We start from the raw sequence: 56,010 nt of genomic DNA, 5'->3' as shown, positions 1-56,010 counted from the left end.
GTGAGCGTCGGCCTCGAGCACCGCCTGCCGGTCGGGGCCCGGATCGGGCTCGCCGCCTCCCCGCTGGCGGCCGTCGCCCGCACCCGCCTGCCGCGCGTCACCGACCAGCTCGCCCTCGAGGTCGACGGGCAGGCGCAGCGTCTCGGCCCGGCCCTGCTCGTGCCGCTGGACGGCACCGAGACGATCACCGGGGTGCTCGTCGTCGTGCGCCGGCCGGAGGCGACGGCCATCGACGACGAGGGCCTGTCCGCCGCCGCGTCGTTCGCCGACCAGGCCGCCCTCGTGCTGCGGCTCGCCGAGTCGCAGCAGGCCCGCCGCCAGCTCGACGTCGCCACGGACCGGGAGCGCATCGCCGCCGACCTGCACGACCACGTGCTGCAGCGCCTGTTCGCCCTCGGGCTCGGTCTGCAGGCCACCCAGGCGCGGCTGCGCGGTCACCCGGACGCCGTGGGCCGGGTGAACGAGGCGGTCGACCAGATCGACAGCATCGTGCGGGACATCCGCACGAGCATCTTCGACCTCCACGCCGCCGGCGCGGGCCCCGGCCTGGGCGGACGCCTGCGGGCCGCGGTGGCCGAGATGTCGGCCCACGTCGCGGTCGAGCCGGTCGTGCGGCTCTCGGGGCCGGTGGACGGCGTGTCCGAGGAGCTCGCGGTGCAGGTCGAGGCCGTGGTCCGGGAGGGCGTGTCGAACGCGCTGCGCCACGGCGGCGGCCGGTCGGTCGTGGTCACGGTGTCGGTGGACGAGATTGTCGCCGTCGACGTCAGCGACGACGGCGTCGGCATCCCCGAGACCGTGGCCCGCAGCGGCCTGGCCAACGTCACCGCCCGGGCGCGCGCGCTCGGCGGCGACGCGAGCGTGACCCGGCGGACGCCCGGGCCGGGCACCCGCCTGTCGTGGTGGGTCCCGTTCACGCCCGCCTGCTGACCGCCCGTTGACCGGCTGCTGACCGCCTGCTGACGGCCTCAGACCGCCGTCGTGCGGCGCGGCGTCGGGTGCACCGGACGTCCCCACCCGAGGCGCAGGACGACCTGCGGCCACACCACCCCGCCGAGCACCGCGCGGACCTGGGCGCGGATGTCGGGGACCTCGAGCGGTGGCGCGACGAACGAGGCCCCGACCCCCCGCGCCGTGGCCGTCAGCAACACCTGCTGCATGGCCTGCCCGGCCCGCACGTGCGCCAGCACGCCGTCCTCGTACGAGGCGACCACCGCGATCGTGGGCTGGTCCTCGGCGGCGTCCTCCGCGCCGGCGAGACGGTCGTCGTCCGCGATCGCGCCGCCGAAGTCCCGCGGCCGCCACGCGTGATCGGGACGGGGTGACCGGCGGGCGTGCGCCGGGGGCAGGCCGTCCTCGGAGCGGGCCTCGTGGCCGATCCACCGCTCCCACTCGGCGACGAAGGCCGGGTCGGCCTGCTGGCGCCGGTGGGCCTCGGCGGTGAGCTCGAGCAGCCGGCGGCGCTGGACGACGTCCCCGACGACGACGAGGCGGCAGTTCTCCCGCCACGACGCGCGGGTCAGCTGGTCGCGCAGCACCGGCGGCAGGGGACGCCCGTCGAACGGGTGGCGGTCGGTGTGCCGGCGGTGCACGGCGGCGGCCAGCTCGGACTCCCAGCCGGTCGGGGGCAGCGGACCGCCGGGACGCACCCGGCCGAGGAACCAGGGGTCGTCCGGGTCGGGCACCAGCTGGGTGTGCGCCCGGCGGCCCTGGGCCCGGACGGCCAGCCGCACGTTGACGAGGGCGGCCCCGCACGCCAGCCGCAGCTCGCGGCCGTCGGGGTCGGCCGCCGGCAGCCGGCGCGCCGGGTCGCCGTGCACCTCGATCGCGCCGGCGTGCCACCGCAGCCGCCAGGGCTGGCTGTTGTGGCTCGACGGCGCGCCGGCTCCGGCCGCCAGCAGCTCCGCGATCTCCGCGTCGCTCGGCCGCCCGCCGCCACGGGAGGTCGCGGTCCCACCCTCACGCATCATCGGGCTCCTCCTCCGGGCCGGTTCCACCCTGCGGCGCCGCGCCAGAGCCTCACCAGGGACGGACGACCCGCTCGGGCGGGACCGTCCGACTCCCGCGCCGGGGCGGGGTCCCGCGGGACCGTGAGGGCGTCGAGAACGGCGTGAGGAGTGGCGGATGGACGACACAGGGGACAGCGCCGGACGGGTGGTCGTCGGCTTCGACGGGTCGGACGACGCCGCGACCGCGGTCCGGTACGCGGTGGCCGAGGCCGCCCGCCGGGGTCTCGCGGTCCGGGTGGTCGTCGCCCACGACCCGCCCGACGCGTGGATGGCCGATTACGGCATGCCGCTGCTCGCCGACGACGGCGGCATCCGGCAGGCCGTGGAGGACACGGCCCGCGTGCGCGTCGAGGAGATCCGGGCCGGCACGTCGGCGGCACACCGCGCCGTCCCGGTCGAGGTCGTGGCGGTCACCGGGCCGGCCGTGGCGGTGCTCACGCAGGAGGCCCGCGACGCCGCGCACCTCGTCGTCGGGCACCGCGGCCGCGGCGGGCTGCGCAGCGCCCTGCTCGGTTCCGTCGGGCTCGGCGTCGTGCTGCACGCCCCGTGTCCGGTGACGGTGGTGCCGCCCGCCCGGCGGACGGCACCGCGCGCACCCGGGCGCGGATCCGAGGCGGACGCGGCCCTGGCCGGGCCCCTGCCGATCGGACCGGTCGCCTGACCGGACTCCCGGGACCGTCCCGGCGCCGGCGCGGGGTGCCGGGGCGGTCGTGCGGGTGCCGGTCAGGGTGCTGGTCAGGGTGCCGTCGCGGCCCGCGCGGTGTCGCCGGCCGCGACGGGATCCGCCGGTGCGGGCACCACCGCGACCACGGGGCAGGCGGCGCGGCCGATGACCCGCGCGGTCAGCGACCCGCCGACGTCGCCGGCGACCTCCTCGGCGTGCCGGCTCCCCAGCACGAGCAGCCGCGCGCCCCGGCTCGCGTCGACCAGCACCGACATCGCGCGGCCCTCGCGTGCCTCGGTCCGGACCGCGGCGTCCGGGCCCAGCGCCGCGGCGACGGCCTCGGCGAGCACCCGCCGGCCCTCGTACAGGAGACTGCCCGCCGAGCCGTAGAGGTCCGGGAGACCGCACGCCGCGACCGCGACCAGGGGCGCCCCGTCGCGCCGGGCGATCCGCGCGGCCCAGCGCAGGGCCCGCAGCGAGCCCTCGGAGCCGTCCACGCCGACGACCACGGGCGCGTCGGCCCCGCCGGCGGCCGGCGGGGCGGGCACGAGCTCGCCACGGGCGACGCGGCGCAGGACGTCGCGGCGGCTGACGATCCCGACCGGCACCTCCTCCCGCAGCACCGGCACCGCCCGCGTCCCGGCCTCCACCAGCAGCTCCACGAGCTCGTCGAGCGGGGTGTCCGGTCCGGCCACGGGCTCCGGCCCGACCATCAGCTCGGCGGCCGGGGCGGTGTCGTCGGCGCCCACGAGGCCCCGCTCGTCGACGACGCCCAGCAGCCGGCCGCGGGCGTCGACCACCGGGGCCGAGGCGATGCCGTGCGACACGAGCAGGGCCGCGACGACCGCCCGGGGCGCGTCGGGGGGCACGGTGAGGACGGGACTGGTCATCAGGTCGCGGGCCCGCCGCGGGCCCGGGTCAGCGTTCATGCGCACCAGCCTGGGCAGGGGCACCCCGAGGGCAGCAGGGCCGCGCGGCCGTCCGGCGCAGGCACGGAGGGCCCGAGGTCGGTGACGTCCGGCCCTGGGGCCGGCACCCCGCGCCGCGCACGCTGCCCCCATGAGCACGACGCGCGCCGCCGCGACGGCGCCCGAGCGCTGGACCCCCGCCGAGATCGCCGGCCTCCTGCAGGCCCTCGAGCCCCTCGCGGGCCCGGACGCGCCCGCGTGCGCGGTCTCGGTCCACGACCGGCGCGTCGAGCTGGCCCTCGACCCGGCCGCGGGGCCGGTCACGCACCACGGGCTGGTGCACGTCGGCCGCCTCGTCGGGGCCGTCGAGAACGCCCTCCGGTCGTCCGGGTGGGCGCCGCGCACCGTCGTCGCCGGCGACGCCCGGACCCGTCCCCTGGTGACGATCACCGGGACCCGCCGCCGGCCCGCGACCCCGATGGACCTGGCCCGCCGGCGGGTCGAGCGCCGTCCGGGGGACGGCGCCTCCCCGCGCTACGCGGCTCCCGCCGACATGTCCCGGGTGGTCGACGTCGCCCACGCGTCCGGCTCGCGCGGCGCGTGGCTGCACCTGCTGAACGGCCCGACGCGGGACGGGGTCCCGGCCTGGCGCACGCCGGGCACGACCCCCTCGCACACCCTCGCGCTCGAGCTCCCCTGGTCGCGCGACCCCGTCCTCGCCGTCTGCACCCACGACGACGGGGTCCGGGAGTCCGTGGTGGCCGGGGTGGTCGTGGAGCGGGCCACGATCGAGGCGGCCCTGCGCGGGCTGCGCACCGATGTCCACGTCGCGGCCTTCGACGACCCGGCCGTGCGGGCCGCCGCCCTGGCGGACGCGGAGCACGACACGGGGTTCGGCCACGCCGCGCTGCGCCTCCACCCCTGAGGGGCCTCCACCCGTGAGGAGCAGGGTCGCCGACGGTGCTCAGGTCGCCCCCGCCATCGCCGCCGCGCCGGCCCAGGCGGTCGCCTCGTCGAGCTCGGCGGAGGCGAAGTGCCGCACCTCGGGGTGCAGGAGGGTGCCGGCGACCCGCGCGGCGACCCCGGCGGGCTGGCCGTCCACCGCGAGGGCCACCCGTCCGATCCGGCGCTGGTGGCCGCCCACGAGGCGCAGGTGCGCCACCAGCGCCCCGATGTTCTCCCACCCCGGGAACGACCGGGCGTGCAGCACGAGGCCGGGCAGCGCGGTGTGGTCGGCGAGCCAGTCGTCCACCGCGGTCGCGATCGCCTCGACGTCCTCGCGGCGCAGCGGCTGGGAGACGTCGACGAGGACCACGCCGGCACCCGGGTCGACCCGCACCGTCGCGAGGCGGCCGGGCAGGCCCTCGAGCCAGCGCAGGGCCTCGTCCCGCTGGTCCGCGTCGAACACGCGGACGTGCCCGGGCAGGAAGAACGCGGACAGGCGCGTCGAGGCGCGGACCCACTCGAGGTCGCTGACCACCGCGCAGCCGTCGATGTTGCGCAGGGCGGCGAGGCCGAGCCGCACGTCGGCCCAGGCCGCCTCCGGGGTGAGTCCGCGGAACTCCTCGTCGACGACGCAGAGGAAGCGCAGGCCGCGCCCCTCCCGGACGGCGGCGTCGAGCATCGGCCGGACCACGGCGTCGTAGTCCTGCTTGCTGAGGGTCCCGACGGCGCGCACGGCGTCGATGCCGGCGGGGACGGTCGTGTCTGTCTCGATCATGCGTCGAGTCGACCGTGCCCCGCTGGCGTGCGGACCGGCCGGACGGTCCCTCGCGACGGACCGCAGGTCCCGGGGTCGCCGGCGTGCTCCTCCAGCCGGTAGCACACCGGGCGCCCGTCGCCGCACCGCGCCCGCAGGGCGGGCGGGACGCCGGCGACCTCGACGCACACGCCGTGGAGCAGCAGTCGCATCCGCAACCGGTCCAGGGCCCGCAGCAGCACGGCGTCGTCCCCGCCCACCCGGTGCAGGTCGAGCACGACGTGGTGCACGTCCCCGCCCAGCACCGGACGGATGTGGGCGAGGAGCTGCTCGAGCCGGCGCGGGGTGGCGGTCGGCCACACCGCGACCCTCAGCCGGGTCCCGTGGCGCCGGACCCGGACGGCGCCGGCGTCGAACGGGTCGGCGCGCCGGAGCGGAGCGTCCGGACCCGGCCACCAGCCGCGGTCGAGGACCCGGACGACCTCAACGCCGCTCACCGTCGCTCCCGGGCGACGCTGTGCAGCACCGTCCGCGCGTCGAGCAGGCCGCACGGCTCGCCATCGACCGCGACCACCAGCACCGCGTCCTCCCGGGCGAGCATGAGCTCGGCCGCCGCGGATCGCCGCAGGTCGGGCCCGACGAGGGACACCGGCCGGGCCAGGTCCCCGACGGGGTCGAGCAGCCGGGCCGGCCGGGCACCGGCCTCGAGCACGTGGCGCAGCAGGTCGACCTCGGCGACGGCGCGCACCTGGCCGTGGCGCCGGGTGACGAGGTGGCCGCCGTCGAGGCGGCGCAGCTGCTCCAGCGCCGTCGCGACCCGCATCGCGGACGGGACCTCCACCGGCCCGAGGGGGCTCATGACCACGCGTACCGGCGGGTCGTCGTCGAGGGCCTCCGGCGGGGCGGCGAGCCGGGGCGGCGGGGCGGTCGGGGTCATCGTCGCAGCGTCGGCGGGGCGCCGGGCCGCGAGGAGGGCCGGAGGGCCCGCCCGGGCCGGGTCGCCCGGCGCGGCCAGGGGACGCCCGAGACCCTGCCGGGGCGCGGTGATCGGCGACGACCGTGGCCGGCAGACCCGGCGAGACCGCGCCGGACCCGGCCAGGGAGCACACCATGACCACCCTCACCCCTCCGTCCGTCCCCGCGGCGTCCCCGTCCGTCGTGACCCGCCCGGTCGAGCGCCCCGCGCTCGCGGCCCGCTACGCCGAGCGGTCGGTGGCCCCCGCCGCCCGGGACGCGGTGGGGGCCCGCCTGCGCAGCCGCGGCGTGATCCGCCTGGGCCGGACGTGGTGGCCCTACCGCGGCCACGAGGTGACGCTCCCGGCGCACGGGTACTTCCGGGAGCTGCGTCTGGTGGGCGGCCTGCGGATCGTCGACTCGTGGGTGGCGGGCCGGGCGCGCCGGGAGACGACGCTGCTGGGCCGGCACCTCCACCCGGCCGTCGTGGGCCCCGACCTGGCCCGCGCCGACCTCGCCCACGCGGCGCTCAGCGCGATGTGGGTGCCCCCGGTGCTGCTGGACCCCGACACCGCGTGCTGGACGGTGCAGGGCCGGGACACCGCGTCGGTGGCGTTCGCGGTCGGCGGCCACCCGGTCGCGCTGGACCTGGAGCTCCACCGCGGCGGGCTGCCCCGCCGCGTGCGCACGCTGCGCTGGGGCGACCCGGAGCGCGACGGGCACCACCGCGAGGTCCCGTGCGGCGTGGACGTCCTCGAGCACCGGACGTTCGGGGGCCTGACGGTGCCCTCGACGGGCGTCCTCGGCTGGCGCGTCGGCTCGCCCGGGCCGGTCCGCGAGCTCCTGCGTTTCCAGATCACCGCGCTCGAGCCCGTGCCGGGCGCCGGGGAGCTGCCCGACGAGCTGGCCGGAGGGGACGGGATGTCGGCGGACGCCGCCGAGGGCGAGTGCTGACGGTCGGTCCGGCGCGCGGGTCCTGCCGGTCGGCCGTGCCGGGACGGACCTCCGGCCCTGCCGGGCCCGGCCTCGTGGCGGCGAGGGTCGGGGGCGACGGCGTGGCCGCGTGCGGCGGTCGCGGGAGCCCGGCTCGAGGAGGCGGCAGCATGATCGATCGCTCGGTGGCACCGGCCGGGGTGGTGGTCGGGGTGGACGGTGACCCGGCGACCCTGCGCGCCGTCGGCTGGGCAGCCCGCGAGGCCGAGCGCCGGCACCTGCCGCTCGACCTCGTGCAGGTGCTCCCTCCCTCGGCCCGCCCGCGCGACGAGCTCCGCGAACCGACGGGGCGCGCCCTGTCCCTGCTCGACCAGGGGCGGCGGATCGCGGCCGGCCTGGCCCCCGGTGCCGCGATCCGGCTCTCCGTCGTCGACGGGACGGCGGGGCCCGCGCTGGTGGCCGTGGCCCACCGGGCCCACCTGCTCGTGCTCGGGTCGCGCGCCCTCGACGGCGCCCTCGACCTCACCCTCGGCCGGACGCTGGTGCACGCCATGGCGCAGGCCTCCTGCCCGGTGGTCGTGGTGCCGCCGCGCTGGGACCCCGACGAGCGGCACGCCGGCCCGGTCCTGGCCGGGGTCGACGGGTCGCCGGCGTCGTACGGCGCGGTCGCGTTCGCCGCCGACGTCGCGGACCGCTGGCGGACCCGGGTCACCGCCGTCAGCGTGGCGCCGCGGACCGGTCCCGGCGTCGACGAGGACGCCCGGCTCCGGGTGATCGCCGAAGCGCGGGCCGGGATGCTGGCGCGGCACCCCGGGGTGCACCTGCACGAGACGATCGACCGGGGGACGGCGAGCGCGGAGCTGCTCCGCGAGGCGCGCCGCGGCGCCGCGCTCGTGGTCGTCGGTGCTCGCGGGCTCGGCGCCGTCGTGGGTCCGTTGCTCGGCTCGACGAGCCAGGCCGTGGTGCGCGGGGCGCCGTGCCCAGTGGCCGTCCTGCCCGCCGCGGCGGCCGCGCGCTGGACGTCGCCGGAGACCGCCTGGGCCGAGGAGGGCGTGTGATGAGCCGGCCCGTCCCCGCGCCGGCGGACCCGGTCGTGGTCGGTGTCGACGACGGGCTGCTGCGCCGCCGCGTGCTCGACCGCGCGGTGGCCGAGGCCCGGCGCCGCGCCGCGCCGCTGCACCTGGTGCACACGCACGGCCCCGAGACGCCGCTGGCGCCCTGGCAGGACGACGCCGGGCGCCGCGCCGGGTCCTACCTGGCGCGGACGGCCCCGGACCTCGACGTCACCCTCGACTGCCGGGCCGGCGACACCACCGACGTCCTCGTCGGCGCCTGCGGGCCCGGCTCCCTGCTCATCCTCGGCGACCGTCACCGGCGTCTCGCCAGCGAGGCCGGGCAGACGACCGCCCGGGCCATCGAGGCCGCCCCGTGCCCGGTCGTGGTGATCCCCGAGTACCGGGGCCCGACGCCCCCGGGCACCGTGGTCCGCCGCGCGGTGGTCGTCGGCGTCGACGACGGGCCCGCCGCGGCCTCGGTGGTGGCGTACGCCCTGCGGGCCGCGGCCGGTCACGACGCCCGTCTGGAGGCCGTCCGGGTGATCGTGCCGGCGACCGGGCGGGAGGCCGCCGACGTGCCCCCCGCCGAGGTCGACCGCGCCCACCGCGAGCTGGACGCGCTCGTGGACGCCGCCCGGCGGCACGGCCCGGCCGTGCCCGTCGAGACCTCCGTCGTCGTCGACCGTCCCGCCCGGGTGCTGCTCGAGCGCGCCGAGGGGGCCGAGGAGCTGGTGGTGGGGCACCGCCGCCACGCCGACCCGACGCTGCGCGGGCCGGGGTCGACGGCGCGCTCGGTGCTCCTGGGCATGACCAGCCCGGTCACGGTCCTGGGCCCGCGCGGCCGCGACGGCGCCCCGGTGACCGTCGCCGCGGAGGACGCCCGGTGACCCCCCCGGCGGTCACGGAGACGCACACGGCGGTGCTGTGGTTCGTCGGGGACCGCGTGCACAAGATGAAGAAGCCCGTCGACCTGGGGTTCTGCGACTTCACCACCCTCGAGGCCCGCCGGGACGCGTGCCTGCGCGAGATCGCGCTCAACCGCCGGCTCAGCCCGGAGACCTACCTCGGGCTCGAGACCCTGCTCGGCCCCGACGGGCTGGCGTGCGAGTACCTCGTCGCCATGCACCGGATGCCCGCCGAGCGCAGCCTGGCCGCCCTGGTCCGCGCGGGGGCACCGGTCGAGGACGACCTGCGCGCCGTCGCGCGGCGCCTCGCGGCCTTCCACAGCACCGCGGCGCGCGGCCCCGCCGTCGACCGCGAGGGCACCGTCGAGGCCGCCCGGTCCCGGTGGGCGGGGGTCCTCGAGGGCCTTCGCCGGCACGCGGGCGTGCTCCTGCCCGCCGACCTCGTCGAGCACGTCGCCGCCGCCTCCGGCGCCTTCCTCGACGGGCGGCGCGCGCTGTTCGACGACCGGCGGGCGGCCGGCCGCGTCGTCGACGGGCACGGCGACCTCCTCGCCGACGACGTGTTCTGCCTGCCCGACGGGCCGGTCCTGCTCGACTGCCTGGAGTTCGACGACCGCCTGCGCTACGTCGACGGCCTCGACGACGCGGCGTTCCTCGCCATGGACCTGGAGCGTCTCGGCGGGGCGGAGCACGCCGAACGCTTCCTCGCCGCCTACGCCGAGTTCGCCGCCGACCCCGCGCCGCCGGCCCTGGCCCACCACTTCGTGGCCTACCGCGCCGCCGTGCGGGCGAGCGTCACGTGCGTCCGCGTCGAGCAGGGCGGCCGCGGCGGCCCGCTGGCCCGCGACCTGCTGGACCTCTCGGCCCGCCACCTCGACGCCGGGCGCGTCCGGCTCGTGCTCGTCGGCGGGCTGCCGGGTACCGGCAAGTCGACCGTGGCCGGCGGCCTCGCGGACCGGCTCGGGGCGACCGTGCTGTCGAGCGACCGGGTGCGCAAGGAGATCGCCGGTCTCGACCCGGCGGCGAGCGCCGGGGCGGACTACCGCGCGGGGCTCTACGCCGCGGACCACACCGCCGCCACGTACGCCGAGCTCCTGCGCCGCGCCGGGGCGCTGCTGGCCCGCGGCGAGTCGGTGGTGATCGACGCGTCCTGGACCGCGGCCGTCCGCCGCGCGGCGGCGGCGGCCCTGGCCGCCCGCAGCGCGGTGCCGTTGACGTCGCTGCACTGCGAGGCACCGCGGTCCGTCGCCGACGAGCGGATCCGCCGACGGCGGGGATCGGCCTCCGACGCCACACCGCTGGTGGCGGCGGTGATGTCCGCCGACGCCGACCCGTGGCCGGAGGCCACCGTCGTGGACACCGGCGGTCCGGTCGAGGCGTCGGTCGAGGCCGCGCTGGCCGCGGTGCGGACCCACCGACCCCACGCCACGTGGACGGTCGTGGAGGTCTGAGGCCGGCGTCAGGCCGGTGCCGGGGCCCGCCGGCGGCGATGCGCGGTCGCGACGGCCAGCGTCACCGCGGTCGCGCCGAGGACGAGCACGACCCCGCCCACGACGATCAGGAGCACCGCGAGCGGGCGCAGCCCGGGCGCGGTCGCGCCGGCGTCGGCGGCGACGGCGATCCCCGCGCGCCCGTCGGGCTGCAGCACCACCAGCGTCCAGTCGCCGGGCAGGGGACGCCACGACAGGGACTGCGTGCCGAGCCCGGAGCTCTGCACGACCCAGATGCCGGCGTCCGCGGGGGCCACGGGCGGCGGCCCGCCCGGTTGCTCGGCGACGGCCGGGCGGGACCCGTCCTGGTCGGCCACGGTGCCCGTCGCCACCCCGGCGAGGTAGCGGTCCGCGGCGGGCCGGGGCGCGACGCCGACGAACACCGGACGCCCCGGTTCGAGCGCGGCGACGCGCACCCGGATCTCACCGAGGGCGACCGAGGGGGACGAGGACCCCGGCGGGGCGCCCTCCAGGAGCAGCTGCCGCGACCGCACGGCGTAGCCCGTCCCGCTCACGACGGTCGGGGGCGTGGTGAAGAAGCCGGTGTCGTCGCGGGCCGAGGCGTCGGCCACCAGCCCGGTCACGCCCCCCACCAGCGCGGGCACCGACGCCAGGCACAGCACGGCTCCGACCGCCAGCGCGATCACCGGTCCGGCGGTCCAGCCGTGGCGAGCGGCCGGGTTCGGCGCACCCGGCTCGTCCGGCGTCGCCGGCCGGGCCTCCCCGGGCTCGCGCGGTCCGGCGTCGAGGACGAACGGGGGGTAGCGGTCGGTCAGCAGCGCGGCGTAGGCCGCCACGCGCAGCACCCAGCGGTCGAAGCCCACGACCAGGTCGAACAGCGGGCGCGGGTAGGACCCGGTGACCGCGTGCACGACGATCCCGACCAGGGCGAGCAGGCCCACGAGCCCGCCCGCGCCGAACGACCACCGGTAGCCCTGGTCCTGCCACAGCCACCACGGGCTCGAGGTCAGCAGGCCCACCACCACGTACTGCGGCAGCGCCAGCAGCCACCACTTGACCAGCACGAGCCCCCGCGAGAGCCGCTCCGGGTGGTCGATCTCCAGGTCGGCGGGGTAGTCCGGGTCGGACTGCAGGCTGAACGGCGGGTAGCGGTCGGTGCCGAAGGCCGCGTTGGTGTAGAAGGCGACCCGCCAGGTCCAGCGCAGGACGCCGACCGCGAAGTCGAAGAGCGACCGCGGGTAGCGGCCGGTCACCAGGATGGCCACGAAGGCGATCACGGAGACGAGGGCGAACGCCACCCAGAGGAACGCCAGCACGACCCAGTGCGGGATGGCCAGGAGCCACTTGACCAGCCACAGCCACCGGGACAGCTGCGGGTCGAGGTCACCCCGGACGCGCGCCGGGTGGGCCGGTGGCGGCGGGGGAGGCGCGGCCGGCGACGGCTGCTCGGTCGTGGAGGTCACGGTGACTCCTCGGCAGGGCGCCCGCCGTCGTCGGCGTGCGCGAGGGCCGCCAGCGCGTCGCTGGCGGTGACGATGCCGACGACGACGCCACTCTCGGTGACGAGTGCGGCGTCCAGGCCGCCGTCGAGCACCGCGCGGGCGACCCGCGGCGCCGGCGTCCCGGCCTCCACCGTCGGCACCGGCCGCCGGGCCAGGCGACCCACCGGGCCGGTGACGCCGTCCACCGCCGCCGCGACGAGGTCGCGGTCGACCAGCAGCCCGGTGCACCGGTCCCCGGCGATCACGGGCAGGTGCCGGATCCCGGCGACGCGCAGGACGCGCAGCGCCTCGGCGACCGTGGCCTCCTCGGTCACCACCCGCACCGGGCGGCTCGGGTCCAGCCGCAACGGGACCGGGGTGGGGCGTGTGCTCGTCATGGCCGCACCCCAGTCGGGCCCCGCGACCCGCGGCAGGGACGACGGTCCCGCCGGTCGACCTGCCCACGGGGTCCGTTCGACTCTCCGCCGACCGCCGTCCTGCCCCCAGGGTGGCGGCGACAGGAGGAGGTGGGCCGTGTCCCGGGCACTGGTGGTCTACGAGTCGATGTACGGCAACACGGAGGCGGTGGCGCGGGCCATCGCCGAGGGTCTCGCGACGCGCCTGGCCGTCGACGTCGTCGAGGTCGGCGCCGCACCGCCCGCGCCCGGGGAGGACGTCGCGCTGCTGGTGGTCGGCGGCCCGACCCACGCCTTCGGCATGAGCCGCCCGTCGACGCGGGCGGAGGCGGCCGCGCGGGCCGGGCGTCCCCTGGTGTCCCGTGGCGACGGCGTCCGGGAGTGGCTGGAGGACCTCCCCGCCCGTCCCGGGCTGCGGGCGGCGGCGTTCGACACGCGGGCCGACCGGCCCCGCGTCCCCGGCTCGGCGGCCCGCGCGATCCGCCGCCGGCTCCGGCGCTCGGCCGCGAGGGTGGACGGCCCGCACAGCTTCTACGTCAGCGGCACCGAGGGTCCGCTGGTCGACGGCGAGCTCGCGCGGGCGTCGGACTGGGGCGTCCTGCTCGCCGGGGCGGTCGCGGTGCCGGCCGGGGGCCCGGCGTGAGCGGGCCGGTGGTCGTCGGCGTCTCGCTGGAGGGTCACGGCGAGGCGGCGGTGCGCTGGGCCGCGGCCGAGGCCCGCGAGCAGGGTGTGGGGCTGCGCCTCGTGCACGCCTCCGCGGTCCCGGTCGGGGGACACCCCGGCCTGTCCGGCATCGACCCGGGCCGGGCGCTGCGCACCCTCGCGCGCCGCGAGCTGGACGACGCCCGGCGGATGGTCCACGCGACCGCTCCGGACCTGGTCGTCGACGAGCACGTGGTCCCGGGCGACCCGGCCGGCGTGCTCCGCGTCCAGGCGGCGACGGCGTCGACGGTCGTCATCGGCGACGACGGTTTCGGCTCCCTCGCCGAGGTCCTCATCCGCGGGGTCGCGCGCGACCTCGTCGGTCACATCGCCGTGCCCCTGGTGGTCGTGCCACCCGACGACCGCGAGCCGGGCGACGGCGGGGAGGGCGGCGACGCCGACCGCGCCGCCGGGGCCGTCGTCGTCGGTGACGACCTCACCGCCGGCGCCCGCGGGGCCCTGGACTTCGCCGCCCGGCGCGCCGCGCGGCACGGCGCGCCCCTGGTGGTCGTGCGGGCCGCGGCCGACGCCCGCACGGTCCCGGAGGAGCCCCCGGAGCTCGCCGTGCGCCCGCCGTCGGTGCGGGTCGTCATCGCCGAGGAGCGCGCCGACCGGGTGCTGGCCGACCAGGCCCGGGGCGCCGAGCTCCTGGTGCTCGGGGTCGCCGAGCACGGCCTGCTGCACCACCACCACCGCACCCGACCCGCCCTCGCGCGGCACGCGGGCTGCCCCGTGGCGATCGTGCCGCCGGCCCGGCCGCAGGCCGCCGGCGCCGTCCCGGCCGGCACCGCGGAGGTGGGGGTGCCGTGAACCGGCGCGTGCGGGTGCTGCTCGCCGACCTCCTCGTCGTGGTCGTCGTGGTCGACTACGCCGTCTACCTCGTCCTCGGGCGGGCCTGGCTGCTCACCGGCCCCCGCAGCGTGGCGGGGCTCGGCCTCGCGCTCGCCCTCGTCGCCGCGGCGGCGGCCGTGCCGCTCGTGCCGCTGCGGGCCGTCGCCCCACTGGTCGCGGCCGGCACGACGCTCGTCCTGGGGGTCGCGGGGCTCGTGTGGGGTGACGTCGCCGTCGTCGGCGGGGCACTGGCCGCGGCGTTCGTCGCGGGTGTCGTCGCGACGTGGCTGGCGGTCGTCCTCGCGGTCCGGGCAGGGAACACGCCGGGGACCACGCCGGGGACCGCCGACCGGGCGGCGCGGGACGTTCGTCCCTGACCGTGCCGGCACCCCGGGGAGAGCGTCGGGATGAGCCCGCCGCCCCGGCGGGCCGAGGCAGGGAACGGGAGGAGCCATGACCGATCAGAGCACCGGGACCAGGGGGGCGAGGGACTACCGCACGACGTCGCCCGCGACGTCGGTGGCGTCCGAGGCGCCGTCGGGCGCCTGGTCGGGGTGGGTGCGCTTCGGCGCGGTCGTGATGGTGGTCGTCGGCGTGTTCGGCGTCATCGAGGGTCTGGCCGCCGTGCTGAGCCCCACCTACTTCGTCGCGGCGAACGGCCAGGTGTTCGTCCTCTCGTGGGGGACGTGGGGCTGGGTCCACCTGGTCCTGGGCGCGCTGGTCGCGATCGTCGGCGCGAGCCTCCTGGGCGGTGGCGCCCCGAGCTGGGCCCGCGGCGCGGCGATCGCCCTGGTCGCGCTCAGCGCGATCGTGCACCTCGTCCTCATCCCGGTGGCGCCGGTCTGGTCGATCGTCGTGATCGCGCTGGACGTCGTCGTGCTCTACGCCCTCGTCACCACGTGGGGCGAGCCGCTGGCCGCCCAGCGGTGACACCCCTGCCGCCCCGGACCCCGGCGCCCCCGGGGTCCGGGGCCGAGGACGGGCTCGGTGCCGTCCGCGAGCGGATGCGGGAGCTGGTCATCGCCGTCGACGCCTACCGCCGGGCCTACGCCGACGCCCTCGGGCTCGGCATCGGCGAGGTGCTCACCCTGTCCGACCTCGGGCGCCAGGGGCCCTCGGCGGTCTCCCTGCTCGCCGCACGCCTCGGTGCGGCCCCGCCCGCGGGCACCGCGTTGGTGGACCGCCTGCAGGCCAAGGGCCTGGTCGTGCGCCGCCCGCACCCGACCGACCGCCGCAGCACCCTCGTGCACCTCACCGCCCGGGGCGATCGCGTCGCCCGACTCATGGGCCGGCTGTTCGACGAGGACGTGCACAGCGCCCTCGGCGCCGTGTCCGAGGAGCACCTCGCGGAGCTCGCCGACCTCCTCGACGGGCTCGCCGCGGCCCTGCGGTACCGGGCCGGCGACGTCAACGGGCTGCGCCGCCGGCTGCTGCGCGCGGACACGGCCTCGAGCGACGAGCCCCACGCCGGGGCGCCGTGAGCCGGTGACCATCGGCCCGCGGGTGCGGGCCCGGACGACCCGGGTGGCCGTCGGCACCGGCGGCCACCGTACCGGTCGGGCGGGCGAGGGCCCGCGGGAGGAGGACGTGATGGACACGCAGCAGGACACCGACCAGCACCGTCAGGTCGAGGACCACGCCGGGGTGCACATCGGCCACGCCGACGCCCAGGGGTGGATCGTCGACTTCGCCGGCGTCCGCGTCGGCCGCGTGCTCGACGACGGGACCGCCGAGGACTTCGCCGGCGTCCACATCGGCCGCGTCACCGGGGCGCCGCGCCACGCGGCCGCCGTCTGAGCCGGCCGTGTCGGACGACGACGGCCGGCCCACCGGCCCCGGACGGCCGGTCGTGGTGGGTGTCGACGGCTCGGAGCCGGCGGAGCGCGCGGTGCGCTGGGCCGCCCGGACCGCCGTGGGCCAGGGGCGGCCACTCCACCTCGTGCTCGCCTACGGCGGGGTCGACCCGTCCCTCGTCGCGGACGCCCACATCTGGCGCGCGTACCAGCAGCGGCTCCTCGACCGCGCGCGCACCGACGCGGAGCGCGCGGTGGCCGTCGCCCACGGGGTGCAGCCCGACCTGGAGGTCACCGAGGAGCTCGTCGACGGCCCGGCGGCCCCGGCGCTGCTCGACCGCGCCGGCGACGGTCTCCTCGTGGTGGGCGCGCGGGGCGAGGCGAACCTCGGCGAGCCGTTCGCCGGCTCGGTGGCCACCACGGTGGCGGCCCACGCGGCGGGCCCGGTCGTCGTCGTCCGCGGCGACGAGCCCACGACCCCCGAGGCTCCCGTGGTGGTCGCCGTCGACGGCTCGCCCGCGAGCACCGCCGCGATCGACTTCGCGGTGGCGGCGGCCGACGTCGCGGACTGCCCCCTGGTCGCGGTCCACACCTGGTGGGACCTGCTGGTCCCACCCGAGATGGAGCCGCTGCTGGACTGGGGGGCGATCTCGGGCGACGAGCACCGGGTGCTCGCCGAGCAGCTCGCCGGGCGGTGCGCCGCGCACCCCGACCTCGAGGTCTCCACGGTCGTGCGTCGCGCCCACCCCTCACGGGTCCTCCTCGAGCAGGCGCGCGGAGCGCGGCTGCTCGTCGTCGGCACCCGGGGCCGCGGACCGGTCTCCGGGCTCCTCCTGGGGTCGGTCAGCCGGCGGATGGTGCACCAGGCGCCCTGCCCGGTCGCCGTCGTCCCGCCGCCCGGCGGGGCGAAGCACCCCCTGACGATCCGGCAGCCGGCGGGGCACTCGGCCTGAGCGCCCGCCGGTCACGACGAGCGGAGGAGCGAGTGGTGCGCGTCCTCCCACGTCCCCGGCGAGCGCCCCCGGCGGGCCGCGGCGCCACCGGGATGCCCGGGGTCCCCGCGACGGAACTCGGGATCGAGGAGGCGGCCGCCACGCCCGCCGCCGACGTGCTCGACCGCCTGGGCAGCGGGCCCGGTGGGCTCACGGAGGAGGAGGCCGAGCGGCGCCGGGACCGGGAGGGAGCCAACGCGGTGCGGAGGCACCGCGCGCGGCCGTGGACGGTGCTCGCCCGTCAGCTGCGCAGCCCGGTCCTCGTGCTGCTGGGCCTGACCGCGATCGCGTCGGTCTGGTTGGGGGAGGGCACCGACGCCGCGGTCATCGGCGTGATCCTCGTGGCCAGCGTGGGGCTCGGCTTCACCAACGAGTACCGCGCCGAACGCGCCACCGAGCTGCTGCACTCCCGGATCGCGCACCGCGTCGTCGTGGTGCGTGACGGGCAGCCGTCGGCGCGGGACGTCACCACCCTGACCCGCGGTGACGTCATCACGCTGTCGCTCGGCGAGCTGGTGCCCGCCGACGTCCGGCTGCTGAGCAGCACCGGCCTCGAGTGCGACGAGAGCGTCCTGACCGGGGAGTCGTTGCCCGTCGCGAAGCAGGCGTCTCCGGTCGGCGCCGGCACCCCGGTCGCCGACCTGTGCAGCTGCGCGCTCATGGGCACGGTCGTCAGCGCCGGGAGCGGCACCGGTGTCGTCGTCGCCACCGGTCCGCGGGCGCAGTTCGGGCGCATCGCCGCCGGGCTGGGCGACCGTCACCCCGAGACCCAGTTCCAGGCCGGGCTGCGCCGGTTCTCGATGTTGCTGCTGGAGGTGGCGGTCGTCCTGACGGGCCTGATCTTCGTGGCGAACGTCCTGCTCGCCCGCCCGCTCATCGACGCCCTGCTGTTCTCGCTCGCCATCGCCGTCGGGATCACCCCGCAGCTGCTGCCCGCGGTCGTGAGCGCCAGCCTCGCCACCGGCTCACGGCACCTGGCGACGAAGAGCGTGCTGATCAAGCGCCTGGTGTGCATCGAGGACCTCGGCGACATCGACCTGCTCGTCACCGACAAGACCGGCACCCTGACCGAGGGGCGGGTGACCTTCTCGGGGGCGATCGACGCCGGGGGAGCGCCCGACGACGACGTCGCCGCCCTCGCGCTGGGGACCATCGGCCACGGCCCCCAGGGCCCCCTGCCCACCAACCCCCTCGACGCCGCGCTGGTCGAGGCACGGCCTCCCGGCACGGTGGGGGCGGCCGCACCGGCCGCCGTGCTGCCCTTCGACCACGACCGCCAGATGAGCTCCGCGCTCGTCGACACGCCCCGGGGCCGGCTCCTGGTCGTCAAGGGCGCCCCCGAGGCGGTGATGGCGCGGTGCACGGCCGCCCCGGCCGGGGCGCAGACGACCGTGCAGGACCGGTTCGCCGCCGGCGCGAGGATCGTCGCCGTCGCGTCCCGGCCCGCCCCCGGGCGGACGGACCTCACCGTCGAGGACGAGCGCGACCTCGCCCTCGACGGGTTCGTCACCTTCCTCGACCGACCCAAGCCCGCGGCCCGCGAGTCGCTCCGACGTCTCGCCGCGCTCGGCATCAGCGTCAAGGTCGCCACCGGCGACAACCCCGTCGTCGCCGCGAAGGTCTGCGCCGAGCTCGGGCTGCCCGTCACCGGCTGCCTGACCGGCGCCGACGTGGCGGCCATGGACGACGAGGCGCTGCTCGACGCCGCCGTGAGGGCCACCGTTTTCGCCCGGGTCGGCCCGGACCAGAAGGCGCGGATCATCGCCCTGCTGCGCCGCCGCGGCCGGACCGTCGGGTTCCTCGGCGACGGGGTGAACGACGCGCTGGCGCTGCACGCCGCCGACATCGGGATCAGCGTCGACACCGCCACCGACGTCGCGAAGGACGCCGCCGACGCCGTGCTGCTGGAGAAGGACCTCGACGTGCTCGCCGACGGCGTGGTCGAGGGGCGGCGCATCTTCGCGAACACCATGAAGTACGTCTTCATGGGGACCAGCAGCAACTTCGGCAACATGTTCAGTGCGGCCGCGGCGTCCGCGGTCCTGCCGTTCCTCCCGATGCTGCCCAGCCAGATCCTGCTCAACAACCTCCTCTACGACGCCAGCCAACTCACGATCCCGACCGACCGCGTCGACGACGAGCAGCTGCGGGCGCCGTCGCACTGGGACATCGGCAGGATCCGCCGGTTCATGCTCGTCTTCGGCCCGTTGAGCAGCCTGTTCGACTTCGTGACCTTCGCGCTGATGCTCGGGGTGTTCCGGGCCGGTCCGGAGCTCTTCCACTCGGGGTGGTTCGCCGAGTCCCTGGCCACCCAGACGCTCGTCATCTTTGTGATCCGGACCCGGCGCAGCCCCTTCACCCGCAGCCGCCCCGGCGGCGCGCTCACCGTCGCCGTCCTCGCCGCCGCCCTGACCGGGGTCCTCCTGCCCTACAGCCCGCTCGCGGCGCTGCTGGGCTTCACCCCCTTGCCGTCGGACTTCCTGCTCGCGCTCGTCGGGCTCGTCCTCGTCTACCTCGTCCTGGCCGAGGTCGCCAAGCGCCGGCTGTTCGCGCAGGCCGGGCCCTCGACGCCGGCGCCTGCCCCGCGGCGCCGGGGACGCGAGCACCGCATCCACCGCCACGCTGCGCGCTTCAGCGTCGGTCCCGGGAACCCGGACCGCCGTCCCCTCGCGAGGGGCGGGGTCCGGCGATAGGCCGTCCCCGAGGTCCGGGGGAGGGGTCGAGTGCCCCGACGGCGGCCAGCCAGTCCTCCAGGTGTGCGGGGTCCGTCCCGCGGTGACCGATGTACCCGTCGGGGCGGACCGCGATGATCGTCGTGCCCGGACGGTCCCGCAGCCGGTGCACGTGGACCCGCGGCCCCACGGGGTACGGGAGACCGCGGGCGTTGCGGGCGAGCAGCACGTGGACCCCCGGCCGGGCGGTCAGGTCGTGCAGCCGGACCGGGCCCCGGTCCGCGAGGACCGGGGCGTCCGGCAGCCGGTCGCCCGGCCGGAACCCCCGGTGTCGCGGGAGGTCATCGACCGACAGTGCGCTGCCGCGGTGGTCCACCCCCAGGCCCGCCAGCAGCCGCCGTGCCGGTGCGGTCAGGGCCCGGCGACGCAGCACCGCGGGCACCAGCGGGGCGGCGAGGGGCGCGACCACGCCGCGCAGCAGCCCGGCGGCCCCGCCGGGCGACGACTCGGCCCAGAACACGAGGTCGGTGAGCGCGATCGACGCCCGGGCGACCGGGCGGCGCTCGTCCTCGTAGGAGCCGAGGAGGACCTCGGGCTCCGTGGCCGAGCCCGCGAGGGCCAGCCTCCAGCCGAGGGCGGCCGCGTCCTGCAGGCCGAGGTTCATCCCCTGCGCGGCCGCGGGGGAGTGGCTGTGGGCGGCGTCGCCGGCGAGGAGGACCGGTCCCCGCCGGTAGTGCCGGGCCAGCCGCCGGGTCAACCGGAGCCGGTCGGACCAGGCCACGCGCTCCACCCGGACGCGGAACCCGCTCGCGTCGAGCACCTGCTGGAGCTCGTCGCGATCCGGCGGCCCCTCGAGGCCGGGATCGGCGCCGTCGCGGGTGGCGAGGACCCGCCACGGAGCGTGTTCCCCGAGGGCGAAGACGAACAGCAGGCCCCGGCGCGCAGCCGTGACGTGGGCGGCGCCCGGCTCGAGGTGGCCGCCGGGCTCCGGGACGAGGTCGACGTCGGCGAGGAGCACCTGTTGGCGGTAGGCCCGGGACGCCACGGGGATACCGGCGAGCGTCCGGACCGTGCTCTCGGCGCCGTCGCACCCCGCGACCCACCGGACGGCCACGCGCTCCGCGCCGCCGCGGTGGCGCAGGAGCGCGCACGCCCCGGGACGTTCGGAGGCGAGGTCCTCGAGGCTGGTCCCGCGCTCGACCCGGACCCCGTCCCGCACGAGCGCCCGTGCGAGCACGTCCTCGACGTCCTGCTGGCGGATCAGCCACGGACGGTCGACGGGCCGGTCCCCGACGGCCAGTTCGTCGAGCCGGACCCGCACCGTCCGGTGGCCGAGGTGCACGATCGCGCGCGGCTCGTCGAGGGCCCGGCGCCGCAGGGCGTCGAGCACCCCGAGGGGGCGGAGCTGCTCGAGGGTGCGTGGGTGGACCACGAGCGCCCGGGACGGCCGGGGCCCGGTCCGGCGGTCCACGATCCGCACCCCGGCACCGTGCCCGTGGGCGTGCAGGGCCAGCGCCAGGCCCACGGGACCGGCGCCCACGACCAGCACGTCGGCGGGCACCGCTCAGCCCGCGACCGGACGCCACCACTCGGCGGTCGCCGGGGCCACGGCATCCGGAGGACCGGTGGTGAGCAGGTCGTCCCGGTGGTGGCCGGGGAGCACCGTGTAGGCGATGGAGCCGGGCACGCTGACCAGTGCGAGCACCCGCCACAGGGCCCGGGCGTAGGCGTCGGCGCGGTCGGCGCCGTCCCACTCGTACAGGCCGCGGTACACCCCGTGCTCGTCGGCGGCGAGCCACCACTTGGCCACGAAGCCGGGGAACCCGGCGAACAGCGGCGTGTTGAGCAGGCTCTCGGCGCGGAAGAGGGCGTGTCCCCGGCCCTGCACCCACCGCAGCCGGAACCGGACGACCAGCGCGCAGGGACGGGCGGCGACGGCGTCCGCGACCACCGTCTCGCGATAGATCGTCGAGGTGCTCCCGTCGGCGAACAGCACCCGCCTGCCCACCCACGTCCGCGGGCTGCGCAGCCGGCCCCGGATCAGCAGCAGCACCGACATGCCGACGCAGCGCCCGACGGCCCGCCAGGCCGCGACCGGGGAGTCGTGCGCGGGGGACCCGGGGGACGGCGTCATGCCCGGACCGTGCCGCCCGGGCGCCACGGGGGGACAGGGGACCGAGGCCCCGTCCGTCCGGGACCTGCGGCCCCTGACAGCGGCACCGCCGGCGAGGAGCGTCGGCGGCACACGCCCGAGGAAGGGAGCAGGTCGGATGACGACCACCATGGAACGACGCCGGACCGGCTGGGACGTGGTCCTCGGCATCCTGCTGCTGCTGGCCGGGCTGTTCGTGCTCGGCAACGCGGTGATCGCGACCTACCTGTCCGTGCTGCTGCTCGGATGGTTCGCCATCGGTGCCGGCGTGGTCACCCTCGTGGGTGCCTTCGTCCGCCGCGAGGCCGGCATCTCGTGGTCGGCCGCCCTCGGCGGGGCGGTGCTCATCGTGCTCGGGGTGATCATCGTCCGCGATCCGCTCGCGGGCGCGACGGGGCTGACGCTCCTGGCCGGCGCGCTCTTCCTCGTCGTCGGGCTCACCCGGCTGATCGTCGCGAGCCAGGTGCCCGCGGCCCGCACGGTGCTCATCATCAGCGGGTTCGTGTCGATCGTCCTGGGCCTGATCGTGCTGTTCAACCTGCAGATCGCGGTGCTGTCGCTGCTGGGGCTCCTGCTCGGCGTCCAGATCCTCGTCGAGGGCATCACGATCCTCGTGGCCGGCCGGTTGCGGCCGGCCCCGACCGTCAGGTGACGGAGGCGTCCGGACGGGGACGACCGCGGGCCGGTGTCCTCCCGGCCGCGTTCACGGCCGCGGCCGGCCGGCGGGCGGCGCCAGCCGGCCCCCCGGCGTGACGCCGGGCTCCAGCAGGACGCCGTCGAGGAAGTCGGCCAGCTCCGGGTCGGCGTGGAGCGGCAGGACGTGGGCGACGTACTGGTCCGGCCGCACGAGCACCATGCACCCGGCGTCGCGGTCGATCCCGCGCAGGTCGAAGACGTCGTCGGTCGTGGGGTCGGGGCAGAACACCTTCTCGTGGTCGACCAGCCCGAACCGGCCCTTGCGCGGGCGCAGGACCGGCGGCATGTCGGTGGTCTCCACCTCGTGGTGGTGCTGCTGGAGGACGGCGCGGACGTCGACGACGGCGTCGGGGTCCGCGTCGGGCGGGGTGAGGCGCGCGACGAGCCGGGCGAGGTGGTCGCCGAGCCGCCGGAACGGGGTGTCGTCGCCGGCCGGGCCCCGGCGGTCGGCGAAGACGTAGAGCCGCCAGGCGCCGTCGGCGCGGGCGACGTGGCCGAGGTGCATCGGCTTGGCGTCGGCGAGGCGGACCACGGGTGCGGAGTGGAACCGGGTGCCCACGACGAAGCCGGTCGCGAGGTGCTGCGCCGGGTCCACTGCCGTGATCATGGACGGCCCGTACCGGACGGCGACCCCGGCGGTGAAGCGTCCCTGCTCGCGGAAGTACCGCGGGAACTCCTCGGGGTCGGGCTCCGCCAGGTCCCCGCCCCGGCCGTGCCCGGCGAACAGCGACGCGAAGGCGCGGTCGAAGTCGATCAGCTCCTGGGCGACCGCGTGCCGCTCGCGGGTGTAGGTGTGGAGCAGCTCGGGGCGGGCCCGTCCGCGCAGGACGGCCCCGAGCTTCCACCCGAGGTTCCAGGTGTCGGCCATCGACACGTTCATGCCCTGGCCGGCCTTGGCGCTGTGGGTGTGGCAGGCGTCGCCGGCGATGAACACCCGCGGCGGGCGGTCCTCGCCGGGCCCGACGTCGTCGAAGCGGTCGCAGAGCCGTTGGCCGATCTCGTAGACCGACCACCAGCCGACGTCGCGGACCTCGAGCGTGTAGGGGTGCAGGATGCGCTCGGCCACGGCGGCGAGCCCCGCCGGCGTGACCCCGTCCCGGAGCATCGCGGCGTCGCGGACGGCGTCGAGCTCGACGTAGAGCCGGACGAGGTGGCCGCCCTCGCGGGGGATGATCAGGATGCTGCCCTCGGTGGCGGACTGCACGGCGCACTTGAGGCGGATGTCGGGGAAGTCGGTGTCGACCAGGACGTCCATGACGCCCCAGGTCGAGTCGGCGTGGTCGCCGACGAGGCGCAGCCCCAGGGCCTCGCGGGTGCTGCTGCGGGCGCCGTCGCAGCCGACGACGTACTTCGCGCGGATCGTCGACGTCGCCCCGGTCTCGACGCCGTCCGCGACGTGCGCGAGCGTGACCGTCACCGGGTACTCGTCCGACCCGTCCGCACCGTCCTCCTCGACGTCGAGCGCGGTGAGGTGGAGGCCGTACCAGGGCTCGGCCCGGCGGGCGGAGCGCGCCACGTGGTCGCGGAGGTAGGCGAGCATCCGCGCCTGGTTGACGATCATGTGCGGCATCTCGGACAGGCCGTCCTCGACGTCGGGGATGCGGCCCGTGCGGGTGATCCGGTCGGGGTCGGCGGGGGAGGGGCGCCAGAACGCGACCTCGTTGACCCGGTAGCCCTCGGCGATGAGCCGGTCGGCGAGCCCGAACGCCTCGAACACCTCCACGGTGCGGCAGGCGACGCCGTCGGCCTGGCCCACCTCCAGCGGCCCGTCGCGGCGGTCCACCACGACGGCGTCGACGTCCGGGAAGTTCGCGAGCTGCGCGGCCAGGACCAGCCCGGCGGGCCCGCTGCCGACGACCAGCACGTCGGTCGTGGCCGGCAGCGTCGAGGGTCGGGCGGCCACCGACGGGTGGGGCTCGGCGACGAACGGGTCGCCGGGGTGGTACCCGTCGACGTAGAACTGGGCCACGGGCGCTCCTCGCTCGGTCCGGACCCCGATCCTGCCGCCGGGCGCCCGGCCTCGGCAGGATCGAGGAGGATGGTCGTCGTGACGTCCACACCGCGGGCGACCGGGGACGGCTTCCTCCTCGTCGGCTTCGACGGGTCGCCCGACGCCGCCCACGCGATCACGGTCGCCGCCCACCTCCTGCCGGGCCGCCCCGTGCGGGTGGCGCACATCTGGACGTCGCTCGACCCCGGCTCCGTCCTGTACCGCCGGCTCGCCCACCGGGCGTCCACCCGGGAGCACCTCGAGCGGCTCGCGCGCCACGAGGCCGCGGCCGCCGCCGACGGCGTGGTCGCCCACGGCGTCGCGCTCGCGCGGGCCGCCGGGTGGACGGCCGAGCCGGTCGTGCGCGGCGAGCACACCGACGAGGGCGTCGACCTCGCCGCGCTGGCCGCCGAGCTGCGGCCGCGGGCCGTCGTCGTCGGGTCGCGCGGGCTGGGCGGTGTGCGCGGCCTGCTCGGCAGCGTCTCCGAGGTCGTCGCCCACCGCAGCTCGGTGCCGGTCCTGGTCGTGCCCCCGCTGCTCGCCGACGAGCGGGCCGCGGCGACCTCGGGGCCGGCGGTGGTCGGCCACGACGGCACCGCCGCGGCGGCCCACGCCCACGCGGTCGCCGCCGGCCTGTTCGCGCCCCGGGCCGTCGTCCCCGTCCACGTCGAGGGGCCGATGGGCGAGGGTGACGCCGACGGCGTCCCCCCGGACGCCCCCCGGCTGCGCGCCGACGGCTTCGGCCCGGCGGCCGTGGCCGAGGCGATCGCCCGCGAGGCCGCGGCACGGCGGGCCGGCGTCATCGTCGTCGGCTCGCGGCAGCGCTCCCTGCTGCGCGAGGTGGTGCTCGGCAGCCACGCGCGCGCCGTGCTCCACGACGGCCACCGGCCCGTCCTCGTCGTCCCACCCGAGCCGGAGGGGGACGACGACCCGTAGAGCCGGCCGCCGGCGGTGCGGGAGGCTGCACCCCGCGGGTCGCCGGGCGGCGGCCACCGAGCACGGGAGGTCCCATGTCCGGCGCGGCGTTCGACCGTCTCCTCGACCCGCCCCCGCCCGCCGGCGCGGGCCCCCACGCCGACCTGCTGTCCCACACGCTCACCGAGCTGGCGGGCGAGATCCGGGCCGGACGCCTGGGCAGCCGCGAGCTCACCACCGCGTGCCTGGAGCGGATCGACGCCCTCGACGGGCGCGACGGGCTCAACACCGTCCTGCTCGCCCGCGGCGAGGCCGTCCTGGACGAGGCCGCGCAGCGGGACGAGCAGCAGGCGGCGGGCGCCGAGCTCGGGCCGCTGCACGGCATCCCGGTGGGCATCAAGGACGCCTTCGCCACCGCGGGCACCCGGACCACCGGCGGCACCGCGGTCCTGCGCGACTGGGTGCCCGACCGCGACGCCACCGCGGTCGCCCGGCTCACGCGAGCGGGAGCCCTGGTCCTGGCGAAGCTCAACCTGCACGAGGCCGGCTTCGGGGTGTCGTCGAACAACCCGCACCACGGCCCCGTCCGCAACCCCTACGACCCGAGCCGGATCGCGGGCGGCTCGAGCGGGGGCTCCGGCGCCGCGGTCGCGGCGCACCTGTGCCCCGCGGCCCTCGGCACCGACACCGGGGCGTCGGTCCGCCACCCCGCGGCGATGTGCGGCGTCGTCGGCGTCAAGCCCACCCTGGGGCGTGTCGGTCGCGGCGGCCTGCTCGGGCTGTCCTGGAGCTACGACGTCGCCGGCCCGATCACCCGCGACGTCGCCGACGCCGCGCTGATGGTGCGCGTCCTGTCGTCGGGGCCGGACGACCGCGACCCCGCGGCCGTGGCGTCGCCCCGGGGCGAGCTCCCCGACCTCACGGGCGCCACCCGATCGGTGCGGGGGCGGCGCATCGGCGTCCCGACCGGCTACTTCGCCGAGGACAACGACCCCGAGATCGACCGGGTGCTGGCCGCGGCCCGGGACCGCCTCGCCGACGCCGGGGCCGAGCTGGTGGAGGTGTCGGTGGCCCGCGCGGACGAGGCCGTCGCGACCGGCTTCCTCACCGTGCTGCCCGAGGCGGTCGTGCTCACCGAGGCGCTGCTGCAGGAGGCGGGCGTCCCCGGCGGGCTCGCGTCGGTGCTGCACCAGCTGGGCGACGACGTGCGCGGCGCGCTGGGCAGCCAGGTCGGGCCGTCGGCCGAGCCGGTGCCGGGGCACGTGTACGCCCGCGCGGTCCACGAGACCGTGCCGGCGATCCGGCGCGGGTTCCTCGACGCCCTCGACGGCGTCGACGCGCTGCTCACCCCGATCGCGCCGGCGGCCGCGCCACCGATCGTCGACGGCCCGTCCATGACCCACAACGGCCGGACCGTCGACCTCTTCGAGACCAACATCCGCTACCTGTTCCCGGTCAGCGTGGCGGGGCTCCCGGCGGTCTCGGTGCCGGGCGGGGTGACGGCGGACGGGCTGCCGGTCGGCCTCCAGCTCGTCGGCGCGCCGTGGCGGGAGGACCTGCTGCTCGACCTCGCGCTCGCGTGGCAGCAGCTGACGACCACCGCGTGACGCGGGTCAGCGGCCCGCGACCAGCAGCGCCAGTTCGGTGCGGTTGCGGCAGCCGGTCCGGTCGAGCACCTGGCTGATGTACTTCTTGACGGTGTCCAGGGTCAGCCCGGTCGCCCGGGCGATGGCCGCGTTGCTCAGGCCCCGCCCGACGAGGTCGGCGATCTCCGCGAGCCGCGGGCTGAGGTCGCCGACGGTGGCGGCGGACCGCGCGACCCGGGCCGGCAGGCGCGCCGACACCGCGGAGAGCTGGCGGACGACGATGGCGAGGCCCCGCAGGTCGGCGGCGGTGAGGTGGTCCGGCGTCTCCCCGAAGATGCCCACGACACCCCGCTGGCCGCCGGGCAGGTCCAGGTCGAGCGCGCACACCGACCGCAGGCCGGACCGGAACACGAAGCGGTCGACGTAGGCCCGCGCCGCCGGCGGCACCCGCCGGGGCTCCAGCTGGCTGAGCGCGCTGACGCCCGCCCGGCGGATCCGGTCCAGCGAGGCCGGCGTGAACATCACGTCGTCGGCGAACCACCGGTCGCGGTACTCGTCGATGATCCGCGGGATCCGGCCCGTCATGACCGGCGCCGGGTCGGCGTGGGTCCGGGTGAACACGTCGGTGCGGAAGAACGCGGTGTGGACGCAGCCGTACGCCGAGGCGAGGGCCTCCAGGAGCTCCTCCTGGAGGCCCTCGACGCTGTCGATCGCCGCGCAGCGCTCGAGCACCCCGAGGGCGCGCTCGTAGTCGTGGGGCTGCATGCCGGCGGAGACCCGGACGGCTGCTCGCATGGCCCACCTCCGCGCTCCCGCGGCCGACGACGCCTCAGAACGGGAAGAGCTCGGGCTCAGGGTAGCCGTGGTCACGGCAGAACTGCAGGTACCGCTCGGCGAAGGTCTTGGCGGTCTCGACGCCGACGACGTTGCCCTCGCCGTCGAGGAAGTGGATCGGGCCCTCGACGTAGATGAACAGCACGATGTCCTCGGCCGGGTCCGCGACGAGCGTGTGCTGGCTGTTCGCGACCTCGTAGACGAAGTCGCCCGGGGCGGCGACCCAGTCGTGCTCCGCGTAGCTCCACTTCCCCTGGATCGAGTACGCGAGGACCCGCCCGAAGTGGTCGTGGACGCCGAGCTGCGCGCCGGCCTTCGCCCGCAGCAGCACGACCGTCTCGTTGCGCGCGAGGTCGGCCGTGAAAATCTTGAGCTCGACGTCCTCGCTGTAGGGCGTGAACGGGTGCCAGTGCCGCGTCCCGCCGCCGAAGTGGGCGGGGTCGAGCATCGTGGACGTGGGAGTCGTGGCGGTCATCGGCTTCTCCTCGGACGGGGAGCCCCGACGCTAACCACGCCGTGCGCGCGGTATCAGTGCACCAAAGTGCAGGGCATCCGTGCACGTTCCGCGCGGAACCGTGCACGCGGCGGACGGCCGGCGGCGGTCAGCCGAGGAGATGCTGCCGGGACCCGGGACGTTCTCCCGCGGCTGTGACGCGCGTTACCGTGCGGGGACCCCGAGGAGGGAGGTCGGCCCATGACGACGGCCACGAGCAGCGGCACGAGCAGCGGCACGAGCAGCGGCACGAGCAGCGGCACGCGCGGTGGCCCGGGCGCCCACGACGACGAACTCCTCGACGCGATCGCCGCGAGCCACCTGCCGTGGGACCTCGACCTCCGCCCGTCCGTGGTGCCCCGGGCCGAGAGCTGGTCGCTCGCGGACACCTGGGCGGTGAAGTGCCGGATCGGGTGGATGCACGGGCGGCGACGGGCCGCGGAGCTGCGGCGCACGCCGGGGGAGTACGTGGCCGTGCTCATGGTCCACAGCGGCACCGAGCTCCTCGTCCAGGACGGCCGGACGGCGGAGGTCACCGCGGGGACGGCGGCGCTGTGGGACGGCGTGCGTCCCGTCGAGTGCTTCACCGAGGGGCCGCTGACCAAGCACACGGTGTTCGTCCCGCGCGCGGTGCTCGACCGCGCCCTGCCCGACCTCGACGCGGCCGTGGTGCGGACCCTCCCGGCGTCGGTGGACCTGCGCCTGCTCACCGGGTGGCTCGCGGTCGCTCGCCGGCAGGGCGAGCTCGACGTCGACGCGGGCCGCACCGTGGAGCGGATGGCGATCGACCTGCTGACCTCGTCGATCAACCACGCGGCGACCGGGGCGAGCCCGACGCACACCGTGCTGCTCCAGCGGGTGAAGGCCTACCTCGACGACCACCTCGCCGACCCGGCCCTGACCCTCGACGTCGTGGCCCGGGCCAACGCGATCTCGCTGCGCTACCTGCACCTGCTGTTCCGGGACACGGGCCAGACGGCCCGCGAGTACCTCCGGGGCCGGCGCCTCGAGCGGGCCCGCACGCTGCTCGCCGCACCCCGCGGCGGGCTGTCGGTCGCGCAGGTCGCGGCCCGCTCCGGGTTCGACAGCCCGTCGTCGTTCAGCCGGGCCTATCGCGCGCACTTCGGCGCGAGCCCGCGGGAGACCCGGGACGAGGCCCGCGGCTGACGCGTCCGTGCACGCCGGGACGGCGACGGTGCACGTCACGGCAAGACCGGCCGGTGTGACCGGGCGCACGCTCGCGGGGTCCCTCCCGACGACGCGAAGGCGGAGCATGACCACCACGGCCGCCCCCGGTACCCCCGGCTCGCCGGGCACCGAGCCCGAGATGACCGGTCCGCTCTTCCGGCCCGGACGGATCGGGTCGATGACCCTGCGGAACCGGTTCGTCCAGGCACCGATCTTCACCCAGTTCGCCACCACCTGGGGCGAGGTCGACCAGCGCCTCATCGAGTACCACCGGGCCCGCGCCCGGGGCGGCGTCGGGCTGATCATCACCGAGAACACCTCGGTCGACTGGGAGCTGGGTCGCACCGTCGGGCACCCGATGCGGATCGACCACGACCGGTTCCGGGCGGGGCTCACCGAGCTGGTCGAGGCCGTGCACGACGAGGGCGCGAAGATCGCCGTCCAGCTGCACCACACGGGCCGGCAGAACTCGCAGGGCAACACCGAGCGGAACGAACCGCCGATCGCCCCGACCGCCGACATCACCAGCGCGTTCGGCACCGCGCCACGGGCGATCCTCGAGGCCGAGATCCCCGGCCTGATCGATCTGTACGCCCAGGGCGCGCGGCGCGCCCGCGACGCCGGGTTCGACGCCGTCGAGATCCACGGCGCGCACGGCTACCTGCCCTCGCAGTTCCTCTCGCCGAGGACGAACCGGCGGACCGACCGGTGGGGCGGGACGCTGGAGAACCGGGCGCGCTTCGCGCTCGAGCTGGTCCGGGCCGTCCGCGCCCAGGTCGGCGACACCTTCCCGGTGATGTACCGCCTCAGCGTCGAGGAGCCCTACGAGGGCGGGCTGAGCCTCGAGGACGGTCTCGCGTTCTGCGAGATGCTGGCACCGATGGTCGACGCGCTCGACATCACCGCGGGCAACTACGACACCGCCATGACCCTGCTGCCGATGGTCCCGCCCGGCTCGCTGCTCGGGTACGCGAAGGCCGTCAAGGAGCGGGTGTCGATCCCGGTGATCGGCGTGGGCCGGCTGACGTGGCTGCTCGACGACCTGGACAAGGCGGTCGGCGACGAGGAGCTCGACTTCGTCTCGCTCGGGCGCAGCCAGCTCGCCGACCCCGACACGGTCGTCAAGACCGCCCGCGGCGAGCCGGACCGTGTGCGGCGCTGCCTCGCGGTGAACGAGTGCGTCTCGCGATGGATGTTCAACGGGCAGCGCACCCGCTGCGTGATCAACCCCGCGCTGGGGCAGGAGAAGCGCGCGGCGGACGCGCGCCGCCCGGCCGCGGTCCGCCGCCGGGTCCTGGTCGCCGGCGCCGGCCCGGCGGGCTGCGAGGCCGCGCTGCTCGCCGCACAGCGGGGCCACGACGTCGAGGTCGTCGAGCGCGGCACCCGCGTCGGCGGCCAGCTGCACGCCTGGGGCGCCGCGAGCACCTTCCGCGCCGAGATCGCGAACCTCGTCGACTTCTACGAGGGCGAGCTGCGCCGCGCCGGCGTCGCCGTCCGACTGGGGACCGACGTCGGGTCCGTGGATCTCGAGGGCTACGACCACGTCCTGCTGGCCACGGGGTCCGAGGCCGCGGACGCGCAGGACGGCATCGACGCCGTGGCCATGCTCGACGCCCGGGTCGCACCGGATGCCGCGGAGGTCACCGTCTTCGGGGAGACCGAGACCGCACTGTTCGCCGCGCTCTGGCTCGCCGAGCAGGGCAGGCGCACGACGCTGATCTCGCCCGTCGAGGGCGTCGGCGTCGACAGCAACGACATGGAGGCGGGGCACCTGGCCGAGCGGTTCGCCGAGCTCGGTGGCGTGGTGCTCACGAGCACCCCCGACCCGGGCGGCCCGGGGGTCGTCCGGGCGACGCCCCGCCGGCCGTCCGGGGTCCTCGAGGGCGCTGTGGACGGTCGAAGGGTGCGAGCCGTCGGGTCCCGACTGCGGGGCGGGCGCATGTACGAGGCCACCCAGTCCGGCTTCTGGGCCGCCGCCGAGATCGGCTGAGGAGACCGACGTGACCGTGCGAGCGATCGAGCACATCGGCCTGACCGTCCCCGACCTCGAGGCGGCGACGGCGTTCTTCGCGGACGCGTTCGGCGCGGAGCAGATCTACGACATGATCGACCGGCCGCTGTCCGGGCCGGCGATCGAGGCGGGTCTCGGCGTCCCGCGCGGGGCCACGATCGAGGCGATCAGGATGCTGCGCCTCGGGAACGGCCCCAATCTCGAGCTGTTCACCTACTCCGGGGTCGCGCAGCGCGAGCCCGTGGTGCCGTCCGACCTCGGCATGCAGCACTTCTGTGTCTACGTCGACGACATCGACGCCGCCGCGGCCCGCCTCGAGAAGGCCGGCGGGACGTTGCTCAGCGCCCCCGGCGAACTGCCGGGCGGCGACACCGGCCCGGGCAACCGCTACGTCTACGCCCGAACGCCGTGGGGCAGCACGGTCGAGCTCGTCACCTACCCCTCCCCGCAGGCCTACGAGTCGACGACGTCGCTGCGGCGCTGGCGCCCGGTGGCGGGCGCGGACCACACGGAGCAGGAGTCATGACCCCACGTTTCGAGCTCGCCCACCTCGCCCATGCCGAGCTCCTCACGCCGAACATGGAGGGCACGCTCTGGTTCTTCACCGAGCTGCTCGGCATGCGCGAGGTCGCCCGACAGGGCGACTCGGTGTACCTGCGCTGCTACGAGGACCCGTACCACCACAGCCTCAAGGTCACCGGCGCCGACGGCCCCGGGCTGGCCAACCTGGGCTGGCGGACCACCTCGGCCGACGCGCTCGAACGCCGAGCGCGGGCCCTCGACGCCGCCGGGGTGGGGAAGGGCTGGACCCGCGGCGACCTCGGGGTCGGGCGCACGTTCGCGTTCGAGAGCCCGGACGGGCACCCGATGGAGCTCGTCTGGGAGGTGGAGAAGCACGTCGCCCCGCCCGAGCTGCGCAGCCCCATCCTCACCCGGCGCTCGAAGCGTCCGCTGCGGGGCGTCCCACCGCGCCGGCTCGACCACGTCAACCTCATGGCCTCCGACGTGACCGTGCAGAAGGAGCTGTTCGAGCAGACCCTCGGCTTCGAGACCCGCGAGCGCGTCGTCGACTTCACCTCGGACACCGAGATCGGCGCCTGGTTGAGCGTGAACGTCCTCGGTCACGAGATGGCGATCATGGCCGATTCCACCGGGTCCCGCGGACGCCTGCACCACCTCGCCTTCTGGTACGGCGTGCCGCAGCACAACACCGACGTCGCCGAGCTCTGCCGCGAGTACGGGGTGCAGATCGAGGCCGGGCCCGACGTCCACGGCATCACCCAGGGTGCGTTCCTCTACGTCTTCGAACCGGGCGGCAACCGCATCGAGCTCTTCGGCAACTCAGGCATCCTCGAGCTCGAGCCCGACTTCGAGACGGTGACGTGGGACCTCGCCGACTTCGACACCGGCATCGCGATCGGGGGCGCAACGCTCCCGGCCGAGACCTACTTCGTCTACGGCACCCCACCGGTACCCGGACAGGAGGGCCTCATCGCGCGCAGCACGATCGGGGTGCCGGCGGACGGGCTGGCCCGCACGCCCTGATCCCGCGGCCGCCACTCCCGGCGATGGATCGTGCGAGACTGCCCGCCGTGGAGGCTCCGGCCGGGGTGCCCCGGTCACGTCACCGGGGGCACGGCGTCACCCCGGGCCGCGGGTGAGGCGTCGGGGGTCGGGCGGGTCAGGCAGCGGGGGACGGACGGGCAATCCCGCCCAGGTCATCGCGCTGGCGTTCGCCGCCGGGATCCTCGTGGGGACGGGACTGCTGGCGCTGCCCGCGGCGAGCGCGACGCCCGAAGGCGCCGGGGTGCTCGACGCGCTGTTCACCGCCACGTCGGCGGTGTGCGTCACGGGGCTGACCACCGTGGACACGGGCTCGTCGTGGTCGACGCTCGGCCACGTCGTCATCGCCGCCCTCATGCAGGTCGGAGGCCTGGGCATCATGACCGTGGCCTCGTTGCTGGTGGTGCTGGTCTCGCGCCGGCTCGGGCTGCGCGCCCGGCTGGTGGCCCGCGCGCAGTCCGGCACCAACCTCGACCTGAGCGACGTCCGGCGGGTGCTGCGCGACGTCGTGCTGTTCAGCCTCGCCGGGGAGGCCCTCACCGCGCTCGCGCTCGGCCTGCGCCTGCTGCTCGCCTACGACGCGGAGCCGGCCGACGCGCTGTGGGAGGGCGCCTTCCACGCCGTGTCGGCGTTCAACAACGGCGGCTTCGTGCTCTGGCCCGAGGGGATGGCCCGGTTCGCCGGCGACCCGTGGATGCTGCTGCCGGTCGCCCTGGCCGTGATCGCCGGCGGGCTCGGCTTCCCCGTGATCTTCGAGCTGGCGCGGTCCCGGCGTCCGGGGAGCTGGTCGGTGACCACCCGGATCACGGTGCTGACCTCGGGCGCGCTGCTGGTCGCCGGCACGGCGCTGCTGATCGCCCTGGAGTACGGCAACCCGGCGACCCTCGGTCCGATGGGCGTCCCCGGCAAGCTGCTGGCGGGGTTCTTCTCGGCCGTCATGCCCCGCAGCGGCGGCTTCTCGACGGTCGACGTCGGCAGCATGACCCCCGAGAGCTGGCTCGCCACCGACGTCCTGATGTTCATCGGGGGCGGGAGCGCCAGTACGGCCGGCGGGATCAAGGTGACGACCTTCGGCCTGCTCGCTGTCGTGCTGTGGTCCGAGGTGCGCGGGGAGGCGGACGTCGACGTGGCGCGCCGCCGCATCCCCGAGGCCAACCAGCGCCAGGCGCTGGCCGTGGCCCTCCTCGGCGTCGGCCTCGCGCTGGCCTCCACCTTCGCCCTGCTGGGCCTCACCGAGCACGACACGGACCGCGTGCTCTTCGAGGCGCTGTCCGCCCTGGGTACCGTCGGGCTCTCGACGGGGATCACCTCCGACCTGCCCGCGGTGGCGGAGGTCCTGCTGGTGGTGCTGATGTTCGTCGGGCGGCTCGGGCCGCTCGCGCTGGCGTCGGCGCTGGCCCTGCGCGAGCGTCCGCGCCTCTACCGGCGGCCCGAGGAGAGGACGATCATTGGCTGACGCGCACGGACCGACCGTCGTGATCGGGCTGGGACGCTTCGGCAGCGCGATCGCCCTGGAGCTGACCCGGCAGGGCGCCGAGGTGCTCGCGATCGACGGCTCCGACCGCACGGTCCAGGCGCTGTCCTCGGAGCTGTCCCAGGTGGTCACGGCCGACTGCACCGACGTCGAGACCCTCCGCCAGCTCGGGGTGGGCGACGCCCGGCACGCCCTGGTCGCCATCGGCGACCACCTGGAGGACAGCATCCTGGTGACCTCCCTGCTGGTCGACCTCGGCATCCCCGACATCTGGGCCCGGGCCACCAGCGCGCACCACGGCCGGATCCTCGAGCGACTCGGCGCGCACCACGTCGTGTTCCCCGAGCAGGAGATGGGCCAGCGCGTGGCGCACCTCGTCTCGGGCAACGTGCTGGACTACCTGCGGATCGACGGCGACTTCGCGCTCGCCAAGCTGCACCCGCCCCACGAGATCATCAACGTGCCGCTGAGCCGCTCCGAGATCCGCAGCAAGCACGGGGTCACCGTCGTCGCGGTCAAGCAGGGCGACGACGCCTTCACCTACGCGACCAACGAGACCGTGGTGGGCCGCGACGACGTCATCCTCGCCGTGGGGCACAGCGACGACATCGAGCACCTCGTCGGCGACGCCTGACCGGCGCTACCCCCGCGGGGCCCCGGCCCGCCGCTTGACCGCGCCGTAGGCCGCGGTGCCGAGGAACAGCACGATCCCGACCACCGCGAGCCAGAACAACCCCTTGACCACGAAGCCGAGGATCGCCAGCACCAGCCAGATGACCAGCAGGATCCCGATGAGCGCCAGCACGGTCCGCCTCCCACCGGGCCGGATCTCGGCCCGGTCAGGGGGTACCCCCGAGGAGGTTCCCGCGCACCAGGCCGCCGTGCACGGTGCGGGCCGCGACCACCGCCCAGGCGGTGACGAGCACGGCGTAGAGGCCGAGGGCGGCCCACGCCAGGGCGGGCAGGGAGGTCCGGGCGGCGAGGGCGCTGGTGGCGGTGACGCACGTGCCGACCGGGAACGTGAAGCTCCACCAGGTCAGCGTGAACGGCAGCCCGCGGCGGGCGGTCCGCACCGTCACCGCCGCGGCCAGGGCGAGCCAGACCATCGCGAAGCCCCACACGGGCACGCCGTAGAACAGGCCGAGCACGGCGGCGCCGGACGCGTAGGGCTCGGGCAGGCTCGCCGGGGCCTGCCCGGCGAGCAGGTTCGCGGCGGTGACCGACTGCCCGAGCGGGCCCAGCACGATCCACAGGGTGGGCACGGCCGCGGCCGGCGGCGTGCCGTGGACGACGAGCCGGCGCCAGACCTGCGGCAGGATCGCCAGCGTCGCCACCAAGCTGACCCCGACCATCGCGTAGCAGCCCAGCAGCATCGTCGTCCGCGCCGTGCCGGCGCCGAGGTGGGGGAGCAGGAGCGCCCCGTCGGCGGCGGACACCATCGGGGGCACCACGGGCATCAGCCACGCGCCGGAGGCGGCGTCGTCGCGGACGTCGTGCTGGGTGATCATGCGGTAGGGGATCCACACGGCGGTGACCAGGCCGAGAGCGGTGCCGAGGCCCCAGAGCGTCGCGCTCACCGCGACCGCAGTGGTGGTGCCGAGCACCGGCGGGCCGAGGAGCACGGCGCCGGCGCCGACGGTCATGGTCCCCATGGCGACGGCGCCCCAGGACTGGGCCATCACGGGGTCGGCGGCGTGGGCGCGCGCGGTGTCGGTGTGGCGGATCCAGTGCACCGTCCAGGCGCCGGCGAGGACGACGAGCAGGACCGCGGCGAGGCCCCACACGGCGGTGGCGAACACCGCCAGACCCGGGAACCGGATCGGCAGGCTCACCGCCGCCCCGCCGACGATGCCGGTGCCCATGACCGAGGTGAACCAGTTCGGCCCGAGGTGGGCGAACGCGTCGCGCGGCCGGTCGAGCTCGCGCAGCAGGCCCAGGCGCGCCGGCCGGTGGCGGGGCCCGTCGGCGGGGACGGTGGCGGGGGCGTCCAGCAGCGATGTCACGGCCTCGACACTCGTCGCGACGCGGCCCCGCCGGTAGCGCGCCCGATCTTCACGGGTCATAACCTCGGGTTGTGCCTCTGCCGCCGCGGGTCGCCGACCTCACGCCCTACGACCTGCTGCTGTCGGTGGCGGCGCTGGGCAGCATGGGCCGCGCGGCCCGGGAGCACGGGGTCAGCCAGGCCGCGGTCAGCGCCCGCATCCGGTCATTGGAGGCCGCGCTGGGCCTGACGCTGCTGGAGCGTGGTCCCCGTGGGGCGCGGGTCACGGCGGCGGGCGCCCTGGTGGTCGACTGGGCCCGGCGCGCGGTCGACGCCGCGGAGGCGCTGGACGCCGGGGTGGCCTCGCTGCGCAGCGCCCAGGCCGCGCGGCTGCGGATCGCGGCGAGCCTGACCGTGGCCGAGTACCTGCTCCCGCGCTGGCTGGTCACCCTGCACCGGGAGCTGCCGGCGACCTCGGTGGCCCTGAGCTCGCGCAACTCCGGGGACGTCGCCGCCGACGTGCTCGCCGGGGCCGCGGACGTCGGGTTCGTCGAGGGCCCGTCGGTGACCGAGGACCTCGACGGCCAGGTCGTGGCCCGCGACCGGCTCACGCTGGTGGTCGCGCCCGCTCACCCGTGGGCCCGGCGGCGGCGCGGCGTCGCCCCCGGGCAGCTCGCGGCGACCGCGCTCGTGACCCGGGAGGCGGGGTCGGGCACCCGGGCCGCGGTGGAGCAGGCCCTGCACCGGGCCGGGATCGACGACCTGGCCGGCCCGGTGCTCGAGCTGTCGTCGACCACCGCGATCAAGGCCGCGGTCGCCGACGGGATCGCGCCCGCGGTGCTCAGCTCCCTGGCGGTCGGCGGCGAGGTCGCCGACGGCACGCTCGTCGCCGTGCCGGTCGTCGGCCTGGACCTCGAGCGGCGCCTGCGCGCGGTGTGGCCGCGGGGTCGCCCCCTCGTCGGGCCGGCCGACCACCTCGTCCGGATCGCGGCCCGGCCCGCCGGTCAGCGGTAGCCGACGTGCACCGCCTTGGTCTCGGTGAAGCCGATCAGCTCCTCCACCGACTCCTCACGGCCCAGGCCGGAGGACTTGACCCCGCCGAAGGGGAGGCCGACGTGGTGGCGCGAGGTGTCGTTGATCCAGACGTAGCCGGCCTCGACGGCGGCGGCGACGCGGTGGGCGCGGCGCAGGTCGTCGGTCCACACCGCGGCGGTGAGGCCGTACTCGACGCCGTTGGCGACGGCCACGGCCTCGTCCTCGGTGTCGAAGGTGATCACCGAGAGCAGGGGGCCGAAGACCTCCTCCTGCGCGACGCGCATCGTCGCCGTGACGCCGGTGAGGACCGTCGGGGGCACGACCAGGGCGGGACCGACGCCGTCGGCGGGGGCGCCGCCGGCGACGGCGGTGGCCCCGTCGGCCCGGGCGACGTCGAGGTAGCGCAGCACCTTGGCGTACTGCTCCTCCGAGACCAGGGCGCCGACGTCGGTCCGCTCGTCGAACGGGTCGCCGAGGCGCAGCTCGCCGACCAGGCGGACGATCTCGGCCACGACCCGGTCGTGCAGGCTGCGGTGCACGAGCAGGCGGGAGGTCGAGCCGCAGGACTGGCCGGACCACGAGAAGTTCATGCCCCGCACCGCGGCCGCGGCCACGGCGAGCGGGTCGGCGTCCGGGAAGGCGATCAGCGCGTTCTTGCCCCCGAGCTCGAGGCTGACGTCCTTGACGCCGGTCTGCGCGGCGGCCTCCTGGATGCGCCGGCCGGTGGACGCGCTGCCGATGAACGCGATCCGGCGGACGTCGGGGTGGCGCACGATCGCGTCGCCGGTCGCCGCCCCGGCGCCGGTCAGCACGGACACGACGCCGGGCGGCACCAGGTCGGCGATCAGCTCGCCGAGGCGCAGCGCCGACAGCGGGGCCTGGTGCGGCGGCTTGAGCAGCACGCAGTTGCCCGCCACCAGCGGCGCGGCGATCTTGCCGGCGGCGAACATGATCGGGTGGTTGTAGGGGACGATCCGCGCGACGACGCCGATCGGCTGCTGGGTCGTGTAGTGCAGGGCCCCCTCGGACGCCGGCACGGTCCGCCCGCCGAGGGCGTGGGCGGCGTCGGCGAAGAAGTCGAGCATGGCCGCCCCGGCGACGGCGTCCGCGCGGGCGAGCCGGGTGATGTTGCCGCCGTCGAGGGTGTCGAGGTCGCCGAGCTCGTCGGCGTGCGCCCGCACCCGGCGGGCGATCTCGCGGACGAGCGCCACGCGCTCGGGCAGCGGCGTGCGCGACCACGCGGGGAAGGCCGCGCGCGCCGCCCGCACCGCGGCGTCGACGTCCTCGGCGCCCGCGTCCGGCACGGCCGCGACGACCTCGCCGGTGACGGGCGAGGGGTCGTCGAACGTCGTGCCCGACCGGCTCGCGACCAGCTCCCCGCCGACGAGCAGGCGCCAGTCGTGGGTGCGGGTGCTCCGGGTGAGGACCTCGCTGCGCGGGGCCGCCTCGGTCGTGGTCATGGCTTCTCCTCCGTGGGGTCGTGCGGCACGCCGGCGCGGCGCAGCAGGTAGCGCCAGCCGGCGTCGATCTGGGTCGGGCTCCAGCACTCGGTGCGCTTCGCGGCGCACTCGGCGGCGTCGGACCAGCCGCGCAGCTCGCCCGCCGCCATGGCGCGCAGCTGGGTGCGGCAGGCCCGGTCGAGCAGCACGGCGTGCACCACGGCCTCGGCGACGGTGGCGCCGACGGCGACGACGCCGTGGCGGGGGAGCAGCAGGGCGCGGGCGTCGCCGAGGGCGGCGGCCACGGCGGCCCCCAGCTCCGGGGTGCGGATCAGCCCGCCGGTGCCGCCGAAGCGCGGGACGTCGGGCTCGCTGAACAGGACACCGTCGTGGTCGAGGGCGCGCAGGGGCACGTCGAGGGCGGCGAAGGCGGTGGCCGCGCGCGGGTGGGTGTGGACGACGGCGCCGAGGTCGGGGCGGGCGCGGAGCACCTCGGTGTGGATCGGGTACTCGACGTGCCGGGGGCCCTCCCCGGCGAGCACCGCGCCGTCCGGGGCGACCAGCACCACGCGCTCGGTGGTGATCTCCTCGAAGCCCCAGCCGGACGCCTTCGTCCAGACCCCGCGATCGTCCCCGTCGCGCAGGCCGGCGTGACCCCACACGAGGTCGCCCTGGCCGGCGGCGGCGAGCGCGCGGTGGGCCCGCACGACGTGCTCGGCGGGGGACGTCACGACCGGACCTCGGCCGGGAGGGCGGCGGGCGCGGGCGTCCCGGGCCCGTCCGGCGTCCGGCGTTCCCGGACCGCCAGCACGACCATGACGACGGCCGCGACGACCGCGCTCGCGGCGAAGGCCAGGAACACCGCGGACGGGCCGAGGCCCGCCGCGAGCACGGCACCCCCGAGGACGGGGGCGACGACCGCCCCGGCCCGCCCGGTGCCGTTGGCCCAGCCGACCGCCGAGGCGCGGATGCGGGTGGGGTAGGAGTTCGCCACCGAGGCCAGCACCAGGGTCAGCGCGGTCTGGGCGGCGGCCCCGATGAGGGTGATGGTGGCGAGCAGCACCGCGGTCTGCCGGGGCCCGACCGCGCAGACCAGGATGCCGGCCGCCGTCAGCACGCCGCACACCGCGGCGACCTCCCGCAGCCCCCACCGCTGGGCGGCGAGCACGAGCACGAGGGACCCGACGACGGCCCCGGCGTTGAGGCAGAGCGAGAACGTCAGCGCCGAGCCGAGCGGGTAGTCCATCTCGCGCATCAGCGTCGTGAGCCACGTGTTGAGCCCGTACCAGGTCAGCAGGTTGGCGAACGTGGTGACGGCGAACAGGACGGTCAGCAGCGCGCGGTGCTCCCGGAACAGGGCGGCGAACGCGCCCGCCGCCGAGGGGTGGGCCGGGGCGTCCGGGGCGGTGTCGGCGGCGGACCCGGGCAGCCGGGCGAGCGACACCCCGAGGACGAGCAGCGACAGCCCGGCGCCGATGACGAACATGAGGCGCCAGCCGTGGTCGGCGAGGACCGCGATGCCGGTCAGGGACGCCACCGTCCCGCCGATGGGGATGCCGGCCATGAGGATGGTGACGACCAGGCCCGTGCGGTGCGCCGGCGTGTGCTCGCGGGCCAGCGCCACCGCGGCCGGGATGACCGCGCCCATGCCGACCCCGGCGAGCAGGCGCGCCGCGCCGAGCTGCCACGGCGCCTGGGCCAGCGCGCACGCCAGCGTCCAGAGCGTGAACCAGGCGACGGACACGTTGACGAACGGGCGGCGCCCGACGCGGTCGCACACCGGGCCGCCGGCGAGCGCTCCGACCAGCATCCCCAGGTACACGAGGCTGCCGATGGAGCCGGCCGAGGCGCTGGTCAGGCCCCACCCGGGCTCGGCGACCAGCTTCGGCAGCAGCGCCCCGTAGACGATCAGGTCGTACCCCTCGGCGACCACCACCAGGGCACCCAGCGTCACCACCGACCACGAGCGCGCCGTGCCCGTCATGGCTCGTCCCGACATCTCGAACCCCTCTCCAGCGAGTACGTCGGACGGTACTGTCCCGAAAAACGCAACACAAGTCCTTGCAAACAGGACAGCTATCGCTACTGTCGGGGATCGACACCGAGACGGGACGGAGGTGGCCCGCGATGGGACGCCACGGGCAGACGGCGGGACCGCGCGGCGACGCGGGGGCGCACACGACCGACGTGGTCGTCGTGGGGGCGGGACCGGTCGGCATGACCGCCGCGGCGCTCCTGGCCGCCCGGGGCGTGTCGGTCACCGTGCTCGAGCGGAACGCCACGACGAGCGACGCCCCGAAGGCGATCAGCATCGACGACGAGGCGCTGCGGACCTTCCAGGCCGCCGGGCTGGCGGCGCGGCTGGAGCGGATCGTCGTCCCCGGCACCGGCACCCGCTACCTCGACGCCGCCGGCCGGGCCGCGTTCACCGCGCGGTCGGCGTGGCCGTTCCGGCTCGGGCACCCGTTCAAGAACCCGTTCGCCCAGCCCGACCTCGAGCGCGAGCTCGCCGAGCACCTCCGCGAGGCCCCGCCGGTCGCGCTGCGCCTGGGCACCGAGGTGCTCGCGATCGCGCAGGACGCCGACGGCGTCGAGGTCACGACGTCGCGGGGGGACACCGTCCGCGCGCGCTACCTGCTGGCCTGCGACGGCGGCCGGTCGACCGTGCGCGAGCAGCTCGGCATCCGCATGGCGGGCCGCAGCTTCGACGAGGTCTGGCTCGTCGCCGACGTGCTCGAGGACCCGCACGACGAGCGCTACGGCACGCACCACGGCGACCCGGCCCGCCCGACGGTCGTCGTGCCCGGGCGCCACGGCCGGTGCCGCTACGAGTTCCTGCTGCACCCCGGCGAGGGCGAGGCCGGCGCGCCGCCGCCCTTCGCCCTGCTCGCGCGCCTGCTGCGGCCGCACCGGCGGATCACGCCCGAGCAGGTGGAGCGCTGCGTCGCCTACCGCTTCCACGCCCTCGTCGCCGAACGCTTCGCGTCCGGCCGCGCGTTCCTGCTCGGCGACGCCGCGCACATGATGCCGCCGTTCGCCGGCCAGGGGCTGAACTCGGGGATCCGGGACGCGGCCAACCTGTGCTGGAAGATCGCCGACGTCCTCGCCGGACGGCTCGACGAGGCCGCGCTGGACACCTACGAGACCGAGCGCCGCCGGCACGCGCAGGACACCGTCCGGCTCTCGGTCCGCCTCGGGCGGATCGTCATGACGACCGACCGCCGCCTCGCCGAGCGCCGCGACCGGGTCGTCGCGCGCCTCCTCGGGACCCCGGAGGGCCGGGCGCACCTCGAGGAGATGCGCTACCGGCCGGTCCAGCACCACCGGGCCGGCCTCGTCGCGCCGGGCGCCGACGACGGCCCCGCCACCGGTGTCGTGCTCGGCCAGCCCCGCGTCCACGACACCGCCACCGGGCGCACCACCATGCTCGACGACGTCCTGGGCCCCGGCTGGGCGCTCCTCGGCGTCGACGTCCCGGCCTCCGCGCTGGACGCGGCCGCCGCTGCCTGCGCGTCCCTCGACCCCGTGGTGGCGCACGTCCCCGCCGACGACCGCCTGCCGCGCGCGACCGAGGCCCGGCGCGTGCTGGTCGACCTGGACGGCGGCCTCGACCGCGAGGCCGCCCCGTACCGGGGCCGGGTGGTGCTGCTGCGGCCGGACCGCTTCGTCGCGGCCGCCTGGTCCGCGCAGGACGTCGCCGCCGGACGGCCGGGCCGCGACCTCGCCACCGCCCTGCACCTGGCCGCGCACGACGAGACACCGACACCCCTGGCGGTGGCCGGGTGACGCACCCGGCCGGCACCCGCGACGAGAGGAGCCCACGATGAGCACACCGACCCGGACGATCCTGGCCGAGGGGGAGGCCGCCGGCACCCTGCGCCGGACCTCGACGTCCCACCTCGGCCTGCGCGTCCCCGACGTGGCGGCCGCCGCCGAGTTCTACGGCCGCGTCCTGGGGCTGCGTCCCCACGGCACGCTGCCCGAGGGCGGCGCGCGGCTGGGGTGGGGCAGCGGCCACCACGTCCTCGACCTGCGACCCGGGAAGCCCGGTGTCGACCACGTCGCCTTCGAGGTCCGCGACGAGGGCGGCCTGGTCGCGCTGCGCAAGCGCCTCGGCGAGGCCGGCGCCCCGGTCGCCGGGCTCGACCCCGACGAGCTGGACGAGGCCCTGCCCGGCACCTCGGGCCTCGTCACCACCGACCCCGACGGCCTGGCCGTCCGGTTCCACGGTCCGGTCCACCGCGCGGGCGAGCACGGCGCCGACACCGGCCGCCGCCCGGTGAAGTACCAGCACGTCACCCTGGCCACGGACGACGTGCCGCGGAAGGTGGCCTTCTACACCGACGTCTGCGGCTTCCGGATCTCCGACCAGCTCGCCGACGGGCGCTTCGTCTGGCTGCGCAGCGACCGCGACCACCACACGCTGGCCGTGGTCGCCTCCGGCTCGGAGTCCGGGCTCGACCACTACTCCTACGACCTCGCGGAGTGGGAGGACTTCAAGACCTGGTGCGACCGGCTCACCGAGGAGGGCGTCCCCGTCTCCTGGGGACCCGGGCGCCACGGGCCGGGCAACAACCTGTTCGTCTTCTTCGACGACCCCGCGGGCCACCACATCGAGCTCTCCGCGGAGATGGAGAAGTTCCACGACGACCGCGTCGTGTACACCCCGCGCCGGTGGGAGCCCGTCCCGTCCAGCGTGAACCTGTGGGGCGGCCAGCTCGCGACGTGGCGGCGCACCTCGGAAGGGGCCTGACGTGCGATACGTGACCTTCGAGCACGCCGGGCGCCGGCGGATCGGGCGGGTCGAGGGCGACCACGTCGTCCCGCTGGCCGGACCCGACGAGATCGGTCGGGACACCCCGGCCGACGTCCTGGCCCGCGCGGCCGCCGACGGCCCGCCCGTCCCACGGGACGAGGTGCACCTGCTGCCCGTCGTCCCGCACCCGGACAAGATCGTCTGCGTCGGGCTGAACTACCACGCCCACGTGGGCGAGACCGGCCGGGACCTGCCGACCTCCCCGGTGCTGTTCACCAAGTTCGCCGGCAGCCTCGTCGGGGCCACCGACGACATCGTGCTGCCCCCCGAGTCGACCCAGGTCGACTACGAGGCCGAGCTGGCGGTGGTCATCGGGCGGGCGGGCCGGCGCATCCCGCGCGCGGCCGCCCTCGACCACGTCCTGGGCTGGACCGTCGCCAACGACGTGACCATGCGCGACTTCCAGTACCGCACCCACCAGTGGCTGCCGGGCAAGGCGTGGGACCGCTCGACCCCGCTCGGGCCGGAGCTGGTCACCCCGGAGGAGGCGGACGTGTCCGCGGCCTCGGTGCGCACGGTGCGCACCGTGCTCAACGGCGAGACCGTGCAGTCGTCCGACACCGCGCACCTCATCTTCGACGTGCCGACCCTGATCGCGACGATCTCGGAGTTCGCCGAGCTCCTGCCCGGCGACGTCGTCCTCACCGGCACGCCCGGCGGGGTCGGCTACCGCCGCGACCCGCAGCTGTTCCTGCACGACGGCGACGAGGTCGTCGTCGAGGTCGAGGGCGTCGGCCGGCTGTGCAACCGCGTCCGGGACGAGGTGCCGGCACTCGTGCGGCACTGACTCACGTGCGCGAGGCCGGTGCCGCACCCGCGGCACCGGCCTCGCGCGTGTCCGGGCAGATCAGCCGTCGACCTCCGCGAGGCGGTCGCTGATCGTGGCCGCGGCCCGGCAGACCTGGCGGCGGATCTCCTCCTCGCCCTGGCGCGAGATGCGCGACGCCACGGCCGCGACGCTCACCGCCGCGGCGACCCGGCCCTCGCCGTCGCGGATCGGCGCGGCGACGCCGAGGACGTCGTGGTCGAGCTCCGAGCGGGTGACGGAGAAGCCGTCGTCGCGGATCTGCTCGAGCCGCGCCATCAGCGCGTCGACGTCGGTCAGCGTGGACGAGGTGAAGGACTGCAGCGTCGCGCGCTCGAGCAGCGTGCGGGCCTCCGCGGGGTCGGTCCACGCGAGCAGCACCAGCGCGGAGGCGCCGGCGTTGAGGGGCAGCGTGCTCCCGCGCTCGTAGGAGATCCGCACCCGGTGCACCTGGGACTCGGCGCGGTCCAGGCAGACCACGAGGTCGCCGACGCGCCGGGTGAGCAGCACGGTCTCGTCGACCGCCGCGGCGAGCTCGGACAGCACGGGTACGGCGATCTCGGAGAGGCCGTAGGTCCGGCGGGCGAGGCGGGCCAGCTCGAGCAGGCGCATCCCCAGCCGGAACCCGCCGCCCGGGGCCTCCTCGAGGTACCGGTTGGCGATGAGCGTCTGGATGTAGCGGTAGCCGGTGGAGCGGGCCACCCCGAGCCGCGCGGCCACCTGGCTGCCCGTGATCACCGGCACGTCGTCGCCGAACATCCCGAGGATGTCCAGCGCACGGTCCGCGGTCGAGTTGCGCTCGCGGTACCCGGTAGTGCGCGACTGCGGTCCTGACATACGGGAAAGCATACGGCCTGGGCTCGCCGTCGGGGTCGCCCGCCGCGCCGTCAGCCGGCCCCGGCCGCCGCCAGCAGCGCGCGCAGCTGGTCGTCGTCGGCCTCGCGGCGGTTGTTGCGCCGGAACGGGTGGCCGGTGCTGGCCTCGACCATCGCCGCGGCACCGTCCGGGCCGACCGTGCCGGCGGGGAACCGGGCGGCGAAGCCGACCGCGTCGTAGAGAGCGGGCAGCTCGGCGACGAGGTCGGCCACCGCCGGCTCGGACACCTCGGCGTTGAAGCGGGCGACGTGCGGCAGGAGCACGCCGTTCTGCAGGCCGTGCGGCAGGTGGACCGAGGGCGCGGTCGAGAGCGCGTGCACCAGCGTCAGCCCGCTGTTGCCGCAGGCCATGTTGGCCGCGCACGCCGCGTCGAGGAGGTCCTGGAGGACCGCGTCGTGGCCGCCCTCGGCGTTGCGCCCGCTGCCGGTGCCCGCGAGCGCGGCGGGCAGCCGGTCGATCACCGTCGCGGCGGCGGCGAGCCCGAGCGCCCGGGTGTAGGGCGAGGCCCCGCGCGCCCACTGGGTCTCCAGGGCGTGGGACAGCGCATCGAGCCCGGCGTACAGCATCGGGGCGTGCGGGAGCCGCCGCAGGACCGTCCCGTCGAGCAGGGCCGTGCGCGGCTCGCAGCCGGGGGAGCGGACCACCAGCTCCTCGGCCCGCCCGGCCTCGTGCAGCACGAGCACCTGGGACACCTCACTGCCGCTGCCCGCCGTCGTGGGCACCGCGAGGGTGGGGGCCGGCCGATGGGGGACGTTGCCGACACCGGCGTAGCGGTCGATCCGGTCGTCGTTGGTCAGCCGGATCGCGACGGCCTTGGCCGCGCCGAGCGCGCTGCCCCCGCCCACGGCCAGGACGGTGTCGCAGCCCTGCGCGCGGGCCGCCGCGGCCGCCCGCTCGGCGGCGGCGACGTCCGGGTCGGGGTCGACGAGCACGGTGGCCGCCACCCGCGCCGGGTCGACCGGCGCGAGCACGGACGCCAGCAGGCCGGCGTCGTCGACGCCGCGGTCGGCGACGACGGCCACGCGACGGCCGCCGAGGGCCGCGAGCTCGTCGGGCAGCGTCGCGACGCAGCCCGGGCCGCTGACGACCCGGGTCGCGACGGAGAAGGTCGTCGGGGCGCTCACGACGCCACCGCCGCGGTCTCGGCGGCGCGGGCGAACAGCGCCTCGGCGTTGCCCCGGTCGACCTTCGCCCGCAGGTCGCCGGCGAGCAGGTCGGTGGCGTCGAGGGCCTCGGCGAGCCGGACGCAGGCGTCGGGCGGCGTGAAGGGGTAGTCGCTGCCGTAGTGGACGCGGTCCGGGTCGGCCACCGCCAGCAGCGTGCCGAGCAGCTCCGGGACCGGCGCCCCGGCCAGGTCGAAGTGCAGGCGGCGCAGGGCCTCGCGCATGCTCGACGGCGGGGCCTGGCCCGGGGCGGACAGGATCGGCAGGAGCAGCTCGATGCGGTTGGCCAGGATCGGCAGCGCGGCCCCCGCGTGCGGCACGATCACCCGCAGGTCCTCGTGGCGCTCCAGCACGCCCGAGAGCACCAGCTGCGCGATCGAGCGGGTGGTGTCGAAGAGGAACTCCAGCATCGGGCGCGGGTAGCCGAGCGCGAGGTGCTCCGCCTCCCAGGGCGTCGTCGGGTGGACGAAGACCGGCACGCGGCGCGCGGCGGCGAGCGCGTACACCGGCTCCAGCGACGGGTCGCCGAGGTAGACGCCCGCGGTGTGCGTCTCGAGGACGATCCCGTCGGCGCCCAGCGTCGTCAGCGCGTGCCCGGCCTCGACCACGGCGGCGTCGACGTCGGGCAGCGGCAGGCTCGCGAACCAGCCGAAGCGCCCGGGGTGGCGCCGCGCCAGCGCGGCGGCGGCCTCGTTGCACTCCCGCGCCAGGGTGCGGGCGGCCGCGTCGTCGCCGAGGTGGACGCCGGGGGAGGAGATCGAGAGGTAGGAGCGCTCGACGTCCAGGCTCTCCATGGTCGCGAGCGCCTCTTCGGCGCTCCAGGCCGGCACGCCGGCGATCCCGTCCGGGCGGTCGATCCCGGCCGCGGCGAGGGCCTCGCGGTAGACGTCGGGGACGAAGTGGGCGTGGACGTCGACGCGGCTCACGAGGTCACCGCCGCGACCTCGGCGGGCAGCGCCCGCTCCAGCTCGCTCGGCAGCCACGTGTAGCCGTCGCCGTCGCGGCGCAGGTGGCCGAGCCCGGGGAAGGGGAAGTGGTAGCCCAGGACCGCGTGCCGGCCCTGGTCCACGAGCTCGTAGATGCGGCGGCGCTGGGCGGTGGCGTCGGGGCCGTGGAAGTCGAACTGGAAGGCCCAGTCGGGGCGCTGCAGCAGCAGCACCTGGTGGTGGCAGAGGTCGCCCCAGCAGACGATCGTCTCGCCGCCGCTCGTGATCGTGTACACGACGTGGCCCGGGCTGTGGCCGGGAGTGGCGACGGCGCGGATGCCGGTGGCGACCTCGTCGCCGTCCTCGACGAACCGGATGCGGCCCTCCTCGGCGTAGGGCAGCAGGTTCTTGTGGGCGCCGCGGAAGTGGTCCTTGCGGTGCTCGTCGGGGGCGTCGTCGACCCGCCGCAGGTCGGTCCAGTGGTCGAACTCGGCGCGGTGCACGGCGAGTACGGCGTTCGGGTAGACCGGCCGGCCCTCCGGGTCGACCAGGCCCCAGGCGTGGTCGGGGTGGGCGTGGGTCAGCGCGATGACGTCGATGTCCGTGGGGTCGATGCCGGCCGCGCGCAGCGCCGGGACGGCGTGCCCGGTGCCCGGACCGAAGAACCCGCGGCCGAGCGCGGGGTCGGTGCCGACCCCGGTGTCGAACTGGACCAGCTCCGACCCGGTGTCGACCACGAGGATGTTCTCGTTGAGCCGCACGCGGTCGGGCGAGAGGTGGTGCCCGGTCAGCAGGGAGTCGACCTCGGTCGGGTCGGCGGCGGGGAAGTTGTCCCGCGCCGGCCCCATCTCGAGCAGGCCGTCGCTGACGACGGTGCAGGCGAACTCGCCGTGGCGGAAGCGGGCGTAGGGCAGGGGCCGGTCGGTGGGCGGGTGGGCGCTCACGATGGTCTCCTCGTCGGTCGGGGGTGGGTGGTCAGTCGGCGGGGGCGGCGGCGCGGCCGGCGACGCGGGCGAACACGGTGATGACGACGAGGGCCACGACCGCGGAGACGCCGTAGAGGGCGAAGACGCCGTAGGGGCCCTGGCCGGCGAGGACGATCCCGCCGAGCACGGGCCCGAGCGCGCCGAAGTAGGACATCCCGTTGGTCCAGCCCATCGCGGTGCCGCGCACGGCGGCCGGGAAGAGGTTGCTGACCGCGGCGTTGAGCAGGTTGGCCGTCGAGTGGCCGCCGACGCCCATGAGGAAGATGCCGGCGAAGAGCACCGGGAGCGAGCGGCCCACGAGCAGGACCGCGGCGAGCCCCACGACGGTGGCCGCGGCGGTCACCGCACCCACCCGCAGCACGCCCCAGCGGTCGGCCCACACGGCCGTGCCGAGCGAGCCGATGATCGCCCCGGCGGTGAGGGTCAGCGAGAACGCGAGCGCCGAGGTCAGCGGGTACTGCAGGGCGCTCATCGTGCCGACCAGCCAGACGTTCAGCCCGAACCAGGTGAACATGTTGGGGATCGCGACGGCGGCGGCGAGCACCGCGAACAGCCGCCCACGGCCGGTGAACAGCGTGCGCAGGGTGGCGGTGCGGGGGGCCGACGACGCCGCGGCGGACGCGTCCCGCGGACGCTCGAGCCGGACGGCGGCCGCGACCAGCAGGATGAGCAGGGTGAGTGCGGCACCGAGGTAGAACATGGGCCGCCAGCCGAACGCCGGCATGACGACGATGCCCAGCAGCGCCGCGACCGTGCCCCCGATGGGGATACCGGCCATCGTCACGTTGACGACGAGACCCACGCGGTGCGAGGCGGCGTGGCCGCGGGCGATCGCCAGCGCGGTCACGACGGCACCGCCGACGCCCAGCCCGGAGGCCAGGCGGGCGACGCCGAGCGTCGTGCCGGAGCCGGCCAGGCCCGCGGCGAGCAGGCCCAGGCCGAAGACGGCGATGCAGACCAGCAGCACCGGCTGGCGTCCGATGCGGTCGCCGACGACGCCGGCCGTCAGCGCGCCGAAGAACATCCCGACGTAGACCAGGCCGCCCACGACGCCCGCGGTCTGGGCCGTCAGCCCCAGCGTGGTGTCGTCGAGCAGCAGGGGCACGACGGAGCCGTACACGATCAGGCTGTAGCCCTCCATGATCGTGACGACCGTGCAGATGAGGACCGCGAGGCCGCCACGGGCCGTGGGCCGGGCCCGTCGCGGTGTCCGTGCGGATGTCTGGGGTCGGGTGTCGGCGCGGGTCTCGGGCGGTGCGGCCACCGTGGCCTCCGGGGTCTGACGTGGTCGGGGTGAGGACTGCCTCTCGAAACTCGCATCCTGTTTTTCAGGCGTCAAGACCTGTTTGTTGGGACACTCCCGGGCTACCGTGGTGGCCGGCCCACCGAGGGGCCGACGCTCCGGGAGGTGTCCAGAGGTGTCCACGGGAGTCACGACGGCCGCGGTCGTGTGGGAGCAGGGCGGTCCGTTCGCGCTGGAGGAGGTGCAGCTCGCGCCGCTGCGGCCCGACGAGGTGCGGGTCCGTCTCGTGGCCGTCGGCGTGTGCCACACCGACCTCAGCGTCGTCGCCGGGGTCACCCCGTTCCCCCTGCCCGGGGTGCTCGGGCACGAGGGCGTCGGGGAGGTGGTCGAGGCCGGGCCGGCGGTCACCCGCACCCGACCCGGCGACCGCGTGCTGCTGACGTTCACGTCCTGCGGGCGCTGCCGGCACTGCCGCGGCGGCCACCCCGCCCACTGCGACGACCACCTGTCGCTGAACCTGCTGGGCGGCCGGCGGGCCGACGGCACGGCGACGGTCCGGGCCGGGTCCGCGGAGCTGAACGCCCACTTCTTCGGCCAGTCGTCCTTCGCCCGCGAGGTGGTCGCCGACGAGCGGGGCGTCGTGGTCCTCCCGGCCGACCTGCCCGACGACGACCTGCCGACCCTCGCCCCGCTGGGGTGCGGGATCCAGACCGGCGCGGGCGCCGTGCTCAACGTCCTGCGTCCGCGCCCGGGGACCACCCTCGTCGTCACCGGCGCGGGCGCCGTCGGCCTCGCCGCGGTGATGGCGGCACGGATGACCGCGGTGTCGCGGATCGTGGTGGCCGACCGCGCCCCGGAGCGCCTGGAGGTCGCCCGGGAGCTCGGCGCCACCGACGTGATCGACGCCCGCGAGCAGGGCATCGCCGACGGGGTGCTCGCCGCCACCGGCGGGCACGGCGCGGACCACGTCGTGGAGACCACCGGGGTGGTGTCCGTGCTGGACGAGACGATCGACGCCCTGGCGGTCGGCGGGTGCTGCGCCGTCGTCGGCGCCCCCCGCACGGGCAGCCGGGCCGGCTTCGACGTCCCCCGCCTGCTGCCGGGACGCACGATCCGCGGGGTGACGATGGGCGACAGCGAGCCCGAGACGTTCGTCCCGTTCCTCGTCGGGGCCCACCGCCGCGGCGCGCTGCCGCTGGAGCGGATCGAGCGCCGCTACGCCTTCGAGGACATCAACACCGCCGTCCGGGACGCTGCGGCGGGCACGACCATCAAGCCGGTCCTGGTCTTCTGACCTTCCCGGCGGCGTCCGCGACGGCGTCGACGATCCCGACGTAGCCGGTGCAGCGGCAGATGTTCCCCGCCATCTCCGCCCGGATGGTCGCGCGGTCGGGCTCGGGGTCGGTCGCGAGCAGGTGCGCGGCGGTCATGAGCATCCCGGGCGTGCAGGCCCCGCACTGCAGGCCGTGGCAGCGGGAGAACGACTCCTGCAGCGGGTGCAGCGTGCCGTCCGCGGCGGCGAGTCCCTCGACGGTGGCGACCTCGGCGCCGTCGGCCTGGACGGCGAGCATGAGGCAGGCCCGGGCCGGGAGCCCGTCGACGAGCACCGTGCAGGCGCCGCAGACGCCGTGCTCGCAGCCGAGGTGCGTGCCGGTCAGGCCCAGGTCCTCGCGCAGCGCGTCGGCGAGGGTGCGGCGGGGTTCGACGTCGACGCGGTGGCGCTCGCCGTTGACGGTCAGGGTGGTCTTCACACGACCTCCGGGGTGCGGTGCCCGGCGAGCTGGGCGAGCGCCCGCAGGGCCATCTGCTCGGTGAGGGCCCGGCGGTGGCCGGCGCTGCCGTGCAGGTCGGTGGGCGGGTCGACGTCGTCGGCGGCGGCCGCGGCGAGGATCGCGACCCGGTCCTGGGACAGCTCCCCGTCGACGGTCGTGAGATCGCCGACGTCGACGAGGTGGGGCACGGCGCCGACGCCGCCGACGACGAGCCGGAGCCGCTCGCCGAAGCGGGCGGCGACCACGGCGACGACCGCGAAGTCGCCGTGGCGGCGGGCGAACTCGGCGAAGCCCCAGGCGTCGGGCACCGGCAGCTCGACCTCGGTGATCACCTCGTCGTCGGCGAGGTCGCTCTGCAGGGCCCCGACGAACAGCGCGTCGGCGCCGAGCCGGCGGCGGCCGCCGGGGCCGGCGACGTGGACCGCGCCGTCGCACGCCCGCAGCACGGCGGGCAGCTCGGCCGAGGGGTCGGCGTGGGCGAGGCTGCCGGCCAGGGTGCCGCGGCTGCGGATGGCGGTGTGCCCGACCCAGCGCGCGGCCTCGGCGGCCAGGGGGTGGCGGTCCTGGGCGGCCAGGCCGAGGTGGCGCACCAGGGCGCCCGCGTGCAGCACGCCGTCCCGGAGCTCGAGGCGGTCCAGGTCCGGGACCCGGTTGATGTCGACGAGCACGGCCGGCCGGGCCAGGCGCAGCGCCAGCAGCGGGACCAGGCTCTGCCCGCCGGCGAGGACCTTGCCCTCGCCGTCGGCGGCCCGGAGGGCCTCGACGGCGTCGGCGACGCCCGTGGCGCGGTGGTAGTCGAACGGCGGGGCCTTCACGGGTGCACCAGCTCCCAGACCCGCGACGGCGTGACGGGCAGGTCGTCGATCTCGATCCCCAGGGCGTCGGCGACCGCGCCCGCGACGACGGCGTTGGGCGCGAGCGTGCCGCCCTCGCCGACACCGCGGACGCCCGTCGGGTTGGCCGCGGGGGTGCTGACGTGGCCGATGCGCAGCTCGGGGATCTCGGCCGCGGTGGGCATGAGGTAGTCGAGCAGGGTGCCGGTGGACAGGTTGCCGGCGTCGTCGTAGACGAGGTGCTCGAACATCGCGCCGCCGATGCCCTGCGCGATCGAGCCGGCGATCTGCCCGTCGACGATCACGGGGTGGACGATCCGTCCGGCGTCCTCGACGCACACCCAGTCCAGGATGTGGATCTCCCCGGTGGCCGGGTCGACCGCGAGGGCGGCGACCTGGGCGCCGGCGGCGAACGCGCCGCGGATCGGGTCGTAGAACCTCGTGGACTCCAGGCCGGGCTCGACGCCGTCGGGCAGGCGGTCGGACTGCAGGTAGGCGACCCGGCCGACCTCGGCCAGCGAGATCACCGGCTTCTGCTGGCCGGCCATGTAGACCTGGCCGCCGCGCAGGTCGAGCTCCTCGACCGGGGCCTCGGTGAGGGCCGCGGCGAGGGCGAGCGCCTTGCCGCGGACCTCCTCGCCGGCGAGGTGCGCCGCCCCGCCGCCGATCACCGCCTGGCGGGAGGAGAACGCGCCGAAGCCCCAGAGCGACTCGTCGGTGTCGCCGATGCGCACCTCGACGGCCTCGTAGGCCACGCCGAGCGCGTCCGCGACGACCTGCGCCATCGTGGTCTCGAGGCCCTGGCCCTGCGAGGTCACCCCGGAGAAGACGGTGACGCCGCCGTCGGGCTGGACGCGCACCGTGCAGGCGTCGTGGCCGGTGCGGAACGCCATGCGGGGCCCGGCCGACGCGGCGCGGCCGAGGCCGGTCAGCTCGTTGTAGACGGCCACCCCGATGCCCACCGGCCACCCGCCCTCGCGGCGGCGCCGGGTCTGCTCGGCGCGCCACCGTCCGAGGTCGAACGTCTCGACGGCCTTGTCCAGGCAGGCCTCGTAGGCCCCGGAGTCGTCGACCAGGCGTGACGGCATCCGGTAGGGCACGTCGGCGGGCAGGATGAGGTTGCGGCGCCGCAGGGCGATCGGGTCCATCCCGAGCGCGCGGGCCCCGGAGTCCAGGAGGGCCTCCATCGCGAACACCGTCGAGGGCCGGGCCACGCCCCGGTACGGGCCGGACGGGCTGGTGTTGGTGGCGACGCCGCGCACCGTGCACTCGTAGTCCGCGAGCTTGTAGGGCCCGGTGAGCAGGCCGCCGGCCATGAGCGGCTCGATGCCCGCGGTCCAGGGGTGGACGGAGTAGGCGCCGGTGTTGCACCAGACGTCGGCCTTCACGGCGAGCAGCTCCCCGTCGGCGGCGAACCCGGCGCGCAGCACGTAGCGGTGGTCGCGGGCGTGGGTGGCCGCGAGCAGGTGCTCGACGCGGTCCTCGACCCACTTCAGCGGCGTGCCCGGCATCGTCATGGCCATCAGGCAGAGGGCGACGTCCTCGGGGTAGAGCACGGCCTTGACGCCGAACCCGCCGCCGACGTCGGGGACGATCACGCGGATGCTCGCCTCGGGCAGGTCGAGCAGCTCGGCGAGCTGGGTCCGCACGATCCAGGGGACCTGCGTGCCCGACCAGAACGTCAGCCGGCGGTCGGCGGCCTCGTAGCGGGCGACCCCGGCGCGGCACTCGATGGGGTTGCCGCCGTGCCGGTTGGTGGTCAGCTCCCGGTCCACCACGACGGCGGCCCCGGCCAGCGCGGCGTCGACGTCACCGGCCCGGAAGGTCCGCGAGAGCAGCAGGTTGTCCGGGGCCTCCTCGTGGACGGGGTCGGTGGGCTCCTCCCACGCGCACACCGTCGGCGCCAGCGGCTCGTAGTCCACCAGCACGCCCTCCGCGCCGTCCTCGGCGAGGTAGCGGTCGTCGGCGACGACGGCGGCGACGGCCTCGCCGGCGAAGCGGACCTTGCCGCGGGCCAGCGGGGGCTGGTCGGTCTCGACGTACCCGGGCAGCGCCGAGCGCGCCCGCAGGGCGACCGGGGCGATCCGCGGGTGCTCGCCGGTGAACACCGCGTGGACGCCCTCGGTCGCGAGCGCCTCGCCGACGTCGACGCCGGTGATCCGCGCGTGGGCCAGCGGGCTGCGCACGAACGCGACGTGGCGCATCCGGGGCAGGACGAGGTCGGAGACGTAGCGGCCGCGCCCGGTGAGCAGGCGCGCGTCCTCCTTGCGGCGCACGGGGGCGCCGCTGGCGGGGGTGTGCGGGGTGTGCGGGGCGTTCGTGGAGGTCGTCATCACGGCATCGCGAAGCCGCCGTTGACGGACACGACCTGGCCGGTGGTCCACGACGAGCGCGGGGAGGCCAGCAGCAGGATCGTCGGGGTCACGTCCTCGGGGCGGCCGAGGCGGCGCAGCGGGTAGAGCGCCGTGATCTTCTTGAGGCGCTCGTCGTCGGTCCCGCCCGCGTGGTCGGCGAAGTTGTCGGTCTGCACCAGCCCGATCGAGACGGCGTTGGCGCGGATGCCGTGGCGGGCGAGCTCCTTGGCCAGCGACTTGGTCAGCCCGAGCGTCGAGGAGCGGGCGGTGGCCGTGACGGTCAGCCCGGACTCGCCGACCCGCCCGGAGTCACCCATCAGCGAGACGATCGACCCGCCGCCGTGCTCGGCCATCCGCCGGGCGACGGCGTGGGAGATGCGCAGGCTCCCGGTGACGGTCACCTCGATCTCCGCCTCGAACTCGGCGGGGGAGCGCTCGAGGAAGCGGCCCCGGCTGGTGACCGCGGCGTTGTTCACCAGCACCCCGATGGGCCCGAGCTCGGACTCGACGTGGTCGAGCGCGCGGGCGACCGCCGCGTCGTCGCGGGTGTCGACGCCGACCGCGACCGCCTTCACGCCCGCGGCGCGTGCGGCCTCGGCGGCCTGCTCGGCGCCCTCGCCGGAGGTGTGGAAGCCGAACGCGACCTGCGCGCCCTCGGCGGCGAAGGCCTCGCCGATGGCGCGGCCGAGGCCCTGGCCGGCGCCGGTGACCAGCACGGTGGTGCCGGCGAGCTGGAGATCCATGGCTGCTCCTGGGGATCAGACGGCGACGAAGCGACGGCGGTCGCCGACCGTGACGAGCCGGCCGCCGACGAGGCCGGGCAGGTGGGCGGGCACGACCAGGTCGTCGGTGTCGGCGAGCTCGTCGGCCAGGGCGTTGCGCATCGCGCGGGCGGCGACCGGGTCGACGTCGAAGACCGCCTCCCACTCCGGCTCCTCGAGCTCCACCACCGAGTGCGCGACGTCGCCGATCAGCAGCGCGCGCTGCCCGCCGCCGGACACGACGTAGGTCGTCGAGCCGGGCGTGTGGCCCGGGGTGGGCCGGGCGTCGAGGCCGGGCGCCAGCGTCACCGCGGTGTCGAAGGGCTCCAGCCGGTCGCGCAGGGGCGACAGCTTGCGGACCGCGCCGGGGTCGGCGTCGGCGGCCTCGACGAAGTGCTCCCAGTCCGCGGCGTGGACGCGGTAGGTGGCCCGGTCGAAGACGACCTCACCCTTGCTGGTGGCCCAGCCGACGTGGTCGAAGTGCAGGTGGGTGAACACCACGTCGGTGACGTCCCCGGGCGCGACGCCGTGGGCGGCCAGCGCGTCGAGGAAGCCCCCGCCGGCGTACTTCTCGTTCCGGATGCGCCCGACCCCGGCGTCGACGAGCACGACCCGGTCGCCGGTGCGCAGCAGGAAGCCGCCGAGGGCCAGCGCGA

Annotated in this window: 56 protein-coding genes (2 of these 56 running past the window's edge); 29 read left to right on the top strand and 27 right to left on the bottom strand. The window is 76.6% G+C overall.

The genetic code is table 11. The annotated features are described in order from the left end of the window. Positions 1-927 carry the 3' portion of a GAF domain-containing sensor histidine kinase gene (locus tag ABD994_RS08045; RefSeq protein ID WP_345412733.1) on the top strand. It extends 783 nt beyond the left edge of the window, so the window shows 927 of its 1,710 coding nt (coding positions 784-1,710); its start codon lies beyond the left edge, outside the window; the stop codon is at positions 925-927. Positions 928-965: 38 nt separating this feature from the next. Here ABD994_RS08045 and ABD994_RS08040 read toward each other — a convergent pair whose 3' ends face one another. Beyond that, positions 966-1,967 carry an Acg family FMN-binding oxidoreductase gene (locus ABD994_RS08040; protein WP_345412730.1) on the bottom strand — a complete coding sequence of 334 codons (1,002 nt, stop codon included), beginning with the start codon at positions 1,965-1,967 and terminating at the stop codon, positions 966-968. 154 nt (positions 1,968-2,121) lie between these two features. Between ABD994_RS08040 and ABD994_RS08035 the strand changes: the two genes are divergently transcribed. Further along, on the top strand, positions 2,122-2,667 hold the full coding sequence (locus tag ABD994_RS08035; RefSeq protein WP_345412728.1) for a universal stress protein: 546 nt from the start codon (positions 2,122-2,124) through the stop codon (positions 2,665-2,667). A 74-nt stretch (positions 2,668-2,741) separates the two neighbouring features. Here the strand turns inward: ABD994_RS08035 and ABD994_RS08030 are convergent, their stop codons facing one another. After that, positions 2,742-3,599 (bottom strand): CBS domain-containing protein, encoded by an 858-nt coding sequence (locus tag ABD994_RS08030; protein WP_345412726.1) that lies wholly within the window; start codon positions 3,597-3,599, stop codon positions 2,742-2,744. 130 nt (positions 3,600-3,729) lie between these two features. On the opposite strand from ABD994_RS08030, the gene ABD994_RS08025 reads away from it, so the two are divergent. Continuing rightward, positions 3,730-4,503: a hypothetical protein gene (locus ABD994_RS08025; protein ID WP_345412724.1), complete on the top strand. Its 774-nt coding sequence runs from the start codon at positions 3,730-3,732 to the stop codon at positions 4,501-4,503. Positions 4,504-4,542: 39 nt separating this feature from the next. Here ABD994_RS08025 and ABD994_RS08020 read toward each other — a convergent pair whose 3' ends face one another. Genes ABD994_RS08020 through ABD994_RS08010 form a run of 3 tightly spaced genes read right to left on the bottom strand, consistent with a single transcriptional unit; the run spans position 4,543 to position 6,214 of the window. After that, complete coding sequence (locus ABD994_RS08020; RefSeq protein WP_345412722.1) at positions 4,543-5,298, bottom strand: SpoIIAA family protein; 756 nt, start codon at positions 5,296-5,298, stop codon at positions 4,543-4,545. Beyond that, positions 5,295-5,774, bottom strand: coding sequence for a hypothetical protein (locus ABD994_RS08015; protein WP_345412720.1), 480 nt, complete (start codon positions 5,772-5,774; stop codon positions 5,295-5,297). The genes ABD994_RS08020 and ABD994_RS08015 overlap by 4 nt, the downstream gene beginning before the upstream one ends. Beyond that, positions 5,771-6,214: a DUF294 nucleotidyltransferase-like/CBS domain-containing protein gene (locus ABD994_RS08010; protein WP_345412717.1), complete on the bottom strand. Its 444-nt coding sequence runs from the start codon at positions 6,212-6,214 to the stop codon at positions 5,771-5,773. The genes ABD994_RS08015 and ABD994_RS08010 overlap by 4 nt, the downstream gene beginning before the upstream one ends. 173 nt (positions 6,215-6,387) lie before the next feature. On the opposite strand from ABD994_RS08010, the gene ABD994_RS08005 reads away from it, so the two are divergent. From ABD994_RS08005 to ABD994_RS07990, 4 genes are all read left to right on the top strand, one after another. Then, the gene (locus ABD994_RS08005; RefSeq protein WP_345412715.1) at positions 6,388-7,185 is read left to right on the top strand and encodes a DUF6544 family protein; all 798 of its coding nucleotides are present in this window, start codon (positions 6,388-6,390) and stop codon (positions 7,183-7,185) included. Positions 7,186-7,334: 149 nt separating this feature from the next. Continuing rightward, a complete protein-coding gene (locus ABD994_RS08000) occupies positions 7,335-8,222 on the top strand; it encodes a universal stress protein (RefSeq protein ID WP_345412713.1) in 888 nt (295 codons plus the stop codon). Continuing rightward, positions 8,222-9,106: a universal stress protein gene (locus ABD994_RS07995; protein ID WP_345412710.1), complete on the top strand. Its 885-nt coding sequence runs from the start codon at positions 8,222-8,224 to the stop codon at positions 9,104-9,106. Before ABD994_RS08000 ends, ABD994_RS07995 begins: the two co-directional genes overlap by 1 nt. Next, positions 9,103-10,575 carry a bifunctional aminoglycoside phosphotransferase/ATP-binding protein gene (locus ABD994_RS07990; RefSeq protein WP_345412708.1) on the top strand — a complete coding sequence of 491 codons (1,473 nt, stop codon included), beginning with the start codon at positions 9,103-9,105 and terminating at the stop codon, positions 10,573-10,575. The genes ABD994_RS07995 and ABD994_RS07990 overlap by 4 nt, the downstream gene beginning before the upstream one ends. A gap of 8 nt (positions 10,576-10,583) precedes the next feature. Here ABD994_RS07990 and ABD994_RS07985 read toward each other — a convergent pair whose 3' ends face one another. Then, positions 10,584-12,038, bottom strand: coding sequence for a DUF4389 domain-containing protein (locus ABD994_RS07985; RefSeq protein ID WP_345412706.1), 1,455 nt, complete (start codon positions 12,036-12,038; stop codon positions 10,584-10,586). Beyond that, the gene (locus ABD994_RS07980; protein WP_345412703.1) at positions 12,035-12,454 is read right to left on the bottom strand and encodes a CBS domain-containing protein; all 420 of its coding nucleotides are present in this window, start codon (positions 12,452-12,454) and stop codon (positions 12,035-12,037) included. Before ABD994_RS07980 ends, ABD994_RS07985 begins: the two co-directional genes overlap by 4 nt. A gap of 136 nt (positions 12,455-12,590) precedes the next feature. Here ABD994_RS07980 and ABD994_RS07975 point away from each other — a divergent pair, with 136 nt between their 5' ends. The 8 genes from ABD994_RS07975 to mgtA all read left to right on the top strand — a co-directional run bounded on the left by ABD994_RS07975 (position 12,591) and on the right by mgtA (position 19,483). Next, positions 12,591-13,115, top strand: a complete 525-nt coding sequence (locus ABD994_RS07975) for a flavodoxin family protein (RefSeq protein ID WP_345412701.1) — start codon at positions 12,591-12,593, stop codon at positions 13,113-13,115. After that, entirely contained in the window at positions 13,112-13,984 is an 873-nt protein-coding gene (locus ABD994_RS07970; protein ID WP_345412699.1) for a universal stress protein, read from the top strand. The genes ABD994_RS07975 and ABD994_RS07970 overlap by 4 nt, the downstream gene beginning before the upstream one ends. Beyond that, positions 13,981-14,382: a hypothetical protein gene (locus ABD994_RS07965; RefSeq protein WP_345412697.1), complete on the top strand. Its 402-nt coding sequence runs from the start codon at positions 13,981-13,983 to the stop codon at positions 14,380-14,382. Before ABD994_RS07970 ends, ABD994_RS07965 begins: the two co-directional genes overlap by 4 nt. Positions 14,383-14,458: 76 nt before the next feature. Beyond that, the gene (locus ABD994_RS07960; protein WP_345412696.1) at positions 14,459-14,935 is read left to right on the top strand and encodes a DUF7144 family membrane protein; all 477 of its coding nucleotides are present in this window, start codon (positions 14,459-14,461) and stop codon (positions 14,933-14,935) included. Beyond that, positions 14,932-15,486 (top strand): MarR family winged helix-turn-helix transcriptional regulator, encoded by a 555-nt coding sequence (locus tag ABD994_RS07955; RefSeq protein ID WP_345412694.1) that lies wholly within the window; start codon positions 14,932-14,934, stop codon positions 15,484-15,486. Before ABD994_RS07960 ends, ABD994_RS07955 begins: the two co-directional genes overlap by 4 nt. Positions 15,487-15,490: 4 nt before the next feature. After that, positions 15,491-15,802, top strand: coding sequence for a hypothetical protein (locus ABD994_RS07950; protein WP_345412693.1), 312 nt, complete (start codon positions 15,491-15,493; stop codon positions 15,800-15,802). A gap of 7 nt (positions 15,803-15,809) precedes the next feature. Continuing rightward, a complete protein-coding gene (locus ABD994_RS07945) occupies positions 15,810-16,751 on the top strand; it encodes a universal stress protein (protein WP_345412691.1) in 942 nt (313 codons plus the stop codon). Between the two features lie 35 nt (positions 16,752-16,786). Continuing rightward, the gene (mgtA, locus tag ABD994_RS07940) at positions 16,787-19,483 is read left to right on the top strand and encodes a magnesium-translocating P-type ATPase (protein WP_345412688.1); all 2,697 of its coding nucleotides are present in this window, start codon (positions 16,787-16,789) and stop codon (positions 19,481-19,483) included. On the opposite strand, the gene ABD994_RS07935 is transcribed toward mgtA, so the two are convergent. Together ABD994_RS07935 and ABD994_RS07930 are read right to left on the bottom strand one after the other, a co-directional pair. Beyond that, positions 19,422-21,023, bottom strand: coding sequence for an FAD-dependent monooxygenase (locus tag ABD994_RS07935; protein ID WP_345412686.1), 1,602 nt, complete (start codon positions 21,021-21,023; stop codon positions 19,422-19,424). The genes mgtA and ABD994_RS07935 overlap by 62 nt on opposite strands. Positions 21,024-21,026: 3 nt before the next feature. Further along, positions 21,027-21,596 carry a hypothetical protein gene (locus ABD994_RS07930; protein WP_345412684.1) on the bottom strand — a complete coding sequence of 190 codons (570 nt, stop codon included), beginning with the start codon at positions 21,594-21,596 and terminating at the stop codon, positions 21,027-21,029. 136 nt (positions 21,597-21,732) lie between these two features. Between ABD994_RS07930 and ABD994_RS07925 the strand changes: the two genes are divergently transcribed. Beyond that, positions 21,733-22,266 carry an HdeD family acid-resistance protein gene (locus tag ABD994_RS07925; RefSeq protein ID WP_345412682.1) on the top strand — a complete coding sequence of 178 codons (534 nt, stop codon included), beginning with the start codon at positions 21,733-21,735 and terminating at the stop codon, positions 22,264-22,266. A gap of 51 nt (positions 22,267-22,317) precedes the next feature. Here ABD994_RS07925 and ABD994_RS07920 read toward each other — a convergent pair whose 3' ends face one another. After that, on the bottom strand, positions 22,318-24,279 hold the full coding sequence (locus ABD994_RS07920) for an FAD-dependent monooxygenase (RefSeq protein WP_345412680.1): 1,962 nt from the start codon (positions 24,277-24,279) through the stop codon (positions 22,318-22,320). Between the two features lie 78 nt (positions 24,280-24,357). Here ABD994_RS07920 and ABD994_RS07915 point away from each other — a divergent pair, with 78 nt between their 5' ends. Further along, positions 24,358-25,236 (top strand): universal stress protein, encoded by an 879-nt coding sequence (locus tag ABD994_RS07915; RefSeq protein ID WP_345412677.1) that lies wholly within the window; start codon positions 24,358-24,360, stop codon positions 25,234-25,236. A 74-nt stretch (positions 25,237-25,310) separates the two neighbouring features. Next, a complete protein-coding gene (locus tag ABD994_RS07910) occupies positions 25,311-26,822 on the top strand; it encodes an amidase (RefSeq protein WP_345412674.1) in 1,512 nt (503 codons plus the stop codon). Between the two features lie 6 nt (positions 26,823-26,828). Here ABD994_RS07910 and ABD994_RS07905 read toward each other — a convergent pair whose 3' ends face one another. Next, positions 26,829-27,596 (bottom strand): response regulator transcription factor, encoded by a 768-nt coding sequence (locus tag ABD994_RS07905; RefSeq protein WP_345412671.1) that lies wholly within the window; start codon positions 27,594-27,596, stop codon positions 26,829-26,831. Between the two features lie 34 nt (positions 27,597-27,630). Continuing rightward, positions 27,631-28,110 (bottom strand): 2,4'-dihydroxyacetophenone dioxygenase family protein, encoded by a 480-nt coding sequence (locus ABD994_RS07900; RefSeq protein ID WP_345412669.1) that lies wholly within the window; start codon positions 28,108-28,110, stop codon positions 27,631-27,633. Between the two features lie 219 nt (positions 28,111-28,329). Here ABD994_RS07900 and ABD994_RS07895 point away from each other — a divergent pair, with 219 nt between their 5' ends. The 6 genes from ABD994_RS07895 (at position 28,330) to ABD994_RS07870 (ending at position 34,998) form a co-directional block, all read left to right on the top strand. After that, positions 28,330-29,295: an AraC family transcriptional regulator gene (locus ABD994_RS07895; protein ID WP_345412667.1), complete on the top strand. Its 966-nt coding sequence runs from the start codon at positions 28,330-28,332 to the stop codon at positions 29,293-29,295. Positions 29,296-29,401: 106 nt separating this feature from the next. Continuing rightward, positions 29,402-31,306: an oxidoreductase gene (locus ABD994_RS07890; protein WP_345412665.1), complete on the top strand. Its 1,905-nt coding sequence runs from the start codon at positions 29,402-29,404 to the stop codon at positions 31,304-31,306. A 10-nt stretch (positions 31,307-31,316) separates the two neighbouring features. Next, positions 31,317-31,853: a VOC family protein gene (locus tag ABD994_RS07885; protein WP_345412663.1), complete on the top strand. Its 537-nt coding sequence runs from the start codon at positions 31,317-31,319 to the stop codon at positions 31,851-31,853. After that, positions 31,850-32,872, top strand: a complete 1,023-nt coding sequence (locus ABD994_RS07880) for a VOC family protein (protein WP_345412661.1) — start codon at positions 31,850-31,852, stop codon at positions 32,870-32,872. Before ABD994_RS07885 ends, ABD994_RS07880 begins: the two co-directional genes overlap by 4 nt. Before the next feature lie 112 nt (positions 32,873-32,984). Then, complete coding sequence (locus ABD994_RS07875; protein WP_345412659.1) at positions 32,985-34,346, top strand: TrkH family potassium uptake protein; 1,362 nt, start codon at positions 32,985-32,987, stop codon at positions 34,344-34,346. Next, positions 34,339-34,998: a potassium channel family protein gene (locus ABD994_RS07870; RefSeq protein ID WP_345412657.1), complete on the top strand. Its 660-nt coding sequence runs from the start codon at positions 34,339-34,341 to the stop codon at positions 34,996-34,998. Before ABD994_RS07875 ends, ABD994_RS07870 begins: the two co-directional genes overlap by 8 nt. Before the next feature lie 6 nt (positions 34,999-35,004). Here the strand turns inward: ABD994_RS07870 and ABD994_RS07865 are convergent, their stop codons facing one another. Together ABD994_RS07865 and ABD994_RS07860 are read right to left on the bottom strand one after the other, a co-directional pair. Next, a complete protein-coding gene (locus ABD994_RS07865) occupies positions 35,005-35,169 on the bottom strand; it encodes a hypothetical protein (RefSeq protein ID WP_345412654.1) in 165 nt (54 codons plus the stop codon). A 34-nt stretch (positions 35,170-35,203) separates the two neighbouring features. After that, the gene (locus tag ABD994_RS07860; protein WP_345412652.1) at positions 35,204-36,367 is read right to left on the bottom strand and encodes a TDT family transporter; all 1,164 of its coding nucleotides are present in this window, start codon (positions 36,365-36,367) and stop codon (positions 35,204-35,206) included. Positions 36,368-36,438: 71 nt separating this feature from the next. Between ABD994_RS07860 and ABD994_RS07855 the strand changes: the two genes are divergently transcribed. Continuing rightward, positions 36,439-37,359, top strand: coding sequence for a LysR family transcriptional regulator (locus ABD994_RS07855; protein WP_345412649.1), 921 nt, complete (start codon positions 36,439-36,441; stop codon positions 37,357-37,359). On the opposite strand, the gene ABD994_RS07850 is transcribed toward ABD994_RS07855, so the two are convergent. Genes ABD994_RS07850 through ABD994_RS07840 form a run of 3 tightly spaced genes read right to left on the bottom strand, consistent with a single transcriptional unit; the run spans position 37,350 to position 40,803 of the window. Continuing rightward, the gene (locus tag ABD994_RS07850; RefSeq protein WP_345412646.1) at positions 37,350-38,840 is read right to left on the bottom strand and encodes an aldehyde dehydrogenase family protein; all 1,491 of its coding nucleotides are present in this window, start codon (positions 38,838-38,840) and stop codon (positions 37,350-37,352) included. The genes ABD994_RS07855 and ABD994_RS07850 overlap by 10 nt on opposite strands. After that, positions 38,837-39,550, bottom strand: a complete 714-nt coding sequence (locus ABD994_RS07845; protein WP_345412643.1) for a class II aldolase/adducin family protein — start codon at positions 39,548-39,550, stop codon at positions 38,837-38,839. The genes ABD994_RS07850 and ABD994_RS07845 overlap by 4 nt, the downstream gene beginning before the upstream one ends. Then, complete coding sequence (locus ABD994_RS07840) at positions 39,547-40,803, bottom strand: MFS transporter (protein ID WP_345412640.1); 1,257 nt, start codon at positions 40,801-40,803, stop codon at positions 39,547-39,549. The genes ABD994_RS07845 and ABD994_RS07840 overlap by 4 nt, the downstream gene beginning before the upstream one ends. A gap of 143 nt (positions 40,804-40,946) precedes the next feature. Here ABD994_RS07840 and ABD994_RS07835 point away from each other — a divergent pair, with 143 nt between their 5' ends. From ABD994_RS07835 to ABD994_RS07825, 3 genes are read left to right on the top strand one after another with little or no spacing between them, the layout of a single operon-like run. Further along, positions 40,947-42,605, top strand: coding sequence for a bifunctional 3-(3-hydroxy-phenyl)propionate/3-hydroxycinnamic acid hydroxylase (locus tag ABD994_RS07835; protein ID WP_345412637.1), 1,659 nt, complete (start codon positions 40,947-40,949; stop codon positions 42,603-42,605). Between the two features lie 37 nt (positions 42,606-42,642). Then, the gene (locus tag ABD994_RS07830; RefSeq protein WP_345412634.1) at positions 42,643-43,572 is read left to right on the top strand and encodes a VOC family protein; all 930 of its coding nucleotides are present in this window, start codon (positions 42,643-42,645) and stop codon (positions 43,570-43,572) included. A 1-nt stretch (position 43,573) separates the two neighbouring features. After that, positions 43,574-44,422, top strand: a complete 849-nt coding sequence (locus tag ABD994_RS07825; RefSeq protein ID WP_345412632.1) for a fumarylacetoacetate hydrolase family protein — start codon at positions 43,574-43,576, stop codon at positions 44,420-44,422. Between the two features lie 60 nt (positions 44,423-44,482). Here the strand turns inward: ABD994_RS07825 and ABD994_RS07820 are convergent, their stop codons facing one another. Genes ABD994_RS07820 through ABD994_RS07800 form a run of 5 tightly spaced genes read right to left on the bottom strand, consistent with a single transcriptional unit; the run spans position 44,483 to position 49,655 of the window. Next, entirely contained in the window at positions 44,483-45,277 is a 795-nt protein-coding gene (locus ABD994_RS07820) for an IclR family transcriptional regulator (protein WP_345412629.1), read from the bottom strand. 50 nt (positions 45,278-45,327) lie between these two features. Further along, a complete protein-coding gene (locus ABD994_RS07815) occupies positions 45,328-46,440 on the bottom strand; it encodes an iron-containing alcohol dehydrogenase family protein (RefSeq protein WP_345412627.1) in 1,113 nt (370 codons plus the stop codon). After that, positions 46,437-47,405 carry an amidohydrolase family protein gene (locus ABD994_RS07810; protein WP_345412625.1) on the bottom strand — a complete coding sequence of 323 codons (969 nt, stop codon included), beginning with the start codon at positions 47,403-47,405 and terminating at the stop codon, positions 46,437-46,439. Before ABD994_RS07810 ends, ABD994_RS07815 begins: the two co-directional genes overlap by 4 nt. Then, the gene (locus tag ABD994_RS07805; protein WP_345412623.1) at positions 47,402-48,349 is read right to left on the bottom strand and encodes an MBL fold metallo-hydrolase; all 948 of its coding nucleotides are present in this window, start codon (positions 48,347-48,349) and stop codon (positions 47,402-47,404) included. Before ABD994_RS07805 ends, ABD994_RS07810 begins: the two co-directional genes overlap by 4 nt. Before the next feature lie 31 nt (positions 48,350-48,380). After that, positions 48,381-49,655 carry an MFS transporter gene (locus tag ABD994_RS07800; RefSeq protein ID WP_345412620.1) on the bottom strand — a complete coding sequence of 425 codons (1,275 nt, stop codon included), beginning with the start codon at positions 49,653-49,655 and terminating at the stop codon, positions 48,381-48,383. A 154-nt stretch (positions 49,656-49,809) separates the two neighbouring features. Here ABD994_RS07800 and ABD994_RS07795 point away from each other — a divergent pair, with 154 nt between their 5' ends. Continuing rightward, entirely contained in the window at positions 49,810-50,928 is a 1,119-nt protein-coding gene (locus tag ABD994_RS07795; protein ID WP_345412617.1) for an NAD(P)-dependent alcohol dehydrogenase, read from the top strand. On the opposite strand, the gene ABD994_RS07790 is transcribed toward ABD994_RS07795, so the two are convergent. The 5 genes in view from ABD994_RS07790 to ABD994_RS07770 are tightly spaced (at most 15 nt apart) and all read right to left on the bottom strand, a layout consistent with a single transcriptional unit that may run on beyond the window. After that, on the bottom strand, positions 50,906-51,385 hold the full coding sequence (locus tag ABD994_RS07790; RefSeq protein ID WP_345412615.1) for a (2Fe-2S)-binding protein: 480 nt from the start codon (positions 51,383-51,385) through the stop codon (positions 50,906-50,908). The two genes, ABD994_RS07795 and ABD994_RS07790, sit on opposite strands and share 23 nt — an antisense overlap. After that, on the bottom strand, positions 51,382-52,221 hold the full coding sequence (locus ABD994_RS07785; protein ID WP_345412611.1) for an FAD binding domain-containing protein: 840 nt from the start codon (positions 52,219-52,221) through the stop codon (positions 51,382-51,384). The genes ABD994_RS07790 and ABD994_RS07785 overlap by 4 nt, the downstream gene beginning before the upstream one ends. After that, positions 52,218-54,572 carry a xanthine dehydrogenase family protein molybdopterin-binding subunit gene (locus ABD994_RS07780; protein WP_345412609.1) on the bottom strand — a complete coding sequence of 785 codons (2,355 nt, stop codon included), beginning with the start codon at positions 54,570-54,572 and terminating at the stop codon, positions 52,218-52,220. The genes ABD994_RS07785 and ABD994_RS07780 overlap by 4 nt, the downstream gene beginning before the upstream one ends. Beyond that, positions 54,572-55,336, bottom strand: a complete 765-nt coding sequence (locus tag ABD994_RS07775; protein WP_345412606.1) for an SDR family NAD(P)-dependent oxidoreductase — start codon at positions 55,334-55,336, stop codon at positions 54,572-54,574. Before ABD994_RS07775 ends, ABD994_RS07780 begins: the two co-directional genes overlap by 1 nt. A gap of 15 nt (positions 55,337-55,351) precedes the next feature. Then, positions 55,352-56,010: the 3' portion of an MBL fold metallo-hydrolase gene (locus ABD994_RS07770; RefSeq protein WP_345412603.1), read on the bottom strand. 133 nt of this gene lie beyond the right edge of the window; the window shows 659 of its 792 coding nt (coding positions 134-792); its start codon lies beyond the right edge, outside the window; it ends in the stop codon at positions 55,352-55,354.

Source organism: Actinomycetospora chlora (genome assembly GCF_039542135.1).
Taxonomy (GTDB): Bacteria; Actinomycetota; Actinomycetes; order Mycobacteriales; family Pseudonocardiaceae; genus Actinomycetospora; species Actinomycetospora chlora.
The sequence above is the reverse complement of the archived record's forward strand: the minus strand, read 5'-3'. Positions and strand labels throughout refer to the sequence as shown.

Excerpts from the sequence above, each read along its gene's own strand:
- ABD994_RS08035 (WP_345412728.1), top strand. The coding sequence starts at position 2,122 with ATGGACGACACAGGGGACAGCGCCGGACGGGTGGTCGTCGGCTTCGAC.
- ABD994_RS07925 (WP_345412682.1), top strand. The coding sequence starts at position 21,733 with ATGACGACCACCATGGAACGACGCCGGACCGGCTGGGACGTGGTCCTC.
- ABD994_RS07910 (WP_345412674.1), top strand. The coding sequence starts at position 25,311 with ATGTCCGGCGCGGCGTTCGACCGTCTCCTCGACCCGCCCCCGCCCGCC.
- ABD994_RS07980 (WP_345412703.1), bottom strand. The coding sequence starts at position 12,454 with ATGACGAGCACACGCCCCACCCCGGTCCCGTTGCGGCTGGACCCGAGC.
- ABD994_RS07930 (WP_345412684.1), bottom strand. The coding sequence starts at position 21,596 with ATGACGCCGTCCCCCGGGTCCCCCGCGCACGACTCCCCGGTCGCGGCC.
- ABD994_RS07830 (WP_345412634.1), top strand. The coding sequence starts at position 42,643 with ATGAGCACACCGACCCGGACGATCCTGGCCGAGGGGGAGGCCGCCGGC.
- ABD994_RS08020 (WP_345412722.1), bottom strand. The coding sequence starts at position 5,298 with ATGATCGAGACAGACACGACCGTCCCCGCCGGCATCGACGCCGTGCGC.
- ABD994_RS08025 (WP_345412724.1), top strand. The coding sequence starts at position 3,730 with ATGAGCACGACGCGCGCCGCCGCGACGGCGCCCGAGCGCTGGACCCCC.
- ABD994_RS07895 (WP_345412667.1), top strand. The coding sequence starts at position 28,330 with ATGACGACGGCCACGAGCAGCGGCACGAGCAGCGGCACGAGCAGCGGC.
- ABD994_RS07890 (WP_345412665.1), top strand. The coding sequence starts at position 29,402 with ATGACCACCACGGCCGCCCCCGGTACCCCCGGCTCGCCGGGCACCGAG.
- ABD994_RS07960 (WP_345412696.1), top strand. The coding sequence starts at position 14,459 with ATGACCGATCAGAGCACCGGGACCAGGGGGGCGAGGGACTACCGCACG.
- ABD994_RS07900 (WP_345412669.1), bottom strand. The coding sequence starts at position 28,110 with ATGACCGCCACGACTCCCACGTCCACGATGCTCGACCCCGCCCACTTC.
- ABD994_RS07905 (WP_345412671.1), bottom strand. The coding sequence starts at position 27,596 with ATGCGAGCAGCCGTCCGGGTCTCCGCCGGCATGCAGCCCCACGACTAC.
- ABD994_RS07820 (WP_345412629.1), bottom strand. The coding sequence starts at position 45,277 with ATGTCAGGACCGCAGTCGCGCACTACCGGGTACCGCGAGCGCAACTCG.
- ABD994_RS08030 (WP_345412726.1), bottom strand. The coding sequence starts at position 3,599 with ATGAACGCTGACCCGGGCCCGCGGCGGGCCCGCGACCTGATGACCAGT.
- ABD994_RS07850 (WP_345412646.1), bottom strand. The coding sequence starts at position 38,840 with ATGACCACGACCGAGGCGGCCCCGCGCAGCGAGGTCCTCACCCGGAGC.
- ABD994_RS08000 (WP_345412713.1), top strand. The coding sequence starts at position 7,335 with ATGATCGATCGCTCGGTGGCACCGGCCGGGGTGGTGGTCGGGGTGGAC.
- ABD994_RS08005 (WP_345412715.1), top strand. The coding sequence starts at position 6,388 with ATGACCACCCTCACCCCTCCGTCCGTCCCCGCGGCGTCCCCGTCCGTC.
- ABD994_RS07880 (WP_345412661.1), top strand. The coding sequence starts at position 31,850 with ATGACCCCACGTTTCGAGCTCGCCCACCTCGCCCATGCCGAGCTCCTC.
- ABD994_RS08040 (WP_345412730.1), bottom strand. The coding sequence starts at position 1,967 with ATGATGCGTGAGGGTGGGACCGCGACCTCCCGTGGCGGCGGGCGGCCG.
- ABD994_RS07995 (WP_345412710.1), top strand. The coding sequence starts at position 8,222 with ATGAGCCGGCCCGTCCCCGCGCCGGCGGACCCGGTCGTGGTCGGTGTC.
- ABD994_RS07780 (WP_345412609.1), bottom strand. The coding sequence starts at position 54,572 with ATGACGACCTCCACGAACGCCCCGCACACCCCGCACACCCCCGCCAGC.
- ABD994_RS07775 (WP_345412606.1), bottom strand. The coding sequence starts at position 55,336 with ATGGATCTCCAGCTCGCCGGCACCACCGTGCTGGTCACCGGCGCCGGC.
- ABD994_RS07840 (WP_345412640.1), bottom strand. The coding sequence starts at position 40,803 with ATGACGGGCACGGCGCGCTCGTGGTCGGTGGTGACGCTGGGTGCCCTG.
- ABD994_RS08010 (WP_345412717.1), bottom strand. The coding sequence starts at position 6,214 with ATGACCCCGACCGCCCCGCCGCCCCGGCTCGCCGCCCCGCCGGAGGCC.
- ABD994_RS07835 (WP_345412637.1), top strand. The coding sequence starts at position 40,947 with ATGGGACGCCACGGGCAGACGGCGGGACCGCGCGGCGACGCGGGGGCG.